General features: G+C 43.7%; 46 protein-coding genes, 1 tRNA gene and 3 pseudogenes (2 of these 50 cut by a window edge). 12 read left to right on the forward strand and 38 right to left on the reverse strand.

The annotated features are described in order from the left end of the window. Together KVG29_RS01545 and KVG29_RS01550 are read right to left on the reverse strand one after the other, a co-directional pair. A protein-coding gene (locus KVG29_RS01545; protein WP_252225963.1) for a carbohydrate ABC transporter permease crosses the window boundary here: on the reverse strand, positions 1-847 show its 5' portion. The gene continues 62 nt to the left of window position 1, outside the view; 847 of the gene's 909 nt are visible here — the first part of the coding sequence; it begins with the start codon at positions 845-847; its stop codon lies beyond the left edge, outside the window. A gap of 32 nt (positions 848-879) precedes the next feature. Beyond that, on the reverse strand, positions 880-1821 hold the full coding sequence (locus KVG29_RS01550) for an ABC transporter permease (RefSeq protein WP_252225965.1): 942 nt from the start codon (positions 1819-1821) through the stop codon (positions 880-882). 611 nt (positions 1822-2432) lie between these two features. On the opposite strand from KVG29_RS01550, the gene KVG29_RS01555 reads away from it, so the two are divergent. Continuing rightward, the gene (locus KVG29_RS01555; RefSeq protein ID WP_252225967.1) at positions 2433-4841 is read left to right on the forward strand and encodes a beta-galactosidase; all 2409 of its coding nucleotides are present in this window, start codon (positions 2433-2435) and stop codon (positions 4839-4841) included. A gap of 182 nt (positions 4842-5023) precedes the next feature. Here KVG29_RS01555 and KVG29_RS01560 read toward each other — a convergent pair whose 3' ends face one another. Then, the gene (locus KVG29_RS01560) at positions 5024-5905 is read right to left on the reverse strand and encodes a VIT1/CCC1 transporter family protein (RefSeq protein WP_252225969.1); all 882 of its coding nucleotides are present in this window, start codon (positions 5903-5905) and stop codon (positions 5024-5026) included. Between the two features lie 395 nt (positions 5906-6300). Between KVG29_RS01560 and adhE the strand changes: the two genes are divergently transcribed. Beyond that, positions 6301-8907 carry a bifunctional acetaldehyde-CoA/alcohol dehydrogenase gene (adhE, locus tag KVG29_RS01565; protein WP_252225971.1) on the forward strand — a complete coding sequence of 869 codons (2607 nt, stop codon included), beginning with the start codon at positions 6301-6303 and terminating at the stop codon, positions 8905-8907. Between the two features lie 270 nt (positions 8908-9177). Here the strand turns inward: adhE and pdxA are convergent. Both pdxA and KVG29_RS01575 read right to left on the reverse strand, forming a co-directional pair. After that, positions 9178-10210: pseudogene (gene pdxA, locus KVG29_RS01570) on the reverse strand (4-hydroxythreonine-4-phosphate dehydrogenase PdxA). Between the two features lie 82 nt (positions 10211-10292). Then, positions 10293-10985: a rhomboid family intramembrane serine protease gene (locus KVG29_RS01575; protein ID WP_252225973.1), complete on the reverse strand. Its 693-nt coding sequence runs from the start codon at positions 10983-10985 to the stop codon at positions 10293-10295. A 186-nt stretch (positions 10986-11171) separates the two neighbouring features. Here KVG29_RS01575 and KVG29_RS01580 point away from each other — a divergent pair, with 186 nt between their 5' ends. From KVG29_RS01580 to KVG29_RS01595, 4 genes are read left to right on the forward strand one after another with little or no spacing between them, the layout of a single operon-like run. Beyond that, positions 11172-12653: a Wadjet anti-phage system protein JetA family protein gene (locus KVG29_RS01580; RefSeq protein WP_252225974.1), complete on the forward strand. Its 1482-nt coding sequence runs from the start codon at positions 11172-11174 to the stop codon at positions 12651-12653. Continuing rightward, positions 12643-13305, forward strand: coding sequence for a DUF4194 domain-containing protein (locus KVG29_RS01585; RefSeq protein ID WP_252225976.1), 663 nt, complete (start codon positions 12643-12645; stop codon positions 13303-13305). The genes KVG29_RS01580 and KVG29_RS01585 overlap by 11 nt, the downstream gene beginning before the upstream one ends. Beyond that, entirely contained in the window at positions 13302-16820 is a 3519-nt protein-coding gene (locus KVG29_RS01590) for an ATP-binding protein (protein WP_252225978.1), read from the forward strand. Before KVG29_RS01585 ends, KVG29_RS01590 begins: the two co-directional genes overlap by 4 nt. Further along, on the forward strand, positions 16774-18048 hold the full coding sequence (locus KVG29_RS01595; protein WP_252225980.1) for a Wadjet anti-phage system protein JetD domain-containing protein: 1275 nt from the start codon (positions 16774-16776) through the stop codon (positions 18046-18048). Before KVG29_RS01590 ends, KVG29_RS01595 begins: the two co-directional genes overlap by 47 nt. Before the next feature lie 60 nt (positions 18049-18108). Here KVG29_RS01595 and KVG29_RS01600 read toward each other — a convergent pair whose 3' ends face one another. The 10 genes and pseudogenes from KVG29_RS01600 to KVG29_RS01645 all read right to left on the reverse strand — a co-directional run bounded on the left by KVG29_RS01600 (position 18109) and on the right by KVG29_RS01645 (position 27164). Further along, positions 18109-19860, reverse strand: coding sequence for an ABC transporter ATP-binding protein (locus tag KVG29_RS01600; RefSeq protein WP_252225982.1), 1752 nt, complete (start codon positions 19858-19860; stop codon positions 18109-18111). Between the two features lie 24 nt (positions 19861-19884). Next, complete coding sequence (locus tag KVG29_RS01605) at positions 19885-20301, reverse strand: MarR family winged helix-turn-helix transcriptional regulator (RefSeq protein ID WP_252225984.1); 417 nt, start codon at positions 20299-20301, stop codon at positions 19885-19887. A 288-nt stretch (positions 20302-20589) separates the two neighbouring features. Next, positions 20590-20745: pseudogene (locus tag KVG29_RS01610) on the reverse strand (carbohydrate ABC transporter permease); the annotation flags it as partial. Positions 20746-20759: 14 nt separating this feature from the next. Beyond that, positions 20760-21551 carry an alpha/beta hydrolase gene (locus tag KVG29_RS01615; protein ID WP_252225987.1) on the reverse strand — a complete coding sequence of 264 codons (792 nt, stop codon included), beginning with the start codon at positions 21549-21551 and terminating at the stop codon, positions 20760-20762. A 119-nt stretch (positions 21552-21670) separates the two neighbouring features. Beyond that, a tRNA-Ala gene (locus KVG29_RS01620) sits at positions 21671-21745 on the reverse strand. 89 nt (positions 21746-21834) lie between these two features. Then, a complete protein-coding gene (locus KVG29_RS01625; protein ID WP_252225989.1) occupies positions 21835-23223 on the reverse strand; it encodes a tetratricopeptide repeat protein in 1389 nt (462 codons plus the stop codon). After that, positions 23198-23806, reverse strand: coding sequence for a tetratricopeptide repeat protein (locus KVG29_RS01630; protein ID WP_252225991.1), 609 nt, complete (start codon positions 23804-23806; stop codon positions 23198-23200). The genes KVG29_RS01625 and KVG29_RS01630 overlap by 26 nt, the downstream gene beginning before the upstream one ends. A 6-nt stretch (positions 23807-23812) precedes the next feature. Beyond that, positions 23813-25519, reverse strand: coding sequence for an Hsp70 family protein (locus KVG29_RS01635; RefSeq protein WP_252225992.1), 1707 nt, complete (start codon positions 25517-25519; stop codon positions 23813-23815). 4 nt (positions 25520-25523) lie between these two features. Next, positions 25524-26150, reverse strand: a complete 627-nt coding sequence (gene grpE / locus KVG29_RS01640; RefSeq protein ID WP_252225993.1) for a nucleotide exchange factor GrpE — start codon at positions 26148-26150, stop codon at positions 25524-25526. 318 nt (positions 26151-26468) lie between these two features. Next, complete coding sequence (locus KVG29_RS01645) at positions 26469-27164, reverse strand: PHP domain-containing protein (RefSeq protein WP_252225995.1); 696 nt, start codon at positions 27162-27164, stop codon at positions 26469-26471. 208 nt (positions 27165-27372) lie between these two features. Here KVG29_RS01645 and KVG29_RS01650 point away from each other — a divergent pair, with 208 nt between their 5' ends. Beyond that, the gene (locus KVG29_RS01650) at positions 27373-27720 is read left to right on the forward strand and encodes an alpha-helical endospore appendage domain-containing protein (protein ID WP_252225997.1); all 348 of its coding nucleotides are present in this window, start codon (positions 27373-27375) and stop codon (positions 27718-27720) included. Positions 27721-27824: 104 nt separating this feature from the next. Here KVG29_RS01650 and KVG29_RS01655 read toward each other — a convergent pair whose 3' ends face one another. The 6 genes from KVG29_RS01655 to KVG29_RS01680 all read right to left on the reverse strand — a co-directional run bounded on the left by KVG29_RS01655 (position 27825) and on the right by KVG29_RS01680 (position 32846). Continuing rightward, positions 27825-29897, reverse strand: a complete 2073-nt coding sequence (locus KVG29_RS01655; protein ID WP_252225998.1) for a thioredoxin domain-containing protein — start codon at positions 29895-29897, stop codon at positions 27825-27827. Positions 29898-30126: 229 nt separating this feature from the next. Continuing rightward, positions 30127-30300 (reverse strand): hypothetical protein, encoded by a 174-nt coding sequence (locus KVG29_RS01660; RefSeq protein WP_252225999.1) that lies wholly within the window; start codon positions 30298-30300, stop codon positions 30127-30129. Between the two features lie 136 nt (positions 30301-30436). Further along, positions 30437-30646 carry a DUF6485 family protein gene (locus tag KVG29_RS01665; RefSeq protein ID WP_025747411.1) on the reverse strand — a complete coding sequence of 70 codons (210 nt, stop codon included), beginning with the start codon at positions 30644-30646 and terminating at the stop codon, positions 30437-30439. A gap of 40 nt (positions 30647-30686) precedes the next feature. Further along, positions 30687-31058: a VOC family protein gene (locus KVG29_RS01670; protein ID WP_025747412.1), complete on the reverse strand. Its 372-nt coding sequence runs from the start codon at positions 31056-31058 to the stop codon at positions 30687-30689. Then, positions 31058-31846: an MBL fold metallo-hydrolase gene (locus KVG29_RS01675; RefSeq protein ID WP_252226000.1), complete on the reverse strand. Its 789-nt coding sequence runs from the start codon at positions 31844-31846 to the stop codon at positions 31058-31060. The genes KVG29_RS01670 and KVG29_RS01675 overlap by 1 nt, the downstream gene beginning before the upstream one ends. Before the next feature lie 178 nt (positions 31847-32024). After that, a complete protein-coding gene (locus KVG29_RS01680) occupies positions 32025-32846 on the reverse strand; it encodes an AraC family transcriptional regulator (RefSeq protein WP_025747414.1) in 822 nt (273 codons plus the stop codon). A gap of 155 nt (positions 32847-33001) precedes the next feature. On the opposite strand from KVG29_RS01680, the gene KVG29_RS01685 reads away from it, so the two are divergent. Beyond that, positions 33002-34270: an alpha-L-fucosidase gene (locus tag KVG29_RS01685; RefSeq protein WP_252226001.1), complete on the forward strand. Its 1269-nt coding sequence runs from the start codon at positions 33002-33004 to the stop codon at positions 34268-34270. A gap of 607 nt (positions 34271-34877) precedes the next feature. On the opposite strand, the pseudogene KVG29_RS01690 reads toward KVG29_RS01685, so the two are convergent. The 11 genes and pseudogenes from KVG29_RS01690 to brxF all read right to left on the reverse strand — a co-directional run. Further along, positions 34878-35375, reverse strand: a pseudogene (locus KVG29_RS01690) (transposase); the annotation flags it as partial. Between the two features lie 120 nt (positions 35376-35495). After that, positions 35496-36578: a DUF1841 family protein gene (locus tag KVG29_RS01695; protein WP_252226002.1), complete on the reverse strand. Its 1083-nt coding sequence runs from the start codon at positions 36576-36578 to the stop codon at positions 35496-35498. Between the two features lie 35 nt (positions 36579-36613). Next, entirely contained in the window at positions 36614-37879 is a 1266-nt protein-coding gene (locus tag KVG29_RS12355) for an SEC-C metal-binding domain-containing protein (RefSeq protein ID WP_276576336.1), read from the reverse strand. Positions 37880-37926: 47 nt separating this feature from the next. Next, on the reverse strand, positions 37927-38643 hold the full coding sequence (locus KVG29_RS01705) for a hypothetical protein (RefSeq protein ID WP_252226003.1): 717 nt from the start codon (positions 38641-38643) through the stop codon (positions 37927-37929). 4 nt (positions 38644-38647) lie between these two features. Then, complete coding sequence (pglZ, locus tag KVG29_RS01710; protein ID WP_252226004.1) at positions 38648-40171, reverse strand: BREX-3 system phosphatase PglZ; 1524 nt, start codon at positions 40169-40171, stop codon at positions 38648-38650. Further along, complete coding sequence (locus KVG29_RS01715; protein WP_252226199.1) at positions 40129-42795, reverse strand: DEAD/DEAH box helicase; 2667 nt, start codon at positions 42793-42795, stop codon at positions 40129-40131. Before KVG29_RS01715 ends, pglZ begins: the two co-directional genes overlap by 43 nt. Positions 42796-42802: 7 nt before the next feature. Then, positions 42803-45373: a DNA methyltransferase gene (locus tag KVG29_RS01720; RefSeq protein WP_252226006.1), complete on the reverse strand. Its 2571-nt coding sequence runs from the start codon at positions 45371-45373 to the stop codon at positions 42803-42805. Continuing rightward, positions 45370-45672 carry a nucleotidyltransferase family protein gene (locus tag KVG29_RS01725; RefSeq protein WP_252226008.1) on the reverse strand — a complete coding sequence of 101 codons (303 nt, stop codon included), beginning with the start codon at positions 45670-45672 and terminating at the stop codon, positions 45370-45372. Before KVG29_RS01725 ends, KVG29_RS01720 begins: the two co-directional genes overlap by 4 nt. Beyond that, entirely contained in the window at positions 45669-46070 is a 402-nt protein-coding gene (locus KVG29_RS01730; protein ID WP_252226010.1) for a nucleotidyltransferase substrate binding protein, read from the reverse strand. Before KVG29_RS01730 ends, KVG29_RS01725 begins: the two co-directional genes overlap by 4 nt. A gap of 18 nt (positions 46071-46088) precedes the next feature. Then, on the reverse strand, positions 46089-49775 hold the full coding sequence (locus tag KVG29_RS01735) for a DUF6079 family protein (protein WP_252226012.1): 3687 nt from the start codon (positions 49773-49775) through the stop codon (positions 46089-46091). A gap of 15 nt (positions 49776-49790) precedes the next feature. Continuing rightward, entirely contained in the window at positions 49791-50243 is a 453-nt protein-coding gene (gene brxF, locus KVG29_RS01740) for a BREX-3 system P-loop-containing protein BrxF (RefSeq protein ID WP_252226014.1), read from the reverse strand. Positions 50244-50407: 164 nt separating this feature from the next. Here brxF and KVG29_RS12550 point away from each other — a divergent pair, with 164 nt between their 5' ends. Both KVG29_RS12550 and KVG29_RS01745 read left to right on the forward strand, forming a co-directional pair. Next, positions 50408-50674: a nucleotidyltransferase family protein gene (locus KVG29_RS12550; RefSeq protein ID WP_420840514.1), complete on the forward strand. Its 267-nt coding sequence runs from the start codon at positions 50408-50410 to the stop codon at positions 50672-50674. A 154-nt stretch (positions 50675-50828) separates the two neighbouring features. Further along, a complete protein-coding gene (locus KVG29_RS01745; RefSeq protein WP_252226016.1) occupies positions 50829-51767 on the forward strand; it encodes a DUF4846 domain-containing protein in 939 nt (312 codons plus the stop codon). On the opposite strand, the gene KVG29_RS01750 is transcribed toward KVG29_RS01745, so the two are convergent. Both KVG29_RS01750 and KVG29_RS01755 read right to left on the reverse strand, forming a co-directional pair. Continuing rightward, positions 51759-52292 (reverse strand): O-acetyl-ADP-ribose deacetylase, encoded by a 534-nt coding sequence (locus KVG29_RS01750; RefSeq protein WP_252226017.1) that lies wholly within the window; start codon positions 52290-52292, stop codon positions 51759-51761. The genes KVG29_RS01745 and KVG29_RS01750 overlap by 9 nt on opposite strands. A gap of 206 nt (positions 52293-52498) precedes the next feature. Then, a complete protein-coding gene (locus tag KVG29_RS01755; RefSeq protein ID WP_252226019.1) occupies positions 52499-52765 on the reverse strand; it encodes a metal-sensing transcriptional repressor in 267 nt (88 codons plus the stop codon). Positions 52766-52910: 145 nt separating this feature from the next. Here KVG29_RS01755 and KVG29_RS01760 point away from each other — a divergent pair, with 145 nt between their 5' ends. Continuing rightward, complete coding sequence (locus KVG29_RS01760) at positions 52911-53450, forward strand: biotin transporter BioY (protein ID WP_252226021.1); 540 nt, start codon at positions 52911-52913, stop codon at positions 53448-53450. Next, on the forward strand, positions 53443-53835 hold the full coding sequence (locus tag KVG29_RS12555; protein WP_420840509.1) for a DUF1284 domain-containing protein: 393 nt from the start codon (positions 53443-53445) through the stop codon (positions 53833-53835). The genes KVG29_RS01760 and KVG29_RS12555 overlap by 8 nt, the downstream gene beginning before the upstream one ends. Positions 53836-53931: 96 nt before the next feature. Here the strand turns inward: KVG29_RS12555 and KVG29_RS01765 are convergent, their stop codons facing one another. From KVG29_RS01765 to KVG29_RS01780, 4 genes are all read right to left on the reverse strand, one after another. Beyond that, a complete protein-coding gene (locus KVG29_RS01765) occupies positions 53932-54141 on the reverse strand; it encodes a heavy-metal-associated domain-containing protein (RefSeq protein ID WP_252226022.1) in 210 nt (69 codons plus the stop codon). Positions 54142-54282: 141 nt separating this feature from the next. Then, complete coding sequence (locus tag KVG29_RS01770; protein WP_252226024.1) at positions 54283-56748, reverse strand: heavy metal translocating P-type ATPase; 2466 nt, start codon at positions 56746-56748, stop codon at positions 54283-54285. Between the two features lie 252 nt (positions 56749-57000). Beyond that, the gene (locus KVG29_RS01775; protein WP_252226026.1) at positions 57001-57147 is read right to left on the reverse strand and encodes a hypothetical protein; all 147 of its coding nucleotides are present in this window, start codon (positions 57145-57147) and stop codon (positions 57001-57003) included. Beyond that, positions 57148-57671: the 3' end of an alpha-glucuronidase family glycosyl hydrolase gene (locus KVG29_RS01780; RefSeq protein ID WP_252226028.1), read on the reverse strand. It continues 1537 nt past the right edge of the window; the window shows 524 of its 2061 coding nt (coding positions 1538-2061); its start codon lies off the right edge, out of view; the stop codon is at positions 57148-57150.

Raw genomic sequence — 57671 nt, forward strand, 5'->3', positions numbered from 1 at the left:
AGAAAATAATCGGCCCTGTAGCAACTACAGCAGTAGCCATTTTTATCGATTGAGTAGGGAGTTCGGAAATATCGATCATTACTCCTTGATTTATAAGAATTTGTACATTGGTTTGATTTATTGTTTTCTGCAAAAAATATTGTAACGGAAACTTACTTGGAGATTCAATGTATAACATTGCATTATACCATTCATTCCAAAAACCTAAAGCTAAAAATAAACCAACTGTAGCTAGTGCGGGAATAGAAAGTGGAAGAACAATTTGCCAATAAATACGGAAAACTCCGGCTCCATCAATAGTGGCTGATTCATATAATGAATCAGGGATAGATTTCATAAAATTACGCATAAGGAAGATATACCACGCACTTATGACATTTGGAAGAATCATTGCCAAAATGTTGTCCTTTAACCCCAAATACTTCACCATAAGAATATATCTAGGAATTAAACCACCACTAAAAAGAGTTGTAAAGTATATAAAAAATGCAAAGAAGTTTCGATATTTAAAATCCTTTCGATTAAGCACATAACCCGCCATTGACATTAAAAAAAGTCCTACGGTAGTACCAACTACGGTATTGAAAATTGTGATCTTATAAGCGTTAACCAATTTTTGAGGATTACTCAATAAAAATTTATAGGCTGATACAGTAAACTTTTTGGGAAAAAGCTTGTATCCTTCCGTAACAATTTCTTTTTCTGACATAAATGATGATGTAATCATTAACGCAAAAGGGAACAGACAAATTAAAGCAAATAATCCAACAGAAGTATAACATATTATTTTAAGTAGATTGTCACTCAATCCCTGACGTATAACATTATTTTTAGTTTTGTAAAACATCTCAGTTCCTCCTCCGGAGTGTCCCTTAAATCTCAGAATAATGCGTATTCAGGTTCTATTTTTCTTACAATGGCATTGACAGTAAGAACTAATATAAAACCGAATACTGATTGATAAAAACCTACTGCTGCTCCCATTGAAAAATTGAAAGTTCCAACTAAGCTTCTAAATACATAAGTGTCTATAATATCAGTTTGAGGAAACAAAACCGAGTTATTACCAATCAAATTGTAGAATAACTCGAATGAACCTCTCAGCATGCCCCCAAGACCAAATAAGAACAGTAGCACAAAAGTAGGTTTAAGCATCGGTAAAGTAATATAGCGTATTTTCTTCCAACTATTCGCACCATCTATATATGCCGATTCATAAATTTCCGGGTTTATCCCTGTTATCACAGATAAATAAACAATCATATTATAACCTGTACTAGACCAAATTTTAAAGAACACTATAATATATTTCCAAATATAAGGGTCTGAGTAAAATTCATACCTTTCGAATCCAAGAGATGTAAGCACCATATTAGCAAAACCATAATCATAGTTAAAAAGATTGTAAGCAAATACCCCTACAATAACCATTGATATAAAATGTGGAAGTAATATGATAGACTGAGTAATTTTCTTAAACCATTTACTACCTATTTCAGAAAGCATAACAGCAAATGCAATCTGAACTATATTACCTAAAACAAGAAACACAAAATTATACAGTAAAGTATTTCTTGTTATCCTCCATAGATCACCATTCTGTACAAGAAACTGAAAGTTCTTTAATCCTACAAATTTACTACCAAAAATTCCTTTATTAACATTATAATCTACAAAAGCAACATAAGCTCCAGGCATTGGTATGTAATGAAAAATTATAAAATATACTACAGTCGGCAATAACATTAAAAACAAAACCTTATTTTTCCTAATTTCACGACTCATACTCATCAACTTATTGTGTGAATTGATTTGAAGCATAAAAACCATCCCTCTGTCTTATCAAATTAATTAAATGGAAGTTAACTTCACATTTCCCTGCAATTTTTTGAAATTCGTTAAGCCTACTAGTTAACTAATGTTAACTTAATTAAATTTAATTTGCAATTAAATTATAATATCAAACTATAGGTTTGTCAATAATATTTTTTATGTATTGTTATTATTCTGTAACAACGTCATATTGTTGAAATTATTCTGATAAAATGTCCTGTATGAGAGAGGAGATATTCAATATGCCACAAAAAAAATGACTCGTTTAAGAGTCATAAACCAGACCATCGATAAGGTCATAACCATCAAATAAACTGCTGAGCTTCTAGGCCTCAGTGAACGCCAAGTGATAAGATTAAAAGAGCTATACAAGAACTCGATATTAATATCATTAAAGCCAGATCTCCACAGGCTAAAGGACCTATTGAAAAACTGTGACAAACATTCTAAAGCAGGCTGAAAGCCGAAGTCTAAAGCCATGTGAGTAACTTGATTTTTTATAAAAAACAAATTAAAATATATCCATGGGCATTTCACTTATGTATCACTGAAAAGTGAGTTTAATTTAATTAAATACAAACAAAATGGAGGTTTAAAAAATGAATCATACTCCCTTGTCTGTTAAAATACAAGATAAAAAAATTTTTATTAATGGGAAAGAATCTATACTAATAGGCGGAGAGATCCATTATTTCCGCATATCTCATCAAGATTGGCGTACCGTTTTAATACGGCTTAAGGATTGCGGCTGTAACTTTGTCAGCACCTACATTCCATGGAATGTTCATGAACGTGAAGAAGGGAAGGTAGACATTGAAGGCCGTACCAATCCCAACCTGGATCTAGGAGCCTTTCTCGACTTAGCTCATGAACTGGGTTTATATGTTATTGTCCGACCAGGCCCATATGTAATGGCCGAATTACGCTATGATGGAATTCCTGATTGGGTGTTTCAAAATTATCCTGAAGTAGAAGCTATCGGCAAAGACGGCACTACCCATCCCGGCAAAGTTGTATCCTACATGCACCCAACCTATTTAAAACTGGTACAGAAATGGTATGACAGCGTTTATAAAATCATTGCCCCCCGTATTGTGCCCAAAGGTGGTCCTATTCTTATGATCCAGCTGGACAATGAAGTAGGAATGCTTCACTGGGTTCATGGTTGTCCTGATTATAATGATGTTACTGTTTCTCTCTTCCGCAATTGGCTGCGAAATAAGCATGGGATTCAAAAAGCCAGTGAAATTTTATCTATACCTGTTTCAGCCATGGAGGATTCTTCCCCAGTTAAAATCATTATCAATGCATTGCGGAATCCAAAAAAAGAAAATGCTATCAAAATTCATAGAGAATTTCATCTTTTTGCTCGAGACTACTTTAAAATGTATATAGGAGAATTGAAGAAGATGGCAGAAAAATATGTCAGTGATATTCCTTTTATAATCAATGTACATGGCTGCAATCAAGGAAGTACAAAAACATTTCCCATTGGTCTTTCCCAATTGTCTAAAGTATCTGAGTTGAAAAATGTCTATATGGCAGTAGATTACTATATAGGAGATATTAACTTTGGTAACTTTTTTGAGCTCATGTTTGCCAACGCTTTTACCGAGGCCGTTCAACCAGAAAGCCAACCCCTTTTCTCGGTAGAATTCCAATGTGGCAGATTCTCCGATTATCCTAGATTGCAACCATCTACACCCGCACTAACTGCCCGATTGTGCATAGCTAATGGCATGAATCTCATTAATTATTACATGTATGCCGATGGGGAAAACCCAGCAGGATGTGAAGTATTTGGCCGTCGGCATATATGGCGGGGCCCTCTGGATCCCCATGGTAACCCTCGCAACCACTACTGGACCATCCAAAGAAGTACCAAAGGCATTATGGCAATTGGAGACGTCTTGGCAAAAACCAAACAAGAACACGTGGTCCATCTTGGTTTAATACCTGATTACTATATGACAGAATATCCCCACCCTGAAACTTCTGATTTTATTGAAGAACTTAGAATGTTCCGTGAAGAACTATTTTTCAACGGACTCGCCAAGGCTCTGGCAGTAAACAATTATGTATATAAGGGCTATGATTTGTCTAAAGGCGATTTTATCGATATAGAGAGAGTACCTTCAATATTTGTATTTTCTACTCGCTATATGGAAGTCGATATTCAACAAAAATTGGTGACTTATCTAGAGTCAGGAGGTAAAATGGTTCTGTTTCCAGAAATCCCTGAAATGGATATGTACGGAAACCCATGTACCATCCTACGGGACGCTTTAGGGGTTGAAATTGTAGATCGCCCTAAACATACGTGGTTTGATCGAGGTTTTTACGACTATCCAGAAGTGGATAACGTAGGGTATGCATATGCCGCTCTTATGAAGCCAGTAGATGGTGCTTATGCCTTTCATACTACAGGAAATGCAGTTGCTGTTGAAAGAAATGTTGGCAAAGGCAAATGTGTAATCTATACTGCTGCAACTCTCCATACCCATCAATATCTCGATCCTATCATACATGATTTAGCTAAAAGAATTGGGGTAAAACCTCTAATAGATACCCGTGAATGGGATGGAGAACAGCTTTTAGTCATCAGTCGTGTTGGAGAGGTAGGTAGGGTATTATTCATTGCTAATTATGACAGCTATGAAAAGGCATTACCCATTACCTTTGGTGGAAAGAAACTTTTTGACGGTAAAAAATTCAGAATACCTGCGCATACCTGTTTCATGCTGCCCTTGGAACTAGAAATACTTCCTGGTGTCGTGGTAGATGAATCTACCAGCGAGATATTGAGCATAGAAAAATTCAAGGATGGCATACAAATTATCTTTGAAAGATGTCAAGATTGTGACAAAATAGTTATTTCTACCCAATACAATATTCAAGCCCAGAATGGTTGTACAGTCAGGAAAGAAGGGAATAAATGGGTAATTATCAGTACGAATGATAGTACTACCGGAGACTCTATGTCTGTATTGATATTTAGAAACAAATAAGTCCAAATTCCTATGTAAAGTTCTTCCTGAAACTGTCCAAAATTTAATTTTGTGTATGGATGAATAATGAAGCTCCTTTCTGGTCAAAATTAACAACATAAATCAGAAAGGAGCGTTTTATTTATGGGCGTTTATTTTTTGAGTGTTATATTTAATTTTACAAAAATTTATACCGCGCCATTTCATACCTCCACTCCCAGGAAAACCCTTACCAGAAATCCGATCAAGAAGCTGAGAACCGCAACCCCCAGGCTTATGGATACCATCTCCAGAAAGCGCCTTTTAAAGTCCAAATCCTTGGCCACCGAAACGTAAAAATTAAATATAAGTATGACCAGCACGGCGTTTATGACCGTAAGCCCCAAACACAGAAAATAACTTTCAAACAGCAAATACGGGAAGATAAGGAACAGCACCGTAAAAACGTAGGCAAGGCCTGTATAGATAGCCGCTTTAATCGGGATCTGTGACTCTCCCTCAGATTTTATGGATAAATATTCAGAAGCCGCCATTGAAAAAGAGGCTGCTATCCCCGTTATGAAACCGCTAAGGGCGATCAGCCTGGTATTTTGCAGGGCAAAGATCAGCCCGGCCAGGGTACCCGTCAGCTCCACTAGCGCATCGTTAAGCCCCAATACCATTGACCCAACGTAATTTAAATGCTCCTCCTCGATGAGCTCCATAAGCTTCTTTTCATGCCTGTCCTCATCCTGAACGATCTTATGTATCTCAGGCATGGTATCGGCCAATTTGGTGTATACCTCTTCAGCCCGTTGTTCGCCTTTTTCCATCAGCTTGACACCAAACGTAAGCCCAAAAACCCTCGAAATTATAAAGTATAGCCATACCTTCCATCTATCGGGCTTCATGTCCTGCCGGGTAATCCTCTGCCAGAATTTATAATGTGCCAGCTCTTCATCGGCTATCTCGGCCAAAACCTCTTTGTTGTGCTGGTCCTTTATCGAGGCAGACAATTTTGTATAGATGTGATACTCGGTGATCTCATTCTTCTGTGCCGCAAGAATGTCCTCTCTTTGCTGAGGGGTTAAATCGTTAAAATCCATATACACTTCCTCCTTTGGCAGAGATTAAAATACAAATCACCTACATAATATCTTTTAATTTAGTCTTCTTTAGTCTTCTATAGATTTAATGAAAGTCCTTCAAAAAATTTAAAATAATTTGCCAAAACAGTATTGACAAAAAATTAACGATTTGCTATAATGCAAAGCGTTACAACTTAATCCTAATTTAGTGGCGCTGTCGTATATTTATGGAGATATAAAGGTCCAAATATACTGTAACTCAGCGTTGCTTTGTTCATTGCAAAGCCACAAAGACAAGGTATATTTAAGTTGGGATTTCTATTTATCCTGCAAATCCCAATTTTTTAGAAAAGATATAGTTAAATTTTTAACAATAATGCAAGGATTATTGCAAAAGGAGGAGGAGAAAAAATATGGCCAGAGAAAACCTGTCATTGGTAGTAAACAACACTGAAGATGTAAAGGCCGAAATCGATGCCATGGTGGAAAACGCAAACAAGGCCCTGGAAGAATTCATGGAAATGACCCAGGAGCAGGTCGATAACATCGTAAAGGCAATGGCTTTGGCGGGAATCGACCACCACATGAGGTTAGCCAAGCTCGCTGTGGAAGAAACCCAGAGAGGCGTATACGAAGACAAGATAATCAAGAACCTTTTTGCCACTGAGTATATATACAACAGCATAAGGCATCAGAAAACGGTGGGCGTTATCAGGGAGAACGACCTTGAAGGCTATGTAGAAATAGCAGAACCTGTGGGCGTGATCGCAGGCATCACCCCTGTGACAAACCCCACCTCTACCACGATGTTCAAATCGCTTATATCCATGAAAACCCGAAATCCAATTATATTCGCTTTCCATCCTTCGGCTCAGAGGTGCAGCAGCGAAGCCGCCAGAGTAATGAGAGATGCGGCCATCAAAGCAGGCGCTCCCAAGCATTGCATTCAATGGATAGAACGGCCATCCCTTGAGGCCACGCAATATCTCATGGCCCATCCAGGCGTATCTCTGATACTGGCAACCGGTGGCGCCGGCATGGTGAAAGCAGCGTACAGCAGCGGCAAACCCGCCCTTGGAGTAGGGCCGGGCAATGTGCCGTGCTACATCGAAAAGACGGCCGATATCAAAAGGGCCATCACCGACTTGATTCTCTCAAAGACATTTGACAACGGCATGATATGCGCTTCCGAGCAGGCAGTCATCCTTGATGAAGACATTGCCCAGCAGGCCATAGATTACATGAAGGAAAACGGGTGTTATTTTCTCACCCCAGAGGAGATTAAAAAGCTTGAGGCGGTGGCAATCGATAGCAAAAAGGGGATGATGAATCCCGCGGTGATTGGCCAGTCGTCTTATACTATAGCCAAGATGGCGGGTATAGAAGTTCCTCAGGATACAAAGATTCTAGTCGCTCACCTTGAAGGCGTGGGTCCCGAGTACCCATTGTCCAGGGAAAAGCTGAGCCCTATACTGGCGTTTTATATCGTTAAGAATTACGAGGAAGGGGTTAAGGTAGCACAGCAGATAGTGGAGTTTGGTGGCCTTGGCCATTCGGCCGTCATCCATTCTGAGAATCCCAAAGCAATAGAACTATTTTCCGAAAAGGTCAAGGTGGGCAGGCTGATTGTCAATTCCCCATCGAGCCAGGGCGCCATAGGAGACATATACAATACCAATATGCCATCGCTTACACTGGGTTGCGGGTCCTATGGTAGGAATTCCACTACCGCCAACGTATCAGCCGTCAATTTGATCAATATAAAGAGGGTGGCTAAAAGGCGGGTCAACATGCAGTGGTTTAAGGTCCCACCCAAAATTTACTTTGAACCCAATTCCATTCAGTATCTTGAAAACATGCCAGATATCAGCCGGGCCTTCATAGTAACCGACCCTGCCATGGTCAAACTGGGATATGTGGATAAGGTGCTGTACTACCTCAGAAAAAGGCAGCAGTACGTCCATTCCGAGATTTTCGCCGAAGTGGAGCCTGACCCTTCCATCGATACGGTAAAGCGCGGAACCGAGCTCATGAACAAGTTCAACCCTGACGTCATAATAGCCCTAGGGGGAGGGTCAGCAATCGACGCTGCCAAGGCCATGTGGCTGTATTATGAATATCCCGATACCGACTTCACTTCCCTGCGGCTAAAGTTCATGGACATACGCAAAAGGGCATTCAACTTCCCCAAGCTTGGCCGTAAGGCAAAGCTGGTGGCCATCCCCACCACCTCTGGTACGGGTTCAGAGATAACCTGCTTTGCAGTAATAACAGATAAGAGGAACAACACGAAATATCCCCTAGCCGATTATGAACTCACCCCCGATGTAGCCATAATCGATCCCAATCTAGTTATCACCGTACCCCCTCACATAACAGCTGATACGGGAATGGATGTGCTGACCCATGCAATAGAAGCCTACGTATCCACCATGGCTTCAGACTATACCGATGCACTGGCCATAAAGGCTATACAGCTGGTGTTTGAATATCTGCCGCGGGCTTACAGAAATGGCAATGACAAAGAGGCCAGAGAAAAGATGCACAACGCATCCTGCATAGCCGGTATGGCCTTCACCAACGCATTCCTGGGCATCAACCACAGCCTGGCGCACAAGCTCGGAGGAGAATTCCACATCCCTCATGGTCGCGCCAATGCCATACTGCTTCCGCACGTGATCGAATACAACGCTCAAAAGCCCACAAAATTTGCTACCTGGCCCAAATACCAGCACTATGTAGCCGACAAAAAATACGCTGAAATAGCCAGATACCTTGGACTTCCGGCATCTACCACTCAAGAAGGAGTACGCAGCCTGATCGATGCCATCGTAAATTTGATGAAACAGCTCAACATGCCGTTGACCATTGCGGAATGCGGCGTACCGCGGGAGGAATTCGAGGCAAAGGTAAAAGAGCTGGCCGACAAGGCATTTGAAGACCAGTGCACCGTCACCAATCCCAGGATGCCACTAGTAAGCGAGCTGGAGGAAATATATAGAAAGGCTTATGGAAAATAAACCGTAATGCGCTGTGGAAAGTAGGCCAAGAAAAAAATATGCCTTGATAGGGCATACCCTTTTTCTTCAAAATCTGCCGGCGATTTATAACAAGGCTTACTTTATCATCAACCTTTTATCTACTTGATACCAACCTGAATGACAAGATATCATGAAAGCGCCTATCAGCAACTTGTGGAAAACCCAACTTTGCTCAACCTTAAATTTATGCATCAACCTTTCCTCGTATGCGGAAGGTCTTGCTTTGCTCCACCATAAAATTCCTATGCGTCAACCTTTGTAGCCAGCAAGCCTTGCTCCATACTCAATCGCGTTGATCAGGCTTTCATGGCTTGCAGTGCCCTTCCCCGCCTCCCCAAAAGCGGTCCCATGGTCTACGGAAGTTCTAATGATGGACAGGCCAAGCGTAATGTTCACTCCCCTTACAGACGTCCACTTCTTCTCAGACTCGTCCCAATTAAAACCGACCATCTTCAACGGAATATGGCCCTGGTCATGGCACATGGCCACCACAATATCGTATTGCCCACCTTTTGCCTTTGAAAACAGGGTATCCGGCGAAACCGGGCCTTCTGCATTTATCCCCTTTGCCCTGGCTTCTTGTATAGCAGGAATAATCTCCTTTTCTTCCTCCCAGCCAAAAAGCCCGTGCTTTCCTGCAGGAGGATTAAGCCCGGCAACGCCAATCCTGGGAGATGAGATCCCCAACTTCTTACATGCATCATTGGCCAGCTCAATGACCCTCAACACCCTTTCCTTCTTGACCAGGTCACACGCTTGCCTCAGCGGTACATGAGTTGAGACATGGACAACCCTTAGATTGCCTTCAGCCAGCATCATGGCATAATCTTTTGTTCGGGTAAAATGAGCATAAATTTCCGTGTGGCCTGAAAAGTGGTAACCCGCCAAGTTGAGGGCTTCTTTATTGATCGGCCCGGTCACAGTTGCATCGATCTTACCTTTCATTGCCAGCTCTATAACCTTTCTAATAGCTTCAAAAGCCGCTCTTCCTGCCATAGCCGACACCTGACCGCGTACCAGTGTATCAACATCAACATTTTTTAAATCAATCACATCCATAACCCCATACTCGAACTTTGCTTCCTTCAGCTCTGGAATCGGCCTTACCTCTACATCCACGCCGACGATTTGTACGGCCAGCCTCATGGTATCGGCATCTCCCACAACTAGTGGCCGGCATATGTCATAGACATAAGGCTCGGCCATTGCTTTGGCTGCAATCTCTGCTCCTATCCCTGCCGGATCCCCCCATTGTAATACCAAGGATTGGTTTTTGTGTCATACTGCATCCCCCAAAAAGTATTATGACTGTTTATTTACGCAAAACATTCTTAACGACAGGTCAAAAGCATTTTCCAATGGTCTCAATAATACCTGTATCGTCTCCGCGCAACAAATACCCTGTGGATAAACATCCCCGCCAAAAACCCGCTTATGTGCGCCCACCAGGCTATACCGCCCACGCTACCGCCGCCTATCCACTGTATGACCCCCGAATACAGCTGACTTATGAACCACAAAATCAAGTATATGAAAGCCGGCACGTGTATGAACATGGGCAAGAAGAAAAAGAACGGAACCAGGGTCACAATCCTGGAATGAGGGAACAGAATGAAGTAAGCGCCCATGACGCCGGCAATAGCTCCCGAAGCTCCAACGGTAGGCACATTTGATGTGGGGTTAAACAAAAAATGGGCAAATCCCGCCACTAAACCGCACAGTATATAGAATATCACAAACCTTATGCTGCCCATTACATCCTCGACGTTATCGCCAAACAGCCACAGCACCCACATATTGCTTATGAGGTGTACCCAGTTGCCGTGAAGGAACATGCTCGAAAAAAGAGGCATGTATGTACTCGCTTCAAAAAGCCTGAGCTGTGCTATCGATTTTAAAAACCTGGCAGGTATAAACCCGTACTGGTACACGAACTGTGCAAACCTGACATCGTGCATCAATGATTGGCCTATAAATATCATTACATTGATGACTATAAGCAGGACTGTTGCCAAAGGTTCGCGCCTGCTGGGTATGGTATCTCTCAACGGAATCATGCAATATTCCCCTTCTTCTCTTAATATCCATTTTTATACTACCATTTTTATGAATTGTTTTCAACCATATTTGCTTAAAATCCTCAAAAGCAGCTTTAATTATCAAGAGCTATGTGTTAAACTTATTATGACAACTCGCCGTACCGATTATTCGACAAAAGGCGAGCCGATAACCGTAAACAATATTTGCTTATAAGGAAGGGACAGGCTACCATGCATCTTTTTGATGTCCTGCCGCAAAATCTGTTCTCCATTCTGGCATCTAAAAACAAATACATTTACGTGGATGCGCTGTTCGTACTGAGAAAGGCCTTCCGCCAGGAGATGACTATAAAGAAGGACGACCTGGTCTCCATGCTCATTTCAAACCTGGATGAGAAAATGCTGGGCGTCGACATGTCGGAAGAGCTGGAGGATGCGGAAGAGCCTTTAAATGAAAATAATTTGAACGGTACCAATGAAAGCAACATCAGCCTATCAGCTATCGCGCACCTTATATTAAAGCGCCTTAAAGACACCGGCTGGATCGATATAGAGTATCAGGATGATTCCTTCGAGGAAGTGGTTACGCTTCCGGATTATTCCATAAAGCTCATCAACCTGCTGTTTTCCTTTACCGACGAAAACTTGAAGGAGTATAACTCCTACGTATTTTCCACTTACTCGGCCTTAAAGACCGCCCATGAAGAGCAGGAAGACTCAAGCAATTATAACGCACTGCTCACGGCATACGAAAACACCGTTAAGCTGGTGGATGAGCTCAAGTCCCTGCACAACAACATTCGTCGCTATCATCAGGCTTTAAGCGAGTTTGCAACGGTAAACGAGGTGCTGAAAGGGCACTTTGACGAATACAAAACCCTGATAAGCGACCGAATATACCACCCCTTGAAGACTCTAGATTCCATCCCTCGCTACAAGGCTCCCATACTCCGGTTCCTGCAGCGCTGGCTGACAGACAGCTCGCTGCGCCAGCGTACGGTGGAGCAAGCCATGATGCGCGGTCGATACAAAAGCCGCGAAGAAGGGCATGAAGACGTCATCAGTAAAATTGGGTATATCATGGACACCTACGAGCGTCTGGACCACATACTTGAAGAAATTGACCGCAAGAACACGGCTTATACCCGGGCATCCGTCGAGAAAATGCGCTATCTTTTAAACACCGACCGCAGCATCAAGGGGAAGATTGTGGAAATCTTAAAGAGGGTTGTCGACAGCTCACAGGAAAAGCAAGAAGCTCTGGTTGCCAAACTACAGGAAGCCGTGGAGCTGTTCCACCAGGGATACATCGACGAGAATTCATTGTATGTAAGAGCTGCACGGCACAAGAAGCTTGAAAGCCCACCCTTGCAGCTGCCGCCATCCCATAAGGACCATGAAGAGGATATAGTGAAGGAGTTCCTGGACAAAGCCAAAAAAAGCTATAACCACACCAAAATAATGGCTTTTATGAAAAATATAATGAAGGACTTCGATGTGGTATACAGCCATGAAGTTCCGCTCACCGATGATGAATCCTTCATCCTTCTCATGTTAGCCACCTTAAAGGGCTACGACCGTAAGGCGTTCTACAGGGTGGAATTTATGGACGGATACGTATATAATAATGGCTACAGAATCCCCAAAATGAGGTTTATAAGAAAGGACAAGGCCAATGTGGGTTGAAGAATACGAAAAGCTTAGCAATTCAGAAAAAGAGGAGTTCAGAAGGCTTTTGAACCTTATTCTGTCCCGCACCTTCATCATACGGGATGTTTACGATCCCAAAGAAGGGATGATGCGCGTAAACCCCGAATACCGCTTCGTAGAGCGCAACTTTGCGCTGTTCAACGAATACCTGTGGTTCTCCGGCTGGGCGCTTTACAAGGACAGCCAGTACGGAGTAATTGCCCTTGTGAACACCTACGAGTACAATAGAGTCAGACTTGACCGAAACACCACCCTCATACTGTTCATACTGCGCCTTATATTCGAAGAAGAGCGGGAAAAGGTGACCCTTCGCAAGGAGGTTTTGACTAGCACGGGCCAAATCGTCCATAAAATGCTGACGCTAGGGCTTATAAAGAAGAAGCCCTCTGACCGTGACCTTGCCGAGGCCTTACGTAAGCTGGCCTATTACAACATTATACAAAAGCTGGAAGGACGGTGGGAAGACCCTGATAACAAGTTGCTCATCCTGCCTTCGATACTGTTTGTGGTTACCAATGAAAAAATCAGCCGGATCTACGAAGCCCTCGGCGACGAAGAAGATTCTGACCAAGAGGGCGAGGAAGCCGAGGAGCAAAACGTGATAAGAGGCGAGGTGGAAGAAACATGAAAAAGCTCATCAGGCTCCTTCTCATCAACTGGCACTACTTCTGGAAAGAGCTCATCGAATTTGATACCATAAATTTTTTGACGGGTGCCAACGCCGCCGGAAAGTCCACCATAATCGACGCCATACAGCTTCTGCTGCTTGGGGACACCAGCGGCCATTTCTTTAACAAGGCCGCCAACGACAAGTCTGCCAGGACGCTCAAAGGCTACCTCTGGGGCGAGATCGGCGACGACGGCGACGCCGGATTTAGATACTTAAGAAGCGGCAGGTTCACCAGCTATATAGCCTGTGAGTTTTACGATGACTTCAAAGACAACTGGTTTACCCTTGGAGTGGTGTTTGACTGCTACGACGATGGCACATTTGAACACCGGTTCTTTATACTGGATGACTCCTTGCCCGAGAACCACTTTATTCAAAACAATACCCCCATGTCTTTTAAAGAGCTGCGCAGCTACCTTATGAAGAACTACAAAAAAGGAAAGTTCCAATTCCCAGAGACAAATCGCGGGTACCAGGAGATACTCAGGGGCAAGCTAGGTGGCCTTAAATCAAAGTATTTCAGCCTGTTCAAAAAGGCCGTACCCTTCTCCCCCATCGCCGACATCGAGTCCTTCATCACCAATGACGTGTGCGACATAAAAGGCCCTGTCGACATAAGCCTTATGCAGGACAACATCCGCTATTACAAGAGGCTGGAACAGGACGCAGAAATGATGATGAAGCGCATAGCCGCCCTGGAGGATATCCAGCAAAAATACAACGCCTATATGGAAGAAAAGCAGAGGTTTTTGGTACACAGCTACATCATAGAGCGGGCCCAGCTACAGATGGCGCTTGATGAGGTGGCACGGCTCGAAAAAGCCCATAGCGACAACCAGCAGAAAATAAACGAAATGGAGGCCAAAATAAACAGCATCAGAGAAGACATAAAAGCGCTGGAAAAGGAACACGAACAGCTGATAGCCGATAAAATCTCGTCAGATATATACAGAAAAATGGATGCGCTGCAGAACCAAAAAGCCCGGCTGGAAGAGCAGCTCCAGCAGCTCAAAGGCGACCTGACACGCACCATAAAACGAATGCGGCATTACGGCAGGGTATGGCGCGAGTGCATACATGCCCTGCAGAACAGCCAGACACCGCAATGCCGTAACACAGCCCGGACGGCGCAGCTCTTCAAAGCAGAGCCTACCGCCGTGCGGCAAGGTACGCCATGGGACGAACCTCACATTTTGAACTGGCAGGATATACAGGCCGACTGGAACAAGCTGATGGAATTCTCTGAGCAAGCTTTAACTTACGCCGAGCAGCTGCTCAAAACCGATGGTGAAGTCCTTGATGCCATGGCCGCTCAGGGATTTGGAAATATAATAACTCTGATAAACAACCTCAAACAGACAGCAGCCAGAATAGGAAATCTTATTGATAGCGCAATAATCAAGGCCAAAAGGCTACTGAGTGAACTTGCAGATGAGGTAGAGAATCTAAAACGCGGGATAAAACCCTATGCCCGAAATCTGTTGGAGCTTAAAAATGAAATCTCCTCTGCTCTCTCGGCTAAATACGGCCGTGAAGTGCAGGTACACATTCTGGCCGATCTATTAGAAATACGAGATATGCGCTGGAGGAACGCTGTAGAAGCTTACCTTCACACTCAAAAGTTTTATCTCATAGTGGAGCCGGAGTACTTCGTGGATGCCTTGAAAGTATATGACAAATTGAAATTTGAGAGAGGCTTCTATGACCTGGGATTGGTGGATACCGGCAGGCTCGCCGAGCTTAACCCCGCTGCCATGGAAAACAGCCTGGCACAAGAGGTGGAGACCTCCAACCCCTACGCCCGGATGTTCGTCGATCTTGTAATGGGCAACGTCATAAAGTGCGACAAAGTGGAGGACCTGCGGAATCACCCGCGGGCCATAACCGATTCGTGCATGCTGTACCAAAATTTCGTAGCACGCCAGCTCCACCCCGATCGCTGGAGAAATCCATATATCGGCCGAAGAGCCATTGAGGAGCAGATTGAAAGCAAAACGGCACAGATAGCTCAAATTGAAAAAGAAGCAGCCCGTCTTGAAAGCCTGTCTAAAGGTCTGCGCAGCATATACTCCATGGAGTCCATGAACCTCAATGAGGCCGAAAACATCTTGGAGGTACTGGAAAAGAGCAAGGTCATACCTACGTTGGAAGCAAAGCTTAATGACATAGTGGACGAACTGGGTAAACTGGACTTAAGCTGGCTGGCGCAGCTGGACAAAAAGATAAAGGAGATGGAAAAAGAAATTGAAAGCCTGAAAAGCGAAGAACAGATCTGTCTGACCGAGCTCATTGAGCTTAAAACTAAAAACAATGAAATAGCCGAAAACAAGCTGCCTGCAGAAAGGCAAAAGGTAGAGCTGTATCAAAACCGTATAAAAAGCCAGTTCACTAACGAGTGGGTTCAGGAGATAGGCGAACCGCGCTTTCAAAAAGAGCTGTCCAGCAGGACTTCGGCTGTTGAAGTATACAACAACTTCTACAGTCAACTGGCCCGGACACAAAGCCAGATGACCAAGAAGAGAGAGGAGCTGGTGGCCGCTCGTTCGGAATACAACCGGGAATACCGCATGTCATACGATATTAACCTCCCCGACAACGAGTCCTACGAGAAGGAGCTCAACGATCTTAAGGCTATCAAGCTGCCCGAATACATGGAGAAGATCAAGGATGCCAAGGAAAAGGCCTACCAGCAGTTCCGAGACGACTTTTTGGCCAAGCTCAAAGCCAACATAGACATGGTCAAGGAGCAGATTGAAGAGCTCAACACCGCCTTGAAGGAGAGCAGCTTTGGGAATGACCGATACAGATTCGTGGTTAGCCCCAGGCCGGAGTACCGGCGGTTTTACGACATGATAACCGACGAACTGCTGATGGACGGCTACAACCTAGCGTCACAGGTCTTTCTCGAAAAGCATCGAGACGCCATCGAAGAGCTGTTTAAGCAGATCACCGACGTGGACTCGCAACTGGATGCCGATGCCCGGGCTGAGTTGGAAAAGAACATCAAGCGGTTTACCGACTACAAGACTTATCTTACCTTTGACCTAATAGTCACCGACAGCCAGGACAGGCAACAGCGGCTGTCAAAAACCCTGCACAAAAAGTCGGGTGGCGAAACTCAAACCCCCTTCTATATAGCCATGCTGGCCTCATTTGCCCAGCTGTATCGAACGCGATACAATAACGAGTCGGGCAATACCATTAGGCTCATAATGTTTGACGAGGCCTTCAGCAAGATGGACAGCGACAGGATACATGAAAGCATCAAGCTTCTGCGCAAGTTCGGGCTTCAGGCCATACTCTCGGCTCCCTCCGAGAAAATAGGCGATATAGCCCCCCTTGTGGACAGAACCCTGTGCGTGATAAGAAACGGGAACAGGTCGTTCGTCAAAGCCTTTGATGCCAAACGGATAAGGGAGGAGATGCATGAACTACAGGAAGCTGATACTCAACCGGCTGCTGGACAAGTATGAAAGAAGCAGCGCCTATAAAGGCACTGCTTCGACAAACAGAAGGATTCTCATAAACTTATGCTCTGACGAATTTCCAGAATACGACATAGAACACACACCCACCAAAGAGCTTATCAATTCGGTAGTGATGGATCTTGAAAAAGAAGGCTTAATCGGATTTGAATGGATGCGCTTTGAGAAGGGCAACATCATCAGCCGCATATGGCTAAAGCTGGACTCGCTGCAGGAGGCGTACAGGCAGGCCGAAAGAATGCCCAAACGGGAACAGGTGGAAAATGCCCTTGCCAAGGTGTGCGAGCTCAAAAGCTGCATTACCTCCCCCTGGATCCGCAACTTTTTAGAAGATGCTCAAGCATGGATGGAACAAAAGCTGTCCATCCCCCCTTTCCTCCCCGAGGACAGCGACCTTATGCAAAATCTTTTGAAGGCGCTGCTCTTTATTGATACCAAAGGTGAAGACGAACTGCTCGAGCGGGTGTTCAGCTTAAGGTGCTTTGGCGACTCCAAATACTTCGAAAAAAATCTGCGCCGAAGGCTGCTGGGAATTCTCAAAAAATACTGGCAGGAAGAAGACCTGCAGGCCGGAGAATGGACCGATGATGAGATTTTATCCCTCATCGGCATTGTCAAGGCGCCCGAGCAGGTGGAATTTTGCGGCAACATGTTGGCCTCCATACGAGAACAGGCCGTCGATTTCTCCCCTCTGGTACACGGGGTGTCCATCAACGCCCCAACCATACGTGACCTCGTAATCTCCGATTTGCCGGAAGTAAAGCGCATCCTTTTCATAGAAAACAAGGCCAACTACGTAGATTATGTATTTAAAAGGAGGACACCTGAGGAGCTGGTGATATACCATGGGGGGTTTTACAGCCCGGTAAAAGGGCTGTTTTTCAAAAAAATATATGATGCCGCCTGCAGGTGCGGGATCACGTTTTACCACTGGGGTGACATGGACCTGGGAGGGTTTCAAATATTCAAACGCCTCAAAACGCAAATCATACCCACCCTTCGGCCCTATCTTATGGACGTTGATGCATTTATGTCCATGAAGCGATTTTGGCAGGCCTTTGACAGCAAATACGCCCAAGCCTTGGAAAAGCTACTTGATGACGAGGACTATCAGGAGTTTCACCAGCTCATCCAAGTCATGCTTAAAGAAAAGGCCAGAGTGGAGCAGGAGGCTTTTTTAAGCTATTCGGCTGCTCCGCTCATTGACCTTATGTAATCCGCATAGTCCTTGTCAGCCTTGCTTACATGGTTCACAAACCAATCGACGATTTTCTTGTTAAACGGTCACCAGCTGCTCATCAGTGCTCTGCGCTTTACACAGCTGGCTGTACAGGCCCCCTTTCTTGAGAAGCTCGTTGTGCCTGCCGGCTTCCACTATTTCACCATCCTTGAGCACGATGATTTGGTCAGCATTGCGGATGGTCGATAGGCGATGGGCTATCACTATGGTGGTCCTGTTCTTCATAAGATTCTCCAGAGCTTCCTGGATTAACTTTTCAGTTTGGGTATCGACCGATGAAGTAGCCTCATCCAAAATTAATATTGGTGCATCCTTAAGAAGCGCACGGGCTATGGAAATCCTCTGTTTCTGCCCTCCCGACAGCTTCACGCCCCTTTCGCCTACCCTCGTGTTGTATCCCTCAGGCAGCTCCATTATAAAATCGTGGGCATTGGCAGCCTTTGCGGCTGCAATGACCTCTTCATCAGTGGCATCAGGCCGACCATATAGAATGTTTTCCTTCACGGTACCATTGAACAAGAATACGTCCTGCGACACCATGCTTATCTGTTTTCTCAGGCTGCTCAACTTAATCTTTCTTATGTCTATGTCGTCTATTAGGATCTGGCCGGAATCAGGGTCATAAAACCTGGGTATCAGGTTGGCAATGGTGGTCTTACCCACCCCCGTGGGGCCTACCAGTGCTATCATCTCGCCGGGATTCACCTTAAAGGACACGTTTTTTAACACCGGCACGTCATCGACATAGCGGAAACTTACATTTCTGAACTCTATCTTGCCCTTGACTCTGTTCACCTCTATTGCATCGGGGGCATCCTTTATCTCGGGCTCCTCATTCAATATCTCAAACACCCGTTCAGCACTGGCCAGCGCATGCTGTATACCTTCATTTATCATCCCAAATGAAGTTATGGGCTGGTAAAAGGTATTAAGGTACAGCAGAAAAGCCACCAAATCCTCCAGCGCCAGCTGATTGGCCAGGGCCAGCCTGCCACCGAAGAATATGACTATAACCGTCCCCAGTCCGGATACAAACTCTATACTGGGATGAAAAGCATTGCTCAGCTTAAGCGCTCGCAATATGGCCCTGGTGTAAGCGGCTATCCGACTCAAAGTGCGTTTGCTTTCATATTCCTCCTGAGTGAAAGCCTTGATCTCCTTGATCCCGGAAAAATTATCCTGAAGAATTGCGCTAACCTCTGCGATTTCTTTCTGCGCTTCCTTAAACATTGGACGGGATATCTTGCTGAACTTCACAACCATCCAGAAAAGCAAGGGAATAGGTATAAGTGTGTAAAGTGCCAGCTTCAAATTCATGGAAAACAGGATGACAGACACTCCGATCAGCATCAAGCCGTTGACCACCAGAGTTGGGATGGCATGAGCCAACAGCTGTTCAAAGTTTCGAGTGTCATCGAGAACCCTGGACATGAGCTCTCCCGTTTGCTTGTCATGGAAAAACCTCAGCGACAGCTTCTGCAGATGGTCATAAAGATGGCTCCTTATGTTCTCCAGTATCTTCCACGCGGCATAGTGAGATATGTAGTTGGTACCAAACTGCGACACCGCTCTCAACAAGTATATCGCAATTACGGCCAGCGCAAGGAAATTGACCTGGGCTATGCTTGCCTTCCCCTCTATGCTTTGGGTCACCGTGCTTATCAGGTTGCGAATCATCCACGGACCGGCCATATTCATTGCCGTAACCATTATCATGCAAACTGTAGCAACAAATATATGAAGCCTATAGGGCTTCATAAAGCGCATAAGCGCCCTCAATTCCTTCATAAAAATCCCCCTTTATCCCCCTAATCACCCTTTCATAAGCTTATCCAGCAAGTTTTTAAGAGTTTTCAGCTCTTCCTGGCTTAACACCCCCATCCTCTCTTCTATATTCTTTTGATGCCTGGGAATCAGCTCTTCCTTTAGCCTCTTGCCCTCTTCGGTCAGCTTAATCAACCACACGCGCCTGTCGTCCTTGCAGTGTACACGGTAAACCCAGTTGTTCTGCTCCATGCGGTCAATTAGCCCTGTCATGTTGCTGGCATTGCAGTTGAGCTCCTTTGCCAGCTCGTGGCTGGGAATGCCCTCATCGCCGATATGATACAGCGCGTGAAACTGGGGCCAAGTGATGCCGTTCTGTGCCAGCTTATTGTGCAGTTCCCTCTTGATGCCGTTGTACGCATCCCTCAAAGCCTTGTAAACCTCCAGCTCCAAAGAACCATTCACCTGGATCACCTCCGTTAGATTTGCTTATCGCCTGCCTACCTTAATGCTGGAATGAATCCTGCAATGGACATCATAACTATCTTTTCGTGAGCACGACAAGACTGCAAAGAATATAAAAAATTACCTATAGCAAATCTGTCAAATATTTCACACATGAATTATATAGCATTAAAATAATTGGTGTCAACAAAATTAATTCTCCAAAAAATAAAAGAGGAGGGCATAAGCTCATAAGCTCACCCCTTCCCTCATTTTTGAACCTTCAGTTATGACTATAACTATCAGAAATCAAGCTTTAAGGCCTGTGGTTGCAATGCCTTCAACCAAATAGCGCTGGAAAGCAGAAAAAATTATGAGTACAGGTACCAGTGAAAGAGTTGACATGGCCAGCAATCCACCCCAGTTGGTTTTGGTGGTGGCATCGTTGAATGCTCTCAAAGCCAGCCAATCTGATAAAATCACTCCACCAGCCATTGCAACGCCTTCTCTATGTATCTATCCCAAAATCTCCAGTCGTGGAATCCTCTATCCTCTACATAGGTGTGCTCAACGCCTTCTGCCGCCAAAAAATCTCTAAATTTGCGGTTGTTCTCTACCAAAAAGTCTTCCGTCCCGCAAGCAATATAAATCCTGGGGATGACACCCTTCTCCTCTTTTATCTTCTTTACAAGGAATTCGGGGTCCTTATCGCTGCCCTTCAATTTTGACAGATCGCCGAAGACATACTCATAATAGCTTCTCCGCGCAAATACCCACTCGGCCTCTTCGCTGGAAGCCACAGCCTGATCGATTATCAATGCTGCAGAAAGGGCTACCATAGCGCCAAAGGTGTTATAATACTTAAGCCCGTTTCTGAGAGCCCCGTAACCACCCATGGAAAGCCCTCCTATGAAGGTATCCTCCCGTTTAAAAGACAACGGGAACAATTTTCTCGTTTCTTCCACCAGTTCACGCCCAATAAACTCGCCATAATAGTTATGCCCCGCCTGTTGGTCAACGTAAAAACTGTTATCCCCCGAAGGCATAATCACCGCCACGTTGTACTTTTGAGCCAGTCTGGCTATGCGGGTATTCACCAGCCAATCGTTGTATCCACCCATGATTCCATGCAGCAAGTAAAGCGTTTTGAAAGGTTTCATCTCATTTGGCGCAATATTTTTCATGGCCGGTGAATCTGTAGGAATAACGGCTTTGTACACAACATTTCTCATAAGAGCATTTGAAAAATAGTTGACATCGATTATAGCCATAGTTATCACCCCTTTACAGCTTAACACAGAACCTAGACATCTGCAATACGCAATCATATTGCTTTAAACACACCATAAAAAACAAAAGACCACCCGACTCATCCAGGTGGTCCTAACACTGGTGGAGCTGAAGGGATTCGAACCCTCGACCCCCACAATGCGAGTGTGGTGCTCTCCCGCTGAGCTACAGCCCCGCACCGCATTATAATTATACTCATTTTTTATCAAAAATTCAAGCTATAATAGGAACTCTTTTTGCGCCTCTTCAATCCTGCCCAAAACATTACTCTATTTTCCCACAGCACTTCTTATACTTTTTACCGCTGCCGCAGGGGCATGGGTCATTCCGCCCTACCTTAGGCTGTTCTCTAACATAAGGCTCGCTAGAGCTGTACCATGGTTCAACATAATCATCATCTTCTTCTAATTCCTCGGAACCCTCACCCATCAAACCCTTAAACAGATTAAATATACTTGTATATCGCCGTTCCTCCATTCGATATCTGCGCAGCATCTTCTTACGTTGATTAGGATTTTCCAGTGCTGTGAAGAAATCTCTTTTAACAGCATAAAGTTCCGGGTATTTCTCTTTAAGATAAAGTATAGATTTTATATACGAATAAACATCATCAACAAGTCCGTACTCCATAAAAAATTGTGCAATCTCGGGTGGAAAAACACTGTCCAAAAAATCCTCTGGAACTATTTCCAAAGCAACAAAATCAACAACTACCCTATCGAGTTTAGGGTCATCATATGCAGCCTCTAATATCTTTTGCAGTTCGCCAAACCTATCCAACCTCTCTTTATAATCCAATAACTCCTGAACATCGGGAATTATTGATATCGTCTTATCGATAACAGCTCTTGCCACGTCAATCATACCGTTTTGCACAAGAACGCGACCGAGTTCAGCCATTGCCCAACCTATTGCTTCTCTTATATCCTCCCGTTCTATTGCAAGCTTGCTCAGTTCTTCCAGATGTATATTGAATACATCCATATTATCAGTTAATATGTCATTTTGTATTATATTAAAATACAGAGATACGCTATCCCATCCTTTTTCTCGCGCCTTTTCCAATGCGCTTATTAAAACCTGCCGCTGCCTATCGTAATCCTTGGCTAAATAATACGCCTCTGCCAACCCAAGCCAAATAGCAAGGTTATCCTCATCCAGTTCTATTGCCTTTTTAAAGGCCTTTAAAGCCTTTTTATGCCAGCCTCGTTCCAGATATGCATTGGCTAAATTGCTGATAAATGATGCATTATCAGGGTGTTTCCTAACTAAATCTTCAAAAACGTTTATCGCCTTTACAGTATTGCCGTTTTTAAGGTAAGCCTCTCCTAACAATTCCTGTACGATAGAGAGATTTGGAACCCTTTTGATTATTTCTTCAAGCCCATTGATAGCTTCCTCATAATCTCCCTCTTCAAAAGACTTACGGCAATACTCATAAACATTACGAATAACTGGTTCCATGGTCATAATAGAGTCATATTCGCTGCGTGTCTGTTCATTCGACAAAACCTCATAGGCCTCACGAATCTCCATAAACTCCTCAGGAAAGCGTTCAGGGTCATACTTCCTCACCAGTGAGAAATACGCTTTTTTTATCTGCGCCTGCGAAGCATTAGTGGGCACATTAAGAATTTGATAATAATTCTTCATCCCTCAATCCCCTTTTACTCAATTTGAAAGCTTTTTTCCACCAATCAACTAAGAAGTTCCGATTATTCGATAAACGCATACTTTCAGCAATATATTTTGTTGAACAAGGATTATCCCGATCCAGGCTCAATGCCATCTCCCACTTTAACCTGGCTTTCCTAAATTTACCCTTTCCATACAGGCATAAACCCAGTAAATTAAGTGAACGAACAAATGATGAGCTGAGAAACTTATTGCCATTAATTATCCTTATGGCCTGGCTATATTTCCCTAACAGAGCCAATTCCAAAGCAAGGTTGTACTGTTTTTGAAGGGATTTAAACTCATCGCTTTCCATGTCGTTCAGGTACCGAGCTGCGGGATTGGTTTCAGAGTTAATAATGAGGCTCTTTTGCCACGCCTTCTTTGCCTTATCAAAATCTCCAAGGCGGTATCTGCACAGCCCCAGTACATTCCATGCCTTCCAATTGCTTTCATCAAATACAACCGTTTTCTCCAGCACTTCTACTGCGCTGGAAATCCTATTTTCTAAAGCCAAAGCCAATCCCCATCTGTAATATTTGCTACTTAAATCCTTAAACATTACCATTCATCCTTCTATATCATATAGTAAATCGTTCAAAGTTTCTGCTAATTCTTCCAAAACAGAATCATCATCTTCTTTAAGCAACGCCTTCTTTAAATCTTTTACAACTCCATCCAATTCCGCAAATAAAGGCGAATCGGGATTTTCATCTAACAGCCTTTCAGCACGCCTGATAATTCCACGGTATTTCCGAGCTTTAGGAGCCTCTTTCCAATTGCTAAGGTCCAATTCTTCCTCCATCTTAACACCTGTAGTTTCAATTGTAATGCCCGCTTTTTTATTGGTACTCAGTATGATACCTTCGACATTTAATATCCCGTTAACATCATAGGAAAATCTCACCTTTATTTTTTCTTTAAACGCTGGGGCCGGAGGTATCCCATCAAGAATAAATTTGCCGAGAAAGTTGTTCAACGAGGCTTTCCTGTAATCTCCCTGGTAAACCTTTATTTCCACCTTTTTTTGGTTATCTACCACTGTACTGTATACCTTTTCTTTTACAACGGGAATAGTGGTATTTCTCGGAATTATGACATCGTACATGTCAGGAACCGGGAACCCTGCAACAAACTCGAGAACCTCTACCCCTAGGGTGTAAGGGCATACATCGGTTATCAGTATATCCTTTTCAGCAGAAAGCTCTTGATTGATAATAGCTGCCTGAATAGCTGCACCCATGGCAACTGCCAGATCAGGATCCACTGGGGACACAGGTTGTCGTCCCATCACCGACTCTAAAAATCTTCTAACCAGTGGAATCCTTGTCGAACCCCCAACCGTGAAAACCAGATCAATGTCATCCTTTGTTAGCCCCGAATCCCCCAGAGCAATGTTTATGGGTTCAATGGTGGATTCAACGAGGTCTTTTATAAGATTTTCAAACATATCACGTGTTACTACCCTTTCAAGTGCTACGGGTTTGCCATCTTTCTCGGCAATAAAAGGCAATTCTATCTTATACTCTTCCTGCGTACTTAAAGCAATCTTGCATGCTTCAGCTGCTTCCTTAATCCTGGCTAGTGCCCTTACATCGTTAGAAAGGTCTATATCATATTGGGCTTTGAATTCTTGCATGAGCCAGTCCATAAGTCGCTCATCAAAATCTTTACCTCCAAGCTTGTTATTGCCGCTACTCGCCTTGACCTCCAGCACTCCTTCAAACATCTCCAACACGGTAACGTCCAGTGTCCCGCCTCCAAGGTCATAGACAAGAATATATTGATTGTTTTCCATGTTATCAATACCATAAGCCAGTGCGGCAGCAGTGGGTTCATTTATGATTCTTTCTACCTTGAGTCCAGCCAGGTTACCCGCTTCTACAGTTGCCCTGCGCTGCTCGTCGGTAAAATATGCGGGGACAGTTATTACCGCTCTCGTTATCTCCTCACCCAGATAATCCTCGGCGCACTTCTTTAAGTATTTAAGAATAAATGAAGAGATTTCCTGCGGCGTATATTCTTTACCACCCATGGACACCTTTTGTCCGGAACCCATCAAACGTTTTACCTCGATAACCGTGTCCTTGGGACGAAACAGCATCTGATCCCTGGCATCCTGTCCAATTAAAAGATTGCCATCCTGGTCAATCCCCACCACCGATGGCGTTATTATTTGGCCTTTAGAATTAGGAATAACCTTCGGTTTGCCGTTTTCCAGTATAGCTACTTCTGAAGTCGATGTCCCCAGATCAATTCCTATTATTCTGCTCATAAAATTATACACCTTCCTTCCCCTTGTCGGCTTCAGCGCAGTTTAAAGCTTGTTCATCTTGTTCCTCTAATGTTTGATTGACAACAACTTTAGCTTTTCTTATTATTTCCCCATTATACATGTAGCCGCTTCTGATAATATCGACAATCTGACCATTTGGAATGCCAGGAACTTGTCTTATCTCTTCAACCACGTAAAGCTGAGGAACAAAGAGCTCTCCTATACCTTCAATCCTCACAATACCGTTTTGTTTCAGCATAATGCCCGTCCTATTCCATTGCATGGTCATCTGCTCTTTCCATGATTCATCCCCGTATTTCAATGAATACCTATACAAATCTTCATATAAATCAAGTATATTTAATAAAACAGCTACGAGTCTTTTTACTTCCATATCCTTCATTCTGTTTTGCTGCTGCAAAAAAACACATTCCTTATGGTAATTCCCTTGTTCTTCAAGGAACATCATAATTTCGTCTAACTGACTTGAATACCTGTATTGCTCCTTCCCCAGTTTATTTAACACCTTGTTAAATTCGCCAATGACGTCAGCGATATCACAAAAACGTTCAACGGAATCTTCGTGCAAACCTTCAACAAACCCTTGTAACTCTTTAGCTACATCAATCATTCCGAACTCTCCCCAATAAAACTTCTTCCGCTCGGGCTATACCATTTTAGGCTTTCCTACCAGCCCACCAAATCAATAAATAAATCAATTTAATAATACCACCTAAAAGCTAACATGTCCATAACAAAATAAAATATTAGCTGTAAATTTTGCGCAAACAAAGCCTTAGCAAATGGTTAAATAAGCAAACTCAACTGGACATACCTCGGCTTTGTTAACGTACCTATTAATAGCTTAGCTAACTTGGCAAGTAAAAGGATTATTATTCATATCCCATCTATTGCCCTTTCCACAAAACCTTTAACTCGAGAACATTTTTTAACCGGTGTCTTCACAATTTATAACTATCTCAACCTGTTTAAATTCCCTGTAGTACTCCACCAGTTCCCGGACTGAACAAATGGGGTGAGGTAAACATATCCCTGCCCTGCCTACATCCTGCGGTTGGTGTGCATCCGAGCCGGCAATCATAAGAAGGCCGTTTTTTGCAGCAAATTCATAGGCCAGGTCGTTGTGGGAATTATGGCGGGGATTGCCGTTAAACACCTCAACTCCATGAAGAAGGTCGGGATCAGCGGGCTTTAAACCTACCCTAAACGGATGTGCCTGGAATATAAGCATGTTGTGGTTATCTATCAGTTTTTTAAAGCTTTCTAGCGTATGTTTATAAAGCTCGGGATTCTCGACGAGAAAATCCTCATCTATTCCGTATACGAGATAATCCTCTACGCCATCATGAAAGCGCAGCTCCATGCCCAGCATGACACGCAGTCCAATGCGCCCCCCTTCTTCCAGCGCTGCTCTATATCCCGACAGAAACTTCTGCACTTTGGTCTCCCACGGCTGATCCCCAAGTAGCTCGAAATAGCCGTCGTAATAATGATCCGTTATAATTATGCCCTGATAGCCAGCATCCTTGTAATACCGCACCATCTCCACGGCTGAAACCTTGCCACATGAGCTTACCTCCGAGGTATGCACATGGGTATCAATCAAAAACGATTGCCCTTTCAACTGCATCGTCTCCTTTGTTAATTAACATAAATTATACAACCTTAATAATGTCATAGATTTTATCACACGCGTCTTATTATAATAAAAAGCAATTTCTTATTCAATAATTCTTTCTAAAATTAAATATATCTATCAACTGTTATGGATATATAAGTATCCACCTTTTATCTAAGGTTTACATAACTTAAATTATAGAGGAGGTGTTTATATGAGCATGCCCACAATCCCCGATATCAAACCCAAAATAGAAATATCTATCGACAAAACCATTAAATTGTTACTAGCTTCAATCGCACTTGAAGAACTCAGCCTTGCACACATTTTGAATGCAGAAGCGGAGAAAATTCAAGAAGTCATCAAATGTACAGGGGATGAAAAATATAGCGATACAACACAAGATAAGCTACAAGAACTTGTACTAATAGATAAAAGCGTCGACAAAGTGCTTAAAGACATTATAAAAAAGGAAATGTTATTGGAATTTAAATTTGAAAATATACTCGAACTGTGCAAAACTTACAAAGAAAAAGACAGATGTAAAGAAAAAGACGATTAAACTGTATATTAAGCCAAAGCCTTGCTTGAGCAAAGCTTTGGCTTAATATAATAAACCATTTAAGCAAACTCCTTCAGAGTTATAGCCTGATTTGTAGCCTTTCTCTACCTGCTGTTCTGCTCATTACCCATTGCAAGTTCTTTTAAAAACTCATTTTTATCGGCTATTGGAACCTTACAGGCAAAATTTACACATATATAAGCAGTAGCTCTGCCGTCTAGCGGCTTTTGGTCCTTTATATACGGTACCATCTGTTCCAGCTGTCTTCCCTCTTCATCATCTGAATGCAAAAGGCTCACAGTATGAGGTACAAAGACAGAATTAAAAGCCTTTATCATATCCATGACGTCCTGGTTTTCTTTAGAACCGGCAAAAACTATCTCCCTGGTGGGATACAGTGCAAACATAGCAGCCATCATGAAATAAGTATGAACAGCAGGGTGTTCCTTCACCACATTGGCAAAAGCCTTTAGTTGACTTATGGCCATATCTTCCAGCCTGAGGTCTCCAGTCAATCTTGCCAGCCTTAACAGGTTCATAGCCGCAACTGAATTTCCGGACGGCAAGGCTCCATCATAAACCTCCTTTGGCCGCGCAATTAGCTGCTCGCCATCGCTGCCGTACAGAAAAAATCCACCCCTATCGGAATCCCAGAACAGGCGAATCATCTGCTGGGTTTCTCTGATAGCATACTGCAGATAAGCTGGTTTGTATATAGCCTCATAGAGCTCAATCAATCCCCAAATCAGATACGCATAATCATCCAGATAAGCCGGATATGCCGTCTCGCCATGGCGATAGCGGGCCAGCAGCCTGCCGCTTTTATCCACAAGTTTATGGAATATAAACTCCGCTGCCTTTTCGGCCGCCTGGACATAGCGTTGGTCTTGCAGTATCCTGCCGCCCATAGCCATGGCAGCTATCATCAAGCCGTTCCATGATGTCAAAATCTTATCATCCTTGAAAGGATGAATGCGCTGTTCTCGACGCATAAATACCCTTTGCCGCAAAGGCGCAATCAAGGCTTCATCCTGGTTTACGGGTGCTGATGTGTGGATGCGATTTGGAATGCTTCTCCCCTCAAAATTCCCTTCTTCCGTGATGCCGTAATAATCACAAAACATCTGCCCCTCTCTTTTTCCCAAAATATCTTTTATCTCGTTTGGGGTCCAAAGATAAAACTTCCCTTCCTCTCCTTCAGAGTCAGCATCCTCAGCCGAATAAAATCCCCCTTCAGGCGATGTCATATCCCTGAGAACATAGGTGAATATCTTTTTTGCCACTTCAGCATACACATCTTTTTTGGTGCATAAATAGGCCTCCAGATAAGCAATGGCCAACAGCGCATTGTCATACAGCATTTTTTCAAAATGCGGTACCAACCACTTACTGTCGGTGGAATAGCGCGAAAATCCGTATCCTATATGGTCGAATATCCCCCCTCGATACATCGCATCTAGGGTCTTTTCAACCATTTCCAAAGCCTTCTGTTCACCGGTAACCTTCCAGTACCGCATGAGAAAATAAAGATTGTGCGGTATGGGGAATTTAGGTGCAGGACCGAATCCACCATATACCGGATCAAATGAGCGCTCAAGCCCTCTATAGGCCTCGTGCACGTCTTCTTTCGTCAAATCGTTCTCTCTAGAATCCAGTGTAAACTGATCCTGCAAGGCTTCAACTATCTTATTTCCCGATTCAATAAGGCCTTGCCTGTTGGTCCTCCAGGCCTGGGCAACCGCTTTTAGTATATCGATAAGGCCCGGCATGCCCATACGCCCGTGTTTAGGAAAATAGGTCCCCGCATAAAAAGGCTTTTGAGCAGGCGTCATTATAATGGTGAGGGGCCATCCTCCATGGCCGGTAAGGGCCTGGCATACCGTCATATATATGTGATCTATGTCCGGCCTTTCTTCCCTGTCCACCTTTATGGAGACAAAATTTTCGTTGAGTATATCGGCCACTTCCTGGTCCTCAAAGGATTCTCTTTCCATGACATGGCACCAGTGACAAGTGCTATACCCGATGGACAAAAATATAGGTTTATCTTCCCGCCTTGCCTTATCAAAAGCCTCCTGACACCACGGATACCAGTCCACAGGATTGTAAGCATGCTGAAGCAAATACGGAGATTTTTCCGAAATAAGCCTGTTTGGTTTACGGTTTTTCCCGTCCATGTCAACTTCCTTTCATATTTAGGATAAAGTAACCATCTTTTCACTTTTATTTTTATCATCAGCAGTACTTCTTATACTTTTCTAGATATAACCTTAAGCAAAGCAAAAATTCACAAGGATTTTTTATATGATGCATCTACACATCCATTCCACAATGAGCTTTATATACATTTGGATAACTTTATAACCAAAACAAAAATGGGGTACTGCTCAATCAGTACCCCAGACGTCATTTAAACAACTTTCTGAGAGCCCTGGCAGTCGTCCTGCCTGCAGCTCTGCGCGCTACCCGTTTGGCAACAGCCCTCGATCCTTTGCTGATGGCCTGGACATCCCCTAGAAAACGAGCCAAGCCATACAGCAGGCTTCTGGTTTGGCTAATACCGCTCCTTTTCCTTGGCATGCCATTCAAGCCTCCCCTCGGGCACCGTTAACCGTAAGCCAACTTTAATATAGCACCATAACAAGTTACCAATCACATATACCTGCAAATACAAAGATATAACACCACCATAACTCTTTCAAGGAATACCTTAAAATCACTTATTGCCGTAAACCTGTATAAACCTCTTCAGAGAGCGGTCGTATGTACGCTCCACTTCCGGCGGAAACAGGCACCCCGGCAGCTCCTTTCGGCTCCAGTGATAGGAAAGGCACTCGCAGCACTTACCCTTACGGCTACAATAATCATAGCTGCACGTGCAGTTTTTCAAATTGCTCGCCATGTTGCTGCAATCCCTGCTTGCCATGCCCTCATCCCCCCTTGACAATGTTGTCTCTGTTTTAAGCTTATCTCTTCTCCGGAATAATCTCTATCCAGTATCCGTCAGGGTCCTCAATGAAGTAAATCCCCATCTTCTTATTTTCATAGCAAATGCAACCCATCTCCTTGTGATGCTGATAGGCTGCCTCAAAATCATCCACAACGAAAGCAAGGTGTATCTCGTTGTCAGACAGGTCATACGGCTCCTTTCGATCCCGCAGCCAGGTGAGCTCTATCTGATGTTCTGTAGTGCCATCGCCCATGAACACCAGAATAAAGCTCCCATCCTCGGCTTCCTTTCGCCTCAGCTCCTTAAGCCCTAGAGCCTTTTCATAAAAAGCTATGCTCTTTTCCAGGTCCAGGACGTTGAAATTGGTATGCGCCATCTTAAATTTCATCATGCATCTCTCCCTTTCTTATATATGATCTTCTGTCCCCTGTGGGACAGGGATACCACTTTTGTCGGCAGGCCTTTCATCCTGTCAGCAAACTTGCGCGTAATATCATATTGCTCCCAGAAATGCATTGGTACAAAAAGGTCAGGCCTCAACCGGTTTATAAAAAGCTCCCCTCCCATATGATAATATTCTTTCAACCTAGGGTCAACCGGGAAAAATGCGATATCTATTGGCTCTCCCGCCATTTTATCTATTTCCCTCTCAAAGCTTTCCTTATCCTGCTTAAGCTCCTCAGGTGTTGACTCATAGTACCAGTACCAGCAGTTCAAATCTCCAGCATGGAATATCTTAAGCCCGTCAACTTCGACCAAAAAGGATACGCCTATATCGGTAGAGCCATAGGCCTTTATCATCACATCATCTATATGCAGTATCTTGTATGGGAAAACAACATATGAATTTTCCCAGTTTAGCTTTACCATACGCTTAATATCGATACTCAAAACATAGACGATATCCGGCCTATCCTTTTGCCAATCGAAGATAACTTTATTGAAATGATCCCCATGGCCATGGGACACAAACACCAATATCCTCTTATCTTTATCCAGCTGGTCCGGAGTAACAATGCCGCTTTCAAGGCTCCTTGCTTCACTTTCGGGTTTATCACAGGAGTAGTCAAACACCAGGAAATGCCCAGCGGTTTCAACAGCAAAGCCGCTGTGATGTAAATACCAGATGTTAGCCTGAGGCGCATCAATGATACGATCACTTACACCCTTTTTCAATTGCCGTTACCTCCTATCCCCATAAATTGCGCTGTTTTTTCAAATAACTATGTGTATTTTAAAATTATACATCTATTCAAAGCACGTCTTACCCTTTCTCTTAATCCACGATAATACCTACCTTCCTTACAGCGCTATTTATCCATCCTAAAAAATATCCGCAAGCACTTATGCTCAGTTAGATATTTCTGAATTCTTGCGGTGAAAACCCAGTGTATCTTTTAAAAACCTTTGAAAAATACCCTGCGTCGTTAAACCCAATCATATCAGCAATCTCCTTAACCGTCAAATCAGTGGTTTTAAGCAGATGCTTGGCCTTCTCCAACCTAAGCCTGTTTATGTACTGCATTGGCGAGCAACCAAGGTGATCCCGGAAAAATTTTATGAAATAGTTGGGATGAAAATGCACAATCTTGGCAAGGTCATCGATTGTTATGTTATCATTAAGATGGGATTCGATAAAGGTTAACACCTCGCCTAGCTCCTGAGTGGAGGAATAAGCATAAAGCTGTATATCGTCCAACGACAATTTGTCAAAATACCAGGCTATGATCTCCATCATAATCCCTTTAAGCCGCAGAGCATCCGTAAAGCCGCCGCTGTGGTAACTGTCAACCAGAGCCGCAAAAAGCTCTTTAAGCTCTCGATCATCGCCAACATCCACAAACACCGGAGTCCTCACGATATCAAAAAGATTCATCTCTCCCACTTTTGCCGTGAAATGGCACCAGTATTTTTTGAACGTGTTCTCGCTTATGGTAGAATACGACTGCACCACACCTGCCGGCATCAAAAACAGCTGTCCGGGCTTAGGATAATACTCGTCGCTTCCAATTTTAAGCCACCCTTCCCCATCGCATATATAATAAAACTTGTTGTAATCGGGCACATAGTCAAAATCGGCCCAACTCTGAGGACAGCACGTGTAACTTGCCACCTGGACATCTACTTGAAGATTAGACAGATAGTTCTTTATAAGCAGCGCTTTATCATGCTTCATCGGCCAACCCTCTTATAATTAAAACTCCTCATACGTAAAAAGTTAGTTTTGAACAACCAAAGATTAAAAATTTCCATTTTTATTATACCATAATTTCAATATAATCTGCTAAGAGGTTTTGTTATTTGTGCAAATACTAAAAGGGAGGTAATGGCATGTCAACAGCAAATGAGCGCATCGAATGGTTTGTAAAAGCGCGTTTCGGCATGTTTATCCACTGGGGCCTTTACGCCATCCCGGCAAGGGGTGAATGGGTAAGGAGCCACGAAAAACTCTCAATTGAAGACTACCAGCCTTTCTTTGAGGAGTTCAATCCGGTAAACTACAACCCCAAAGAGTGGGCAGTCCTGGCAAAAAAAGCCGGAATGAAGTATGCCGTCATGACAGCCAAACACCATGACGGCTTCTGCCTGTTCGACAGCAAGCTCACCGATTATAAGGCAACCAAAACCCCCGCAAGCAGGGACCTCATAAGAGAATACGTTGAAGCCTTCAGGAGCGAAGGCCTAAAAGTAGGGTTTTATTATTCGCTGCTGGACTGGTATCACCCCGATTATCCGGCATATGGTGACAGCTTCCATCCAATGAGGGACAATGAAACTTGGAAGGACAAAAAGCATGATTTTCCCAGATACATAGAATATATGCACGGACAAGTAAGGGAGCTCCTTACCAACTACGGAAAGATCGATATAATGTGGTTTGACTTCTCGTACGGCAACATGTCAGGTGAAACCTGGAAGGCTACCGAGCTGGTTAAAATGGTCCGCTCCCTGCAACCCCATATCATAATAGATGACAGGCTGGGCGGTAACATCCGGTCAGTGAATAAAGAAATCTATGCCGGTGACTTCGCTTCCCCCGAACAGATCATACCGCCTGAAGGCGTTGTGGATGAGGCCGGCAATCCCATACCCTGGGAGGCATGCATCACCATGAACAACCACTGGGGCTATGCAGCCGCCGATAAGGACTTTAAATCGTCCAAGCAGCTCATCAGAGCGCTGGTTGAATGCGTAAGCAAGGGTGGAAACCTCCTGCTCAACGTTGGCCCCAATGCAAAGGGAGAAATCCCAGAGGAGAGCGTTGAGATACTCACCGAAATTGGAAAATGGATGAGCAAAAACGGTGAAAGCATATATGGTTGCGGCAATGCTGGCCTGCCAAAACCCGAATGGGGACGCTATACAAGGAAAGGCAACAAGCTGTACGCTCATATATTCGAAAGGGGTATAGGCCCCATCGCCATTCAGGGCATAAAAGGTAAAGTCAAAAGAGCAAGGCTACTGGCCGATGGCTCTGAAGTGAATATCCAAAAACCCTGGAATGCACACCATTATGGCGATGCCATATTCCTCAACCTCAGGAGCTCCAAACTGCCTGATGAGATTGACACCGTTGTGGAGCTGGAATTGGAGGAATAAATACAAACCAGCTACCACGTCTGGGAAAGATGTGGTAGCTGGTTTAATGTGACACTAACTACAATATTGAAATTGATCGACAGACCGATCAGTAAAAATTTACGTATAAATTTCAACTTATCTGACAAATATAGACGTTATTTTTAAGCATAGTGGCAATTTTTCATCCTTGAAAGTGGCGGGAGTGTAAATATTTTTGTGTATGGGAGCTTTTAGCTCCTTTCTGGCGTTATTTATTGTGTCACTTTAACCTGGTAACAATGTCTTTCATACATTACTATTGTTACCTTTTCTTTATATTTTATGCATAAAATAGAATATTTTTGGTGATAATTTTTATACTGGTATAGTATACTCTCCTCCTTCCTTTGCAAAATCTCAAAGAGCTTTCCAGGAATATCTTTTGTGGCAAAAACCAATATTTTACTGTCCTAATAAGTTTTTAACAACTTATATAACATAATTTTCTATTCTGCTGCCGTATATTATCAACAGCTGATTTAATACCTGGTCCCAATTACGATACCTCTGCGTCCATTTCTTCATTACATTTATGGACGCAAGATACAGCATCTTCTCAAGCGCACCGTCAGAAGGAAATACCGATGATGAATGGATACACCTTTTCAATCGGCCTGTTTTGCCATTCCTTTATCTCAGGTACTATCCTCTCAGTTATCTTACTTACCAGCTCAGCCGATACTTCTACTCCGTACAGTTCCTTGATTTGTTCGTGAATGTCTCTGGTGCTCATCCCTTTGGCATACAAAGAGATAACCTTTTCTTCAATGCCAGAAACATCTCTTGAGTATTTAGGTACTATTTTAGGATTGTATTCTCCTTTGCGGTCCCTTGGGATATTCAATTCAACTGGTCTCAGTTCACTACGTACAGTCTTAGAGCTATAGCCATTTCTGGTATTGTCAGAGTTGGCAGGCAGTTTTTCACCTTTAGAGTAACCAAGATGAACATCCATTTCTGCCTCCAGCATTTCTTGAAGGATATCCTTAAAGGAGTCCTTCAAGAATTTCATAATCTCTTGAGGAGTTTGAAAATTGTTTTCCTTAATTATTTCTCTTACCACTTCTTTTGGTAAAACACCCATAATAAAACGCTCCTTTCTGATTTTATGTTGTTAATTTTATCCAGAAAGGAGCTTTCTCATTCATCCATACACAAAATTTTGGACAGTCTCTTACAAATTCGTATACCTCTTCTCTACTGCTTACACATCTTCACCCATGCTTTTCAAAGCAATCGATACATCGGTATACGTGGCATAATCCAGTTTATCCTTAATTGATAACAAGTATTTTAACACTTCAATAGCTTTGTCTCTCTGCCCTATATCCTCCAAAAAAAGCGCATATCTATATCGCCCAAAGTACCAATCGGGCATATCCTCAAAAATTGATTCAAACTCTTTTTGCGCCTCCTCAATTCTACCCAGCCTTCCAAGAAAATCTGCCCTATCACAGCGCAATGTTCCTATTTCATCCCTCTCTTTTGAAAGAGGCAAAATTTTGTCTATTAGCTTTAGTCCATCCTCGGCAAACTTATCGGCATGATTTTGATAGAAAAACAGCAAATCCAGATAAGCATTCTTAATAAACCCTTCATCGTTTAAATTCCCTGCTGTAGCGGCATTCTCTTTAAGTACCATTAAAGCACCTTCTACATCATCCATTTCTTCTAAGAAATCAGCTATATGAGCTCTGTTCTCAAGCAACAACAGAGGATCATTTGAAGACACAGTTCTAAGATATTCTATTGATGCATACTTCCCCCCACCCAGAATAATCCTATCATCAATGGCTTTCATGTTTAAATTACCTATTATTGTTTTTATATTTTCAATCTTACTGAGACAACAACGCTTGTATTTGATCCCACTCCCGCAAGGACAGGGGTCATTCCTCCCGACTTTTTCCAAACTACGCCCCAACACATTTATATAATCCAAATAACCTTTTATATCAAACTGTGCATCTTCTTTGAATACTTTAAAGATAAAATTAGCTAATACAGAAGCTATCGTCATCCTAGCAGCATGGTGTGACATGCCCTTATCCATCAATCTTATCAAAGCATCTTTAACCTCAGGAGGATTATTAAGCAAAATTTGATTTTCAACTATGGATTCCAACAATATGTGCAATATAGGATTTACTCCGTTGATTTCGATAGGTCCTTCAATAAAAGGCCGTCGTTCCCATAAAATTTGCAGATCAGGATGGTCGTCTAGTACTCTCTTTACAGCTTGATCTTCCGTATACTCCATCAGTTTATCAATGCTATCCTTATTCATAAATATCCCCCTTCACTTAGCCTGGAAATATCACTCTATTTCCCACAGCACTTCTTATACTTTTTGCCGCTCCCACACGGACATGGTTCATTTCTCCCTACTTTAACCTCGCCGGAATAGATTTTATTCAGCTTTTCTCTAACCTTCCTCTCCTGAATTAGTTCATTAATAGCCTCTTTGAGCCGCTCTTCTAGCTCTTCCTCGAAAATTTTTAGTAAACTCTTTTCGTCCGATATAGTTTCTTTCGCCCTTTTCTTCTTCTCTTCAGCCTGCTTAATACCCTCATACCATTTATCCATATCAGGATGCCGCAGACCATGTACCACATGAAGGACGTAGGCAGATTCTTCAAGGTTGATAAAAAATCTGTCATAGCCATGCCATAGCAAAGTCAAAATCATGGGAATAGAGTCAACGGAAAAGAGCTTGGCCAATCCGTAAGCAAGATAGGTCTTTAACGTCACGTCCGTTTCCTTGGGAAAAAACTTCAGCATAAGCTCTTCGCTTTCCTTTATTTTTATTTTCGATAACGCTCCACTGGCGTATATTCTAAAATGAAACCCCTCATTCAAATACTCATTGCCAATGGCTTCCACCACTTCGGCTATACCAATCCTGACCAAAGCCTCTGCGGCACGTTCACAAAGAAAATCGCTGTTAATCTTAATGGTCTTTACTAGAAAATGTATTGACTCTTTTGATTTGAGTTCTCCGGCAAGAACGCTAAGATAAGTATCATCCCACCCGTTATACTCCTCAGGATAGTCGATTTGTATTTTTTCCAAGTATTTATCCATCGGAAAATCTTTGCGCCTGGCAAGCTCCTTTATTATAAGCTCACCGTAATTGTAATCAAACTCGCGGAAACCTTTGCCTAACCCCGATTGGCTGTATTCCCAAAGAGTCTCCCACAACTTTTCGGTATCCATAGAGGCAATCGAAAACCTTTTTTCCAAAATATCCATATACTTTTGCTCCCTCGGTCGAACATCGGGCAGCCTTTTCAAAAGCTCTAAATCAGCTTCCACAATTGTCCTGTCAACGTGAAAAACTATATTAGGATGAGACGGTTCTATCTCCCACAGCCTTTTTAGGGTTTCCTCATTGTGGGGAAGGTCCGGCATACTGCTCAATATGTCCAAAGCTTCTTCGTCATCAACCCCTTTGCTGTATAATTCCAGCATCATTTTTGTAACCTCTATGTCGCCGATACCACCTTCAGCAAAAAACTCCATTGCATACTTCCTTACAACTTTTTCCGGATGAAATATAAGGCTTTTTACTTCAGATTTATCAAGCATATTATACACCCTTTCTTTTAACGTTTAATTCACAACAAACATATCAGCTAGCAAAATCCCCTCCCAATGCTCACCACAGTCTCGCCGCCTATCCTATCCAACACAAATGCGCCATGGCTGTGCAGATCGGCAACACTAACATCTATAATAAAAGGGAAAAGCTCTTTAAACCTTTCCAGTTCCCAAACGCTGTGATACAGCTTGTCCCTACTTTTAAGAACTGCATATATAAGCAGAGAAATAACATCTTTATTTTTAACTTCCCTTTTAAGCACCCTATAAACCCCAGGTTTTACTTGTTCAAGTACACCGCACTCTCTCAGCGTCTTTATATTCTTAGGTATGGAATGCTTCAGAGTGCTTCTTTCACCCCATACTTCATATATCCTGCGTTTTATCTGAGATAGGGTTATTTCTTCCTGTATGTCTGACAACTTGCCTATAATAGCGCAAAGGTCCCTGAAAATGGGAAAGGCCAGAAGCATCATAGCCCAGTGTACTGCCAGGCGTTCAGAATTATTGCAGGTTTTAAATACTTCTAAAGCTCTGTCCCTTAAACCTTTGTTTTCATCAACTTCAAGCCATATCCTAGCTAAAATGCTTCTGGTTTTCAGAAGATTGGTACGGTCTTTTATGTAAGAAGACAAAAATTCCAAGAGTATATCTTTTGACTGTTTTTCATCCTGACATTGCAACAAAAATTCCACCGTCTTATCAAGCCATTCCGGCTTTATAGGCCTTGAGAAAACTACAGCTTTGCTCATAAACTCACATCCCCTTTATCCTTGCAAAAGGTACTATGACTTCTTCTATGCTCATTCCACCGTGACACACATAGCTTTGGCCTTTTATCCCAAATGCAGTATCCCTATCACATATTAAGTATCTGTATCCCTTGGGCATATATGTCCCCGGATACGTAAATACCTTGAATTTCTCTTCGACTTCCCCTGTAATGGCAAAGTCCTGGTAAACCCTAGCCCTTAAAGATGTCATTTCGGTCAAAACCCCATCATTTTTAGGCCTACCCTGCCCTATTGCCTCAACGTTGCCGTGGTCAGACGCAATGTAAACATCAAAACCTCTATTTATGAAGTTTCCAATAAGCTTTTTTAACTCGCCGCTACCTGCCCAGTGTGCTACACCCCAGTACATGCCTTTTTGCCCCTGCATCTGACCGTGCATGAGGTCATCAATAAAATTTACTATAATCCCAACAACTTTTATATTGTGCGGTAAATCCACTTCAATATCTCTTCCAAAATATACATCGCTTTCTCTATAGCCATTGGTTACCCAGTATTCTATCCACTGTTTCTCTTCATCTTTCAACGAAAAAGCGTCACTGTGGCTGATCGGCAGCTTCCCCGAAAAAATCGACTGCCTGGACACAGTGGTCACCGTGGGAATCATGGCAAAACAGCATACCGTTTCAATATCATACTCCAAATCCGGACAACTTGCAAGAATGGTAAGCCAATTTTCCAGTGACATCCCATCTATCACAATTAACGCAATTCTTTGGCTTTTTGACAGCATGTAATCGTTTATTTTGTGTACCATCACCGGCCCTTCTACGCTGGTGCTGGCGGATAATAGGCCATAATTTGCAAGCATCCATACCTTGAAAAGGCCATTTATTTTGGCACAAAGCTGCTTTACATCTCTACCTGAAAAACCCCCATCAACCATCAATCTAACCCTTGCCCAGTCCCTAGCAATCTCAAACCAATCCCTGTAGCTTAACTTCTCTCTTAAGGATCGTTCAATCCTACTGCATACTATATCCACAAACTCGTCAGCATTCTTCCTTGAAAACATCTCTTTTTCTATAAATTCTTTGGTAGCCTTAGCACCAAGTACGCCGCTGAAACAATTCTGGTAGGCTATATACAGCAAATCAAGGTCAATATGGCGGAACCTCTTCAATTCCACCGGATCTAGCCTTGGGAAAACCGAAGCATAATCTACAAAGACATTGTAATACCTCTTTCTTATGTCATACGGGACATATATTTTTTCATTCATCACGCGTATTATAACCTTGACGTCCTTGTTATCCCTCAACTTTAGCTCATAGAAATACCGAAACTCTTCTGGATCAGCATATTCTATTATTTGGAAGCCTTTATTGTGCGCGAATCTCAAGGCACCACTTCTCTCACAAAGGTCATCGTAATCAAACAGAAGTATCTGATTTTCATAATCCACAGCCATCTTTTCCAGAATATACTGACATAACAATCCCATCACTCCATAAAAGCTATAAATATAGGTTTCAAAGTAGGGCAAAGTTTGCTTTTGTAGGCATATTCAGCCTGAATCTCTTCTTTTTCCTTTTTCAACCGCTCAATCCTACGCCTTTTGATGTTTTCAATCCCTATCCTACTAGCCGCCTCCAGCCTCAAATCAAGAGCATATAGATATTTCTGGTATTGATTGGCGTTTTCTTCATCAAACCGCTTTTTCATTTCCAAAAATTGGTGATATGCAGCATCTTTCGCAATGCTCAATATCCTGTCAAACTCCTCATCACTTAGTTGCTTAACTCCCAATATCTCCATGGCTCTCCCCGGCTTTATCATCTCCTCCCATATCCTCTTTGCCGACACCGGACGAGCAACTCCATCAATATTTACGAAGATGGGAATAACGCATTTGTTCTTTATATCAGGACCCAAGCTTAACTCCCACAATGACCAATACCCTTTTTCATTGGGCAAGTCAGGAAGGTTTATCATCACAGCGCCATCAGCTTTATCCCAATAAAGGTCCCTCTTTATAATCTCGCTTACCTCCTGACTGTTAAGGCCAATATCTAGTTGTTCAAGCCTGACATCCTCACCTTTCCAGACCTTATAGTTTAAATACATATACCGCATCAATTCTTTCATATTGCAATCGCGTATACTAGATGCCAAAGCCAAATCAATCGTTTTTTCGGTTTTAATCAAATCGCGCACTTTTTGAGCCTGCTCGACCTGCTGCTTTATCTGCGCCTCCAGCTTTTCAACGTAATAATCAGCGTTTTGCGGTTCAGCAATGGTTTTTATATAGACATCGGTAAAATCCATATCGGCCAGTTGGCTGTCCAGAACATCCTCCATCTTGTCGATTCCCATCTGCTCAAGTATAACGGCCAGCTTTGTCTCAAGCACCTCCCGGACCCTGTTTTCAACCGTATCATCAAGTATGTAGTTAAATACCAGCACATCCCGGCTCTGCCCTATTCTGTCCACCCTGCCTATCCGCTGCTCTATCTTCATTGGATTCCAGGGCAAATCATAGTTTATAACCACGTTGGAAAATTGAAGGTTTATACCTTCTCCACCGGCATCGGTTGAAATGAGTATATCGCTTTGTGTTTTAAACTCCTCTATCACAGCGTTTCTTTCATCTATGTTCATGGAACCATTTAAGATTGAAACTCTGTATCCCCGGCGCTCTAAGAACTCTTTTAAAAATCTTTGGGTGGCTACAAATTCTGTGAATATTATCACCTTTCTTCCATTTTCTTCGATAAAAAGCCTGTCCAACAGCTCTATCAGGTGCTCGGCTTTGGCATCTATGAACTGGTGCTCGGCCTGTTTGGCCACCGCTAAAATTCCCTTAAGCTCGGCTATCTCAGCCTTTAAGTTGAGTGCCTTGGTCTGAAGCAAAACATCAAGCGCAGCCTCTGCGTCCATTTCGATCAGGTCATCCAAAGAGAGTTCAGATATCCTGGCTTCCTGGCTTTCGAGTATCGCTATGCGCCTCTCTATGCTATCGCGAATTGCTGCGGTACTACTGGTAACCAGCCTCTGCATGAGAATCATCAAAAAGCCTATGTAGTACTTTTTCTCCCTTATAGCTCTGTTGTATCCATGCCTCACGTATTCGGTTACCAGGTCGTACAGTTCTCTTTGTAGACTATGACGTTTTTCCCACTTTATGTGTATTGCCTTTGTTATCCTGTTCTTAAAAAGCCTGTTCCCCTCGTGGTCAACCGCTTCCCGCTTTTCAGTACGTATCACATACGGTGCAACCTGCTCTTTGACTATGGCTCGCTGGTCCGGAAATACCTTTTCATCTAGCAGCCGCATCAAACGCAAGAACGGCTCGGCCTTGCCCGAATGCGGCGTGGCAGTAAGTAAAAGAAGGTAAGGGCTGGTTTTTGCCAATAGCTTTGCTAGTTTATACCTTGCCACATCGCTGGAACTACCAGCCACTCGGTGCGCCTCGTCGATGACAATCAAGTCCCATCCGCTGTTTATAATGGAATAGACCCTCTCATTGTTATACCGTTCTATCTTTTCTCTGTCCCAACCTGCTCGCCGCTCCAGCGGCTTTATCGAATCCATAGGGCTTATTACCTGGTCAAAAGCCTCATATATGTTTGAAACGCCGTGCAGCCTTTTTATAGCGTCATGGTCCTCGGGCAAGATTATGTTAAAATGCTCGCCAAACTTATCCTTCATCTCAACGTACCACTGCGTTACCAATCCTTTAGGACACACTATTAGTATTCTCTTTATCATTCCTCTCTCTTTTAGCTCCTTAATAATAAGGCCGGCTTCGATGGTCTTTCCCAACCCTACCTCATCTGCCAGCAAATACCTTATCCTGTTAGCTGACAACGCCCTTTTAACGGCATAGAGCTGGTGTGGAAGAGGCAGCAGTTTTTCACTTAAATTTGAAAATATACCTTTGGCCAGAGCATCCTTAACCCTGGCCAGGGAGGTGATGTATCTTATAAAGGCTTCAGAACAATAATCTTTATTCAACTCTTCCAGATAATCTGCAGCTACCTGATATACATTTCCAACAGCAGGGTCGTAAACCTTGTACGACACATACCCCCACAGCTCATTTCTTTCTATAACCTGCACCCTGCTTTTCCTTACCGAATCAAAGGCCCACCGCCCCACACCAATCATCAAACTTTTACCCCTCCAGCTTGCTGAGCGCATTGTCATAGTACATGAGCACTGCCGGGTCTTCCTGCACAACGCTTTCAGGCAGCCTTCTCGCTACCTTGACGATGGTAGCGAAATCCCTATCTTTCCAGCACTTTTCAAAGCCAGCCCGAACGGCCTCCATCCTGAACACCTTCAGCTTGCCGGTACCCTTGGTATATTCCTCAAATTCCTTGAGCAATCTCTTTTGCCTCAGCTTCACCAGGTCAGAAGCTTTGTTGAGGTCCGGTACATACCATCTACCCTCTTCATCCTGCAGAAAATTCTCCTCAAGTATTTCTCTTAATTCTGGCATCTTTTCATACCTCTGCTGGTGCAGCTCCTTTATAAACTTGGGCTGTATCTCTTGATAGGTCTGAGGAGTTGACAGCTCTCGATAAAGCCACTGTATAGCGCTCTTTTCATCGGTAATGATAAGCGAAAGCTGAACGTTATCCAAATCCATCCTAAGCCTTTTTTCGTCATATTGGTTGACCTGGTCGGGCAAAAAGTACATTCCATCGCGCTCGATAAATCTCTCTTCCAACCCTTTATAAAACTCGGATGCATCCATAGGTACGGGAATGCCGTTTACAACATGGTAGGCAACCATGCGGTCAAAAAGCATATAGGCCTGCCTTTCGGCTACTACTTCCAGCTTGCCGTTGTTTTCGATGACCACCGGAAGCTGTTCAAGGTGCTGGCGCACAAACTCCCACACCGCTTCTTCACTGCCGGCATTTTCAAGAAAACGGCGCTTGAAGCTCTCCCTGGGCTTGTATGCTGAAATGATCAGGTCTTGTTTGACTGCCGAGCTGGTTGTAACCTGCTTGAAACTCCCTTGCTTCTTATCAAGTGTGCGCACATCGGCAACCACAAAACCCGCCCTAAGCAGCGCCTCCTGGATGGCATTCCACACCGCATTGGACGAATTGTGGAACTCCACCGTCATCCAGCGACCCGGCTTCAATATGCGATAGCACTCGGCAAAACACCTCTCCATCAACTCCTGATACTCCGCCAACCCCTTCTTCTGTACCTTGTTTACAACGGCCTCGGGTTTGTTGTTCGTGAAAACCTTAAGCCAAGCTTCCCACAAGAAATTGAGCTCGGAATACATGAGGTTGCTGCCAAAGGGTGGATCGGTGAAAATGTAGTCGATGGTGTTTGAGGGTATATTGCATATTTGAGTTAATGATTGAGTGGTAACATAAATCAAATTATCTTTTGAAAATAATAATGTTTCTTTTAATACTTTTAATTTCAATTCTTTTATCCCGTTAATAATATTTTTTTCGATTGGCAATGAACTTAAATACAAGGTACCTGATTGATTACCTGTTAAAATAGGTTTGTTATTATTAGATTTAAATATTATTCTAGACATTTTTGTGCTATGAGTTAAATCATATGATTCTATCAAGAATTCTATAATCCTTCTATTTTTAGCTAAAACTTGCATTTTATGGCGTAACAAGCTCAAAGCAGCCAAATTCCTCTTCGTATAAAAATGATGCACATGCGTTATGCCATGGGATTTTTTAGGCTGTTCAGTATTATATCCTTCTGGCATCCTATCAGTAGGATACCAATACGGTATGTCCATCTCTTCAATCCTCTTAAGCAGCCCAAAGTCAAAAGCATCGGGCTTTTTCTCATACCGCTTCTTGCCAACAGAATAGTTTATCAGCACAGGCACCTGCTTAGCAAAGGTACAGGTTTGCTTAAGCACCCTGTCGTACACCGTCTCCTGTGCTCTGTCGCAGTCGGTTTTTTTAAGCTCGCTTAAGCAGTGCGGGCAGCGGAAGCGCTCCGATACCTTACCCTTTTCCTTATCCACTGCCACATCCCAGAATACGAATTCCTTAGAGCAGTGCGGACAGACAAACACATCCGACCATACAACGTAGTTTATCTTTCCTTTTATGGGGTTCCCATCAAGCCCTTTTACCACGTTGCCCTCTTCATCGGTATGGAGCGTCTCGTACATCCATCTACATTCCTTTTCGCATTCATCTAGTATCCTCTTGGCCTCTTTTTCAAACTCCGCAACATCCACCGGCAGGTTGTAGTTTGCTGCTATAAACGTAGCGGCGGGCGATAGATCGTTCAGTATGACCTTCCTTGCACCCCATTTGACGTAAGGCATCTCCTTCTCAATCTGCATCTTAAAAGCCGGGTCGGGATTTCCACACATCTGGGCGGCCACACCTGTCATACCAGTACCGCAAAAACCGTCAAATACAATATCTCCGGGATCGGTATAGTGAAGTATATAGCGCATTATGGCCTTATAGGGAACTTTGGTGTGGTAGCTGTGAGCGTTGTAAATGGGGTCATTCTTCCCCTCGCTTACGTCGGCTGCAAACGGCTCCCTGTGATATGTGTCGGTAGCCTCATCATAGGGCTTCCCGTGCTGCTTTATGAAATCCTCAATAAATGGATTGGGGCAAGCTGTATAATAAGGAGGCTGGGACAGGGCAATTATATCCTCATCCCTGCCAATTGGGAAACCCTCTATATGCCTTACGCTGTCCAAATGCTCCTTTGTAAGCTTCATACATCAGCCCTCCTGTATATCTCTATCCCATCCCTTTCTATGCTTTTTTTTAAGTCATCATTCTCCAAACTGTTTACATCAACCACATCGACCTTGTATATCCCGGCTGCACGGTCGATATCGTCGATAAGGCCGGGACAAGCTCGGCCATCAGTATATATGGCAATGTCAATATCCGAGTTATAACGGTAGTCACCCCTGGCTCTTGAACCGAATATGACTGCTCTCTTTACAGCTTTATGTTTGTCTATCGCTGATACGATTTTTTCGATTATACGCTCTTCAAGACCAAATCTCATTGCTCTATCTCCCTGCTTATTGCTTCTTTTAATTTGCTCATGGCTGGATAATATCTATTTTTCACCTTTTCATAAACACGTCTGGCCGTGCTTTGATCGTAGGTATGTGAGGTAAGATTCCTGTCGTCCAGCATCTCAAGCCACACGTCCCCCTCATCGATCAAGCCGGCAGTAAAAGCCTCCTTAAAAGCCTGCCTCGGCGTTTTAACATCCGCTATGCCGCTGTAAGACATATAAGCCTTAATGAGCTTCCAGGAAAGCTCGTATGTGAACTCAAACCTCTGTATAACTGCATCCAAAACGATATCGTCAGATTGGTCCCTTTCCAGCGCTTCTTTTAGCCGGTTTAAAGCTTTTGAAAAATCCTCAAGCTTTTCCCTTAACCTCTGTATATCCATAAGCACAGGCCTCCATTTTTACTTCTTTACGATAATCCTCAACTTGCCTTTATCTCTCCCTTTGCTCCAATCCTTCACAAGGCTCTCAAACTTTTTTATTATATCATCAACGGTGCATGGTCCCCATGATGCCATGACTTCTGTCAAATCAGAGGCACTCACTTCAACCTTGTCAAGGCCCTCAAGCAATGTATTCACCGCATCCACAAAGTTATCATCCACCACATCCGGAAGTTCCCGCTTTGCCAGAAATTCTTCTATCAGCCTGCGCTGAGCAACATCGAGGTACTGAATATCTTTGGCCACCAGCGGGTCCTCTATACTTGCAAGAATAATCCGCCTCCATTCCTCTTTCAGCTGTTCCAGCCTTTCTTCAATGGCTTCCAGCCTGCCCTTAACCGGCCTTTCCTTATCAGCGGGCTTAAAGTTGCAGTGTGGGCAAAAATGATTTTTCTTAAGCTCGGTTGGAGATAGCTCATAACACACTTTTAATGAAGCCAACTCAACGTCGATTATGTTATCAAGCTTACTTACATCAAGGATTCCCTCGATTTTTCTGAGCTTCCTCAAGTTTGCCAACGTCCTGCTTTGCAGTAACTCCTCTTTTTTCTTGCTGTCATTCAATCCCAAACGATATCTATCATGAAGTTCCATATAATAGGTGATGTATTCTTCTTTCAGCTTGCTCAGCCTGCTATTTAACTCAGAGATAAGGTCATCACCGGGCAAATCCCTAAGCTGGTCCCTTATCTTCAAAAACTTCTGCTTTTCGGCCTTTATCCTATCAAGCCATTTTTCGTCATCCAGTATGAGCTCCACCTTGCTGAAGTACTCTACATTGGTAGAACAACTATTCTTGAAAAACTCATACCTCTCCACTATTTCAATGATGTTTATTCCTTCCGCAATATCTTCCAGCTTCTCAACGGTATAATCAAAATTTTTCAGCTTCGCAGGCGTGTTAAACCTGCTGATAACCGAGTTTCCAAAATTCCGAACCAACTCTATTTTGTTTATATAATGTTTCATTATGTTATCAGGTATTAGAAGCTCGCCCCACAAAGCAAAATTCTCATTGAGCAGTTCCTTTGCATGCAGCACCCTATCCAAAACATGCTTTATTCTCTCTAAAAGCTTGCTTACCGCTTCCTCCCATGTGTTCGGATTGACGATGAGCCCTTCAGGTAGGCACAGGATGCCGAACAATTTTTTAAGCTCGGCCATTGCCGGAGTCTTTGGCTTGCCCACATGTTTGAAATAGTACAGGTCAATGAAGTTTGCACTAGCCATATTCTCCAAGTTTGAGGCATCATAGCGCACGTTGTTACCCGCCAAGATGGTCACATGTCCGCTGTAAACCAGCGCCGCCAGTATGAGCACTATCCATTCCCGGTCCAGCTTAAACTCCCTGTCATAATATACATCTTCATATGGATTTTCAAATATATCGGAAGCATTCAAAACCGCTCCGGATGGCAGGCTGTTCATCTTTTTGATGAAGTAACTGGCGTACATGGACCTCTCTGGTTTTATCTTGGTGCCTTCCAAAAGCCCAAAACTATCAAGCAGGTTGGCTCCATCCTGCGTGTATTTCCCGGCAATGTAATCCAAGCCCCTATGGAGCACCTCACGGTAGTTCTCCCTCGTTATCTTCACCTTAAACTTAGGATACAAGGAATATTTTTCGGCAAAATACTCGGAAAGCAGTACCGAAGCCGTGGTATCGATAATCTCCTTAAAGGTCTTATCGTTAAGGCGGCGTCCGTGGAGTACCTCCACAATCTGCCTGTTTATACCTTTGTATGTAACGGTGAAGCATGAAAGCTTGTGGGCGTCCAGCCACCGCAGAGCAGCCCGCCTGTGTTCCTCAGCCTTCTTGGCATACACCTTTTTGCTATCGGCCTGGCCGGATAGCTGTTCCATCTCCTTTGCGCCTGCAAAAAGCCTTAAATGCTCCCCAAACTCCTTATCGCCTTTAAACCTGAAAAACACCTCATCATCCTTTTTCTCATCAACCGCCGTTAACTGCCCGTAAGGCGGCAAAAAATACACATAAAAATCCCTGGGCGGCTGTGCGGTAGGCCGCTCATTCGACTCACCCATAAATAAGTATCCGCTTCTGTAGATATTTCTACCTTCCCAGTTTATGAAGTATTCGTAAATCCGGTGGCCATTTACGTACTCCGTCGCCTGCCAGTCAAGCATATCATATATAATCGCAAAGAAATACCTGTTAAGGTGAGAGTCATGGAGCGTACTAGCCCTTTGCTCTATCTTTGCGTCATAATCTATGTCCTTTTTCAGGTCAAGGAAGTACTGCTCATTGTCCTTGTTGTATTCTATAAACTGGCCGCTTACCGTCTCCATAATGGCTTTCATTACCGACTGGATGGTCGATAATAGGAACTCCTCATCCTTAACCGGCATGTCTATGTACAAGCACAGGTCATCCTTTAAGTTTTGCTCGGTAAGCCCTGCCCTGACATCCAAGCCACCTGTGGTAAGCCTGTGCACACTTAAAGCGTAAATAATCCTTATGGCCAGGGGTTTATATATAGCCTTAGCAGTAAACGATCTGTTGATTATATCCTCCAGCACGCTGCTTTTTTCCAGCACCTCTTTAATCTCGGGCTCTGCCTTTTTGGCCATGTTCTCCTTTATGTACTTCCAATAGGAATCATAAGATTTAATTCCGGGCTGGTCCTCCGGAACCTCTTGATCTACTATCTCCTTCACTGTAGCTGATATGGTTTTGAGTATCTCGCGCTTTTCAGCCAGGTACACCCGCTGGAAGGTCTCGATATAGGCTGGGTGTATGGGGAAAAGCTCTACAAATTCTTCCAGGCGTTCAGCCATGTTTTTATAGAGGCTGCAAAACTTCTTAAGGTGTTCCCTTATCCATGCCTTTTGCTCCGGAGTCTTTTTAAGTATTCGTTCGGATACCACATATGCGATATCCTCCCTACGAATGATGGCCTGCTCATACCTATCCTTTACCTTGAGCAGGGTGCTTGCCACAAAGCTAAAGCTTGGGCTTTCAAACAGCGACTCCTGCACCCCACATATAACCCTGAATCTGGAATTTTTTATAAACTCACCCAGTTCTCTTAAAAAAGAAAGGTCATGCATAAGCTCCATCTCGGTGCGGCTCTTTAAATAGTCCAGAAGCTCGTCGATTACAAGAAGATAACCTTTAGACCCGTAAACCGCTTCAAACTTTTCCATCATCTCGTTGAGCGCCTGCTTATTGCTGGTTATGGTATCAGCAGGCGGAAAGGTGTAATATATACCACGCCTTGCCAGGTCCTTCTCAAGCTCGCTAGTTATTATATTCCGCAGAGAAGTCTTGACGGCCCCGATCTCGACTCGCAGCACTTCAAATCTTCCTGCCAGAGGGCGCATATACTCAGCAAATTTCTTATTCTTTAAATATTTTAAGTTGTTGGCGTCCTGAGCAATGGCAGATATAACCGACATGAGGTGGGATTTGCCCGTACCGTAATTGCCTACCAGAAACACGCCTTTGTTATCGATCACCTCGTCCAGACTAAGCTGGGACAAAATCTTCTCATTGATCATATCCGCCATGTCGTCCGACATCACGTAGGTTTCAACCAGTCTGGCGGCTTTAGAGGAATCATCAGCATCCTTTATCTGAATGACTGTCTCAATAGGATCAAAATTTATAAGTTGACCATATTTCATAATAGGCCGTACCCCCTATTTCGTAATGCACGACACCCCATAATTTCTAATTTCATATCTGTGAAAATCCGGACAATCCGGTTTTGCATAAGTCAGCATGCCATCCTCATACTCACCAGCCCATATCACCAAAAGCCTTTTGTTCTTCCCTGCCAGCTGCAAAGTCCTTATGACATCAAGCGAATACTCGGGAGAAAATAAAACATCTATGTTTTCCAGCACGATACTTTTTGAAGGCTCTTTCTTCACAGTATTTATAACTATATCGGCAACCATTTTCTTCCTTTGTTCTTTAGGAAGCCTGCATAGCTGCTCTGACACCACAAGCCCAAGATTTATCCACTTCCAATTTGAAAAGAAGCTCTTCACCAGCTCTTTATCAACACAGGCAATCATCACATTGCCAGCATTTGAAGTATAACCTTGGGCAACTTGTTTTAAACTCAACTGGTCATTCACGTATTCCATCTTCAGTCCGCCTTATCTTCTAATTTGATAAGCAACCACACAATTGACCTTAAGTAGAATTATACTATATTTCCCATCAATTGTGAATAAATCGTAAAATACAATACCAGTTAACTTTTTTACCTACCACCTGGTTTTCTGAGACAAAATACGTTAAAATAGTAATAAAAGGCAAGGGAAAAAATAACAGCGATGTTGACATAGCAATACTATTTGATGATGAAAAATGCACAATATACCAATTTAACAGAATGCTTGAAATAACTGGAGAACTGGAAGAGTTACTAAACACTAAAGCGAATATAGTAGACTTAAAAAGCACTGATCCGTTTTTCTATCATCAAATAATGCTTAACATAATATTACTGATAGATAATAATACTGATAAACGGAATAGCTTTCGAAGTAAAAAAAACGCAGGGAATATTTAGATATGCATCCTTTTTATAAGTTGTACTATTCCTGTGCTCTAAAACTGTTAGAAAAGAAACAGATGGACATGTACCATGGCTGAAAAATCAGTAATTACCAGGAAACCGGCATGCTCGGATGAATATTGCAGGGGCCTTGAGGAGGATATCGCATATGAAAAAACTGCTCTTCATAATCCTTATAGTCCTTTTGTTCGTGATTATTTGTCAAAAAAGCCCATCGGATAAAAAAACTTCAAATATGAATTCAAATGTTTCAGATAAAAGCCTTGATGAGCAAAATTCCTCTACAAGCACATCCGTTACCAATCCAAATAACCAGCAGCATAGTACAAGCTTAATTATAAACCCAAGTGGAAGAACGATAGAGGATAGAATCAACCTTCCGAAAGGATTTGAACGCATAAAAGTAGAAGAAGGCTCATTTGGACACTATTTGAGGACCCTGCCCTTAAAGCCCCACGGCTCTAAAGTTAAATATTATGACGGTAGGGAAAAGGGACACAACGTATATGAAGCGGTCATAGATATGGATATAGGTGATAAAGACCTGCAACAATGTGCCGACGCGGTAATCCGGTTAAGAGCCGAGTATTTATACAAGCACAAGCAGTACGATAGAATACACTTCAACTTCACCAATGGCTTTAACGCCCAATTCGTAAAGTGGGCGCAGGGATACAGGATATCAGTATCCGGCAATAAAGTAAGCTGGGTTAAGTCTTTTACCTATTCTGACGATTACAGCACTTTCAGCAAATACCTGGACATGGTGTTCTCCTATGCGGGCACCCTGTCTTTAGCTGAAGAAATGAAGCCCGTGATGCTAGAGGATATGGAAATTGGCGATGTATTCATCCAGGGAGGCAGTCCAGGGCACTGTGCTATAGTGGTGGATATGGCTGTGCACCCGCAAACAGGGGAGAAGCTTTTTATGCTGGCTCAAAGCTACATGCCTGCACAGGACATCCACATTCTAAAAAATCCCCAGGACCCGCAAATCAGCCCGTGGTATTCCATTGAATTTGGCGATACATTGATCACGCCCGAATGGACATTTAAGAAAACCGACCTCAAGCGTTTTTCAAATTGAAATTTCCTCCAGCACCCTCTCATGAATCTCAAGCGCTTTCCTATCCCACAGGACAAACCTGATTACCTTGACCGATTTAAGCGAAGGAACCAGCTCCAATATCGCCTTAAACGCTACTCTGGCTGCTTCCTCCATGGGATATCCGAATATGCCGGTGGAAATGGCAGGAAAAGCTATCGAGGTTATGCCGTGCTGTTCAGCTAGCTTCAGCGCGTTCCTATAGCAGTCGGCCAGCAGCTTGTCGGAAGGCTGGTCAACGCCATATACCGGCCCCAAACAGTGGATGACGTAGCGGTTGGGCAGATTGTACCCGCCGGTTATCACGGCCTGGCCGGGCTTTATGGGCGCCAGGCGCCTACACTCCTCCGCAAGGCCCGGTCCCGCTGCGCGGTGAATGGCACCTGCCACGCCTCCTCCGGGCATGAGCTGAGCATTGGCCGCATTCACTATGGCATCAAAACCTTCCTGTTTGGTTATATCCCCCTGAACGCACTCAATCTTCACGCCGTGTATGACTTTTCCCATAGACGTATCCCTCCAACAAAAAGTATTGTCAATATTTCTGTACGTACAAAACAACCAGTGTTATTACGTTTTCGCTTCCATCACTACAATACCATTAATATCCAGTAAAGCGCAGTAACAAATTCCTACACCCCTTATGAAGAGATTATATTTCAAGTGCATCCAAAGAAATTACGACAGCATGATAAATAAAGCCATCAAACACGCTACTTGGCGTACTTGTCAATGAGCTCCATTATCTCATTTACCTTTTCTTCGCCATGGCCTTCGGTGAAGGCCTGCCTGACGCAGTGCTTTATATGCTGGTCTATTATCTTCAAGTTTGCCTTTCTGAGCAAAGCCTGTACCGCTAGTATCTGCTTGGATATATCGACGCAATAGCGGTCGTCCTCCACCATCTTGATTATACCATCGATCTGCCCTCTTGATGTCTTCAGAAGGTTAAGAACCTGCCTCCTCGTATTGTCATCCATAATGCTCACTCCCGTACCAGTCAATCAAATACATTTTACCACATTTTATGCCATTTATGATATCTTGCCATTTAATTTTCTATTGACTTTTTTAATTGCATAGAGTATTCTATAAATAAATTGTAAACTATGGAGGTGTTTGAAGTTGACAATTAGAACCGTAGTACAAGCTGCCTTGCTGGCAACCATCACAGCCGTCTTGGCCCAGATTGCCATACCTCTTCCAGGAGGTGTTCCCTTTACTCTCCAGGTCTTCGGAGTTTTTTTAGGCATATTTTTGCTAGGCAAAAAGGCATTTTGGGGAATGCTTACATATTTGCTCCTGGGAGCTATAGGACTGCCGGTGTTTGCTCATGCTCAAGGAGGTATAGGCATCATACTAGGACCAACGGGCGGATACATTGTAGGGTTCGTCATAAGCGGACTGGTTGGCGGATACATTGTAGAACTCGCCAAATTCAGTTTAAAAGGTAAGATTTTAGGGCTGCTGGTTTCTCTAGTCATAATATATTTCACCGGAACAGTGCAGTTGGCTTTTACAACCAAATCATCCATAGGTGAAGCTTTGGCAGTCGGTACCTTGCCCTTCATTCCCTTCGACATACTAAAAGGTGTTATAGCCATCGTTTTGTCAAAATACATAGACAGGGCACTACCCAGGGCAGGTGTTAATATCAATGGTTAGCCTAAGGGCGCATCACCTTCTATGCTTTCTGGGATTTCGCGGTTTGGGTTACAACCACCGGTTTGTTCAAAACTTTTCTCGTATTCGAGCCCAAATTCTCGGGAGCCCTGAGCTTATACTTAAACTTGAAGTTCACGCAGACGATATCTGCAAAAGTTGTCCTAAATTACACAATGGCATTTGTATTAATAATGATAAGGTAAGAAAAAAGGACGAATTTATAATTGACTTTTTAACCACCGATGAAATTGCTGTAAAAAACGCCTACCAAAGGATAAAAGCCTTGAAAGAAGAGAAATTCAAAAACTTGTGTCAAAACTGTGAGTGGTACGGCTTGGGCTTCTGCCTTAAGGGGTTCCGCAAGATGAAACAAAATGAAAACTGAATCTTTAACCCGTAAGCTGGAGAGACCCTCCGAGCTTACGGGTTACAATAAACCGATGCCAGCAAAAATAAATCGATAATAAACTTACGTAAAAAACTATTCTATCTTCACAACCTCATATCCTGCTTCTTCTATAACATTCTTTATTTCACCGTCATCGATTTGGCGGTCTGCTTCAACAATGGCATATTTGCCCTTTAAATCCACGTCAACCGTTTTCACGCCGGGTATTTCCCTGAGCGCCTCAGTAACGTGGTTTACGCAGTGCTGGCAGGACATCCCTTCGATAAATATCTTCTTTCCCATAAAAACACCCCCTTTCTAAAATTTTCTACCCCAATCTTTGATCATTTTTAATCTTTTTGCTCTATGCTTTGATGATCCCCAAATCCAGCATAATCCTCAAAGCAAGCACTACATTGAATGGCCTACCGAAAATAATGCGTATCAATCCAGTCTGGGTTTAAACCTCTTGAGCCTCAAGGCGTTTGTCACAACCGATACCGAGCTTAATGCCATGGCCAATGCCGCTATCATGGGATTCAGCAAAGGCCCGCCGAACAGGTGCAAAACTCCAGCGGCTATGGGAATACCGGCGGTGTTGTACGCGAAGGCCCAAAACAGGTTCTGCTTAATATTTCTGATAGTCGCTTTGCTGAGCTGTATTGCCGCCGGTACATCCATCAAATCGCTCTTCATAAGCACAATATCGGCCGATTCCATGGCCACATCAGTACCCGACCCTATAGCGATCCCTACATCTGCTTGCACCAGAGCCGGAGCGTCATTGATGCCGTCACCCACCATTGCAACCTTCCTGCCCTGTTCCTGAAGCCTTTTGACTTCGTTGGCTTTATCCTGAGGCAGCACCTCGGCCAGCACCATGTCTATACCCACCTGCTTTGCTATGGCCTGAGCTGTTCGAGCGTTATCCCCGGTTATCATTACCACCTTTATGCCCATTTTGTGAAGCTGTTCTACTGCTTTTCTGCTCGTAGGCTTTATGACGTCGGATACCGCTATGATGCCGGCAAGCTTACCATCCACAGCAACAAACATGGGCGTCTTGCCCCCTTCGGCCAGCCTGTCGTACTCCTGCTGAAGCGTAATCCCGACATTCCTATCCTCCATAAGCTTCCTGTTGCCCAAAAGGACCTGCTTGCCCTGGGTGACTACCTCGATGCCCTGACCCGGGATGGCTTCAAAGCTTTCTACCCAAGCAAGCTCCATGTTCCTCTCCCTGGCGCTTCTTACAATGGCCTCACCCAGGGGATGCTCGGACGCTACTTCGGCCGAAGCCGACAGGCGCAGCAGTTCGTCCTGGCTGATAAAACCGCTTGTTATAATATCGGTCACCTTCGGTTTGCCTTCGGTGATGGTACCGGTCTTATCCAGCACAACCGTATCTATCCTGTGCGCCATTTCAAGCGCCTCACCACTTTTAATCAGTATACCATATTCGGCGCCTTTGCCAGTACCCACCATGATGGCGGTGGGAGTTGCAAGGCCAAGAGCGCACGGGCAGGCTATCACCAACACCGATATGAATATCGTGAGGGCGAAGATGGCCGATTCACCGGCCAGAATCCAGGCCACGGCCGCGACAACCGCAATGGCGATGACCACCGGCACAAAGTATCCGGATATGACATCGGCCAGCTTGGCTATGGGCGCCTTGGAGCCCTGTGCTTCCTCCACCAGCTTTATAATCTGGGCTAAAACGGTATCCTTGCCTACTTTTGTGGCCTTCATCTTTATGGTACCGTTCTTGTTTATACTGCCCCCTACCACTTTGCTGCCGGTAACCTTCTCCACCGGAATGCTCTCGCCGGTCAGCATGGACTCATCCACCGAGGTCCTCCCCTCTATAACTTCCCCGTCAACCGGAATCCTGTCCCCCGGCCTCACAAGCAGTATATCCCCAACTTCGACTTCTTCGACCGGGATCGTCAATTCCTTGTCCTCGTGTATAACCACCGCTGTCCTGGGCGAAAGGTCCATAAGCCTTCTTATGGCTTCGGAAGTCTTGCCCTTGGCGATGGACTCCAGATACCTGCCGAGCAAGATCAAGGTGATTATAACGCCGGCCGATTCGAAATACAGGTTCATGGCATATTCAGTATGCCCGGTGGCTATCCTGAATATGGCATAAACGCCGTACACAAACGCCGCGCTGGTACCTACCGCTATCAACGAATCCATATTGGGGTGACGCCTTATCAGGTTGCCAAACCCTACAGTATAAAATCTATAGCCCGCAACCACAATAGGGAGGGTAAGCAGCAGCTGAACCATAGAAAAATTCAAGGGATGCATATCAGGCATGATAACCTCGGGCAGCGGCAGCCCCAGCATGTGTCCCATGGCGATGTACAGAAGCGGCACCGCAAATATTATGGATACTAGCAACCTGGTCCTCAAATCCTTAAGCTCCCTTTGGCGGCGCAACTTTTCCTGATCGACCCGCTGCTCCCCGTCTTCCGCCTCCAGCGGTTTATACCCGGCCTTGATGATGGCCTGTTTTATTTCCGACAACCGTACCATAGCAGGATTATATACTACCCTAGCCTTTTCTGTGGCCAGATTGACGCTTGCCTCGTCAACGCCAGGTAACCTCTTTATGGCCCTTTCAACCGCCTTTGCACAGGCAGCACACGTCATCCCACCTATGGGAATGCTTACCTCTCTCCTGCTGGGCTCCTCATCTTCCTGCACTCCATATCCGGCCTTTTCAACCGCCTCTTTTATCCTGCTCAAATCCACTTTGCCTTCATCAAACTCCACCGTCAGCTTTTCGGTGGCAAAATTCACGCTGGCCGACTTTACGCCATCTACTTTGCCGACGCTTCTCTCTACGGCCCTTGCGCATGCCGTGCACGTCATTCCAGTAATGCTGAAAGTCCGTTTTGCCATATCTTATTCCACCTCTTTTATATTTTTCCTCTTTTGATTCGGTTGTGATTCCAACCAAATCATCATTGTGACCGTTTCATAATTCGTAGCATAATTATGACCATCTCATGATTCATAACATACCTACCTGTGGCCGTATCGTGATTGGCAACATAATTATAATAATTACAACCATTTCGTGATTCGTAACATAATTATGACCGCTTCATGATTTCTAACATAACCTCAGAACCTTAAGTTACCCTACCCTACCTAGGGTGGGGTTGCAGTATAATCATAACCCTTGGCTCTCACATTTGTCAATATACTAATTCGATAAGGAATCATCAAGTCCTCAATTTTATTAAGAATTATATCAAAAAGAGCTGCTCCAACAACCATTGGAGCAACCCTTATCACCTATTTATAAATTTTTCTCCCGTGTATATCATCGATACCGGTTTTTCTATAAAAATAAGTGTTGACTACATCTCGCCACTCAATTGCGTTTTTGATCTGCATCTCCAATCTTTCAAGGACCAAGTCAAATATCTCATCATCAACCTTTCCTTTGAGGGTTAGCCATTTTTCCTTTAAGCCCTCGGCTTCTTCCGTTCCTTCAAAATGGGTATCGTATATGTGCTGAATCACCGTTTTACCGGATTTTAATTTATGGGTATACGGCACATGGTGGAAAAACAGCAGTAGCTCATCGGGGCAGGTCTCTATGTTCTCGTACATGCTGGCTACCGGTTCCCTGTACTGGGCGGTATAGCCGGTACCGGTAGCTACCGTCCTATCAACGCCAATCCCCTGCCAATCAGCATAGTGATAGGTACCCCAGTGCGAATACTCGTATCCATCTACATTTGGGCCATAATGATGCCCGGGATTTACCATCCATCCTATCCCCAGTGGTGCCGTATATTTCTCATAAATATCCC

Origin of the sequence: Caldicoprobacter algeriensis, from assembly GCF_023838525.1 — a bacterium.
Classification (GTDB): domain Bacteria; phylum Bacillota; class Clostridia; order Caldicoprobacterales; family Caldicoprobacteraceae; genus Caldicoprobacter; species Caldicoprobacter algeriensis.

What these genes read in the sequence shown, in the direction of transcription:
- KVG29_RS01695 (WP_252226002.1), bottom strand. Translation starts at nt 36,578, where the DNA reads ATGAATAAGGATAGCATTGATAAACTGATGGAGTATACGGAAGATCAA.
- KVG29_RS01765 (WP_252226022.1), bottom strand. Translation starts at nt 54,141, where the DNA reads ATGGGAAAGAAGATATTTATCGAAGGGATGTCCTGCCAGCACTGCGTA.
- KVG29_RS01770 (WP_252226024.1), bottom strand. Translation starts at nt 56,748, where the DNA reads ATGGCAAAACGGACTTTCAGCATTACTGGAATGACGTGCACGGCATGC.
- KVG29_RS01715 (WP_252226199.1), bottom strand. Translation starts at nt 42,795, where the DNA reads ATGATTGGTGTGGGGCGGTGGGCCTTTGATTCGGTAAGGAAAAGCAGG.
- KVG29_RS01650 (WP_252225997.1), top strand. Translation starts at nt 27,373, where the DNA reads ATGAGCATGCCCACAATCCCCGATATCAAACCCAAAATAGAAATATCT.
- KVG29_RS01680 (WP_025747414.1), bottom strand. Translation starts at nt 32,846, where the DNA reads ATGAAGCATGATAAAGCGCTGCTTATAAAGAACTATCTGTCTAATCTT.
- KVG29_RS01665 (WP_025747411.1), bottom strand. Translation starts at nt 30,646, where the DNA reads ATGGCAAGCAGGGATTGCAGCAACATGGCGAGCAATTTGAAAAACTGC.
- KVG29_RS01705 (WP_252226003.1), bottom strand. Translation starts at nt 38,643, where the DNA reads ATGAGCAAAGCTGTAGTTTTCTCAAGGCCTATAAAGCCGGAATGGCTT.
- KVG29_RS01660 (WP_252225999.1), bottom strand. Translation starts at nt 30,300, where the DNA reads ATGCCAAGGAAAAGGAGCGGTATTAGCCAAACCAGAAGCCTGCTGTAT.
- KVG29_RS01730 (WP_252226010.1), bottom strand. Translation starts at nt 46,070, where the DNA reads ATGGATATACAGAGGTTAAGGGAAAAGCTTGAGGATTTTTCAAAAGCT.
- KVG29_RS01585 (WP_252225976.1), top strand. Translation starts at nt 12,643, where the DNA reads ATGTGGGTTGAAGAATACGAAAAGCTTAGCAATTCAGAAAAAGAGGAG.
- grpE (WP_252225993.1), bottom strand. Translation starts at nt 26,150, where the DNA reads ATGATTGATGTAGCTAAAGAGTTACAAGGGTTTGTTGAAGGTTTGCAC.
- KVG29_RS01685 (WP_252226001.1), top strand. Translation starts at nt 33,002, where the DNA reads ATGTCAACAGCAAATGAGCGCATCGAATGGTTTGTAAAAGCGCGTTTC.
- KVG29_RS01670 (WP_025747412.1), bottom strand. Translation starts at nt 31,058, where the DNA reads ATGAAATTTAAGATGGCGCATACCAATTTCAACGTCCTGGACCTGGAA.
- KVG29_RS01735 (WP_252226012.1), bottom strand. Translation starts at nt 49,775, where the DNA reads ATGAAATATGGTCAACTTATAAATTTTGATCCTATTGAGACAGTCATT.
- KVG29_RS12555 (WP_420840509.1), top strand. Translation starts at nt 53,443, where the DNA reads ATGGTTAGCCTAAGGGCGCATCACCTTCTATGCTTTCTGGGATTTCGC.
- KVG29_RS01575 (WP_252225973.1), bottom strand. Translation starts at nt 10,985, where the DNA reads ATGATTCCGTTGAGAGATACCATACCCAGCAGGCGCGAACCTTTGGCA.
- KVG29_RS01560 (WP_252225969.1), bottom strand. Translation starts at nt 5,905, where the DNA reads ATGGATTTTAACGATTTAACCCCTCAGCAAAGAGAGGACATTCTTGCG.
- KVG29_RS01600 (WP_252225982.1), bottom strand. Translation starts at nt 19,860, where the DNA reads ATGAAGGAATTGAGGGCGCTTATGCGCTTTATGAAGCCCTATAGGCTT.
- KVG29_RS01655 (WP_252225998.1), bottom strand. Translation starts at nt 29,897, where the DNA reads ATGGACGGGAAAAACCGTAAACCAAACAGGCTTATTTCGGAAAAATCT.
- brxF (WP_252226014.1), bottom strand. Translation starts at nt 50,243, where the DNA reads ATGGAATACGTGAATGACCAGTTGAGTTTAAAACAAGTTGCCCAAGGT.
- KVG29_RS01745 (WP_252226016.1), top strand. Translation starts at nt 50,829, where the DNA reads ATGAAAAAACTGCTCTTCATAATCCTTATAGTCCTTTTGTTCGTGATT.
- KVG29_RS01750 (WP_252226017.1), bottom strand. Translation starts at nt 52,292, where the DNA reads ATGGGAAAAGTCATACACGGCGTGAAGATTGAGTGCGTTCAGGGGGAT.
- adhE (WP_252225971.1), top strand. Translation starts at nt 6,301, where the DNA reads ATGGCCAGAGAAAACCTGTCATTGGTAGTAAACAACACTGAAGATGTA.
- KVG29_RS12355 (WP_276576336.1), bottom strand. Translation starts at nt 37,879, where the DNA reads ATGCTTGATAAATCTGAAGTAAAAAGCCTTATATTTCATCCGGAAAAA.
- KVG29_RS01635 (WP_252225992.1), bottom strand. Translation starts at nt 25,519, where the DNA reads ATGAGCAGAATAATAGGAATTGATCTGGGGACATCGACTTCAGAAGTA.
- KVG29_RS01720 (WP_252226006.1), bottom strand. Translation starts at nt 45,373, where the DNA reads ATGAAGCTTACAAAGGAGCATTTGGACAGCGTAAGGCATATAGAGGGT.
- KVG29_RS01550 (WP_252225965.1), bottom strand. Translation starts at nt 1,821, where the DNA reads ATGCTTCAAATCAATTCACACAATAAGTTGATGAGTATGAGTCGTGAA.
- KVG29_RS01630 (WP_252225991.1), bottom strand. Translation starts at nt 23,806, where the DNA reads ATGTTTAAGGATTTAAGTAGCAAATATTACAGATGGGGATTGGCTTTG.
- KVG29_RS01555 (WP_252225967.1), top strand. Translation starts at nt 2,433, where the DNA reads ATGAATCATACTCCCTTGTCTGTTAAAATACAAGATAAAAAAATTTTT.
- KVG29_RS01755 (WP_252226019.1), bottom strand. Translation starts at nt 52,765, where the DNA reads ATGGATGACAATACGAGGAGGCAGGTTCTTAACCTTCTGAAGACATCA.
- KVG29_RS01625 (WP_252225989.1), bottom strand. Translation starts at nt 23,223, where the DNA reads ATGAAGAATTATTATCAAATTCTTAATGTGCCCACTAATGCTTCGCAG.
- KVG29_RS01725 (WP_252226008.1), bottom strand. Translation starts at nt 45,672, where the DNA reads ATGAGATTTGGTCTTGAAGAGCGTATAATCGAAAAAATCGTATCAGCG.
- KVG29_RS01615 (WP_252225987.1), bottom strand. Translation starts at nt 21,551, where the DNA reads ATGGCTATAATCGATGTCAACTATTTTTCAAATGCTCTTATGAGAAAT.
- KVG29_RS01595 (WP_252225980.1), top strand. Translation starts at nt 16,774, where the DNA reads ATGAACTACAGGAAGCTGATACTCAACCGGCTGCTGGACAAGTATGAA.
- KVG29_RS01590 (WP_252225978.1), top strand. Translation starts at nt 13,302, where the DNA reads ATGAAAAAGCTCATCAGGCTCCTTCTCATCAACTGGCACTACTTCTGG.